This window comes from Aquitalea pelogenes, assembly GCF_001515305.1.
Lineage (GTDB): Bacteria > Pseudomonadota > Gammaproteobacteria > Burkholderiales > Chromobacteriaceae > Aquitalea > Aquitalea pelogenes.
This window is the reverse complement of the sequence record NZ_LNQV01000013.1, coordinates 56,542-100,154: the sequence shown is the minus strand read 5'-3', so window position 1 is coordinate 100,154 and position 43,613 is coordinate 56,542. Positions and strand designations below refer to the sequence as shown.

Below are 43,613 nucleotides of genomic sequence, written 5' to 3'. Positions count from 1 at the left end.
AAGCATGCCGACGGGTGGCCGGGGCGAGGTGTTAAGCGCCTGCAATGTCTGAGCGATTTGACGTTAGCAAATCGCGAGTTCAGGCGCGCCTCGCACCGGTCGGGGCCTGTCGGGCAGCCGCAGGCCATGCTTGCTGGGTGGCCTTTAGGGATGAAAGGGATCTTTGGCCAAGCAAAGATCCCTTTCCCGTCCGCCGCGCGGAAGCGGCAACACAAAACATCATCCGCGCAGCGGATTCCCGCTTAGGGCTGAACCATTGGTCAATCCCACTCGCACAACTATCTATTGCCGCAATGGATATTGACCGCTAGCCTCCAAGACTTGCGTTAAACAACGCATCGGGTTTGGCGACCCATCACCAGCAAAAAACCAAGTAAGCAACCTATTAACTTGCGTCTATTGCACGTGAAGGACATCGCCATGACCGAAACCAAGCTGCATCCCCCTCCCCTTACCCTGTCCTACCTCGGCAAACCCATCCGCCTGCACCTCCACCCCCACACCTGCTGCCTGCACGGTGACGACATCCTGCAACTATTCGGCCCACGGCTGCGCCATCGCCTGCAACTCATCCTCCAACAACACCCCGGCTGCCAGCACCCACAGCACGACAACCAGCAACACTACTGGCCGGAAAACACCCTGCAACAGGCGCTGCGCCAAATCCATCGCCCGGCAACACAACGGCTGCGCCACTGGCTGAACCGCCAAATCCTTCCCGCCCTGCAGCAACGCCCAAGCGACGCGCCACGCCACGACCAGGCACTGGCCATGGCCGCCGAGGCCGGGCAGCAGATCAGCCATGCGGTATTACGTGCGGTTCTGGAACAGGGACAAGGCTGGCAGCACGGCCATTGGCTGCTGACGCTGCATTACACCCCCAACCACGCCAGCCGCCATGCACATGGCCGACTGGTGGCACTCAACAGCCAGGCCACGCCCTTGCAGGCTTTGGCCCAGCACATTGCCGCGCCGGATGGTTTGCCCAGCAGCAATGTCGAATTGCTGCGGCTGGCGGAGGCTTGCCATCAGCTATTGGCCAGACGGATGCACAAACAGGCGTGGCGGGTGGAAGCGGCGGAGACAGGAACAAGACAAGGTGACTGAGGAGTAACCATCCCGGCCTAACACTTGCCAGTAGTAGGCCGGGTTAACAAACATCAGCTGCGGGAAATAACTACGCAAACGGCAGCCCATGCCCAGCCATTGACGGGGGCTTTGACCTCATTGTGCTCAATAGTGGCGGTAAAACCTGGGCCTAACAGTTTGTCGACATTGGATTTAATGGTGTCCAGCCTGCGAGCAAGCCGCTCATTGGCTTCGCCCAGATCCTCAGCCCGAAAGTCAGTATAAAAGGCGAACACTCCAAACTTGAGGGTACTTTGGTCGCTTTTGCGTGCCAGGATGGTTTGTATGCGCTTGATATCGCTTTGGTAGTTAGAAATATTGCGGACATTGTTTTTGACTTCTATCACCGCACGGGGTGTTTCATTTGCCCACCACAGGACAATGTCGACCCGTCCTTCAATGCGAATATCAGGATGGAACTTACCGCGCCCGGTGGCATTGGCATCTGTCAGTGCTGCATAGGTGCCGTTTTCTAGCGTGATGTATTTAGTGCCTTCCAGCGTGGCCAACGAACGCGCAATTTCGGTGGTGATGAAGTATTCCGGACCCCAGCACACCCAGGAGCCGGACATTTCGTTGTAGGCATTTTGTGCGTTTTCAATGCCATCAAGACACGCTTTGACAATTGAATTCTTTGCAACAGGGCCGGCCATAACTTTTCCTTGCAGGGAGTAAAATAGCCATTTTGCATCAATTGCAATTCACGGTCATTCCATCAGGGATTCATTGCTAGCTTGTATGACCTTGAGCAAATCCGAACATATCCATCAATACTCACCAGCTCAGCCCAGCCTCGCAATGCGCGCAGCGGCTGTGTCGATATGCGCGCCCAGCGCAGCAATGCAGGGAGCAAAACGGGCGGAGAAACCGTCATGCGCCCGCAGCCGGGCGTGGAAGTCCTGCGCCAGCGTCAGGGCCTGTCGCCAGATGTCGGCGGGCACTTCGGCGCGCAGATTGGCCTCGGGCAAGGTGTCGGCCAGTGCCCCACCACCGCGCGGGGCAAAGGCCATGGGCAGCATGTCGTAGGCCGGGGCCATCTGGTAGGGGCGGCCATGCAGGCTGGTGAAGGACAGGTTGCCGCTGTGCATGTCGGTATTGCCAATCAGCGTGCCAAACGCCCACAGCAAGGCGGCACCGGCTTGCGACTGGGGCGTGACATGGCCTGCCGCTATCAGCCGTTGCACCACCACCGGCCACGGCGCATGGGCAGCGCCGACAAATTCGGCATCCAGCGCACGCAAGGAGAACACCGCCACCCGCCCCAGCGGGCCGATGCGGTCGAAGCGCGGTACTTCCAGAAAGCGCTGGCTGCCGAAATCCCACAAGCTGGTGCTGACGCCCAGCATGGCCAGTGCCAGGTGCTCGGCCAGCAGCAGGTCGCGCCAGCGCTGACTGACGGCGTTGTCTTCGGCGGCGGTGAATTTCACCAGCACATGGCCGTGCTCGGTGTAGGCACAGAACTTGGGCTGTTCGCCCCCGGCAGAGGAACCGGGCAGCTCGCCCGCGCTGGCAGCCAGCGCCAGCGCCGGATAGTGCGTGGCACGCTCCACCGGCTGTGGCTGCGGCATGGACAGGAAGTGCTGACGGGCGGCGTCGCCAATCAGCAGGTTGCCAATGATGTCATGGCCATGGACCAGCAAGGCGCGCAGGATGTCGGCATCGCCCCAGTGCTCCGGATTGGCAGGCAGGCCCAGGCTGACGGCGTGGGCCGCTGCATAGGCACGGCCCAGATAGCCTTGCGGCCGCATGTCCTCCAGCCACCACGGCAGCCCGCTGCTGTGCAGCCATACGCCATCGGTCTGCTGCATGACAAAGCCGTCTGGCCGCACTGGCAGCAGGTGGCCCAGCTCCACGATCTGCCCGGCATCGCTGACACGATAAACCGGCACCGCCAACTGGCTGCGCGCGCTATCACGCAGTGCGTAGTGAATAGCTGGCCCGGCCCCCAGGCGCAGCACATCGTCACCCAGCGCCGCCAGCGCACGGGACACCGTTGGCTGACTTAGCCCTGTTATTTCAACAAGTTGCCGCGCGGTGCGCAGTCCGCCAGCCAGTTGCTGGCGCAGGGTTTCGGCATGACGTGACATGGCATGAATGAATACTTGAATAGATAGATGAATAGCTATTGTAGTTAATGCAGGGGCAGTCGTCACCAGCTGGACATTTGTCAGTGCCTGCCTGGTAATGGCAGTGCTGCGGATAAATTATTTGTCATTAATCTTCATGACGTGAGAATAATCCGGTAAAATGTAAATATTTGTTAACGCATCACTGGAGAATGTTGTGAAGATTTGCACCGCTGCTGCCCTTATCGCTGCCGCACTGCTGACCGGCTGTGCCTCGGTCGACATGGCGTCCAAAGAAGAATCCGCCCGCGCCAAAACCTTTGCCGCCCCTTCCGCAGGCAAGGCCGGGCTTTACATTTACCGCAACAGCTTTGTGGGCAAGGCGCTGAAGAAAGACATTTTTGTTGATGGCAAGTGTGTGGGTGAAAGTGCTCCGGACGTGTTCTTCCGCACCGAGGTGGCTGGCGGGATGATGCACAAGCTGGACACTGAATCGGAATTCTCTGCCAACACCATCGAATTGATGACCGAAGCGGGCCGTAACTACTTTGTCCGCCAGTACATCAAGCTGGGCGTGTTTGTGGGCGGTGCCGGGCTGGAGCCGGTGACGGAAGAACAAGGCAAGGCTGACGTGCTGAAGCTGGAACTGGCCAAGGGCGGCCATTGCGACGGTACGCCCTGATCTGGCAACGGGCTGTCACACATTTCAACGCCGGCGCTTGCCGGCGTTTTGCATGCTGCGCTGGCGTCATGGCGCGGGCTGGCGTACCAGCAGGTCTTCGTAAAACGCGCCGTAAGGCAGGGATGGATGGCGGATCTGGATTTCCAGAATCCACACACCGGCGTCCGGACAGTCGGCAAAGTCGCCCAGTTTGCCCGCCTGATAAATGGCGTGCGGAAAGTCGGACACGCGGTGGCCCCGCACTTCCAGATTCAGCTGCCAGCCCAGCGCTGCCGCGCGCTCGGCAGCATAGTCGTATAGCGCAGTCCCGGCACAGCCGGTGGCTTGCCAATACTGGCTCACCATCTGCCACAAGGCATGGCAGGCATCCACGCAAGCACGCATGGCCGGGTTATTGCCGGTGACAAAGCTGGCGCCGCTGTCCCCTTCGTGCCCATCCCACACCACACCCAGGTCGATGAAATAGATATCGTCCTCACCCAGCACATTGTCCGGGTCGTTTTTCTGCTTGAAGGTTTTCAGGGTGCTACTGCCAAAGCGGATGACGATGGCGTGCCAGATGCGTTCCATGCCCATGTCTTCCAGCGTGGCCTTGGCCAGCTGCTTGGCTTGCTGCTCCGTCATGCCGGGTTGAATGTGCGCGGCAATGCGGTGAATGGCATCAAAGGTGCGGTCGCGGGCGTGCAGCATCTTGCCAAGCGAATACTGCGGGCCAACGGCCTGCGGGCCGGGTGTCACGGTGGCGGGCATGTCACCTCCTGTGCGGGAAAGTTTGAAAACCAGCCACAAAACTAGCATGGCCAGCAGCATGGCGGGCTGCCCTTGCACGCCATCATTTGCCCCGGCTGCGACATGGCCGGGGGCAACAGCTGCATTACATTAGCAAATTCCCATACAGGCTTGTCATCCCGCCGGGATTAACCGCGTTATACAGACAGGCGGCGCTGTGCCGCGCATGGGTGCCTTACCGCACCCTCCTCTTCCCCTACTGGAAAAAACCAACATGAAACGCATTCTGCTTTGCTGCCTTGCCACTGTTGCCCTGTCTGCCTGTTCCAGCCACAAACCGCCGCAAGCCCCCGCTGTTGCCCCGCAAGCCGTGGCACCGCAAGCAGCCAAGCCGGTGGTGGACAGCGCAGCCCTGGCCAAGGCCGCGCTGGAGAAGAAGATTGATGCCAATATGGCAGCCAACCCGTCTTTCATTCCGTTTGCTGCCGACAGCCGCGAGCTGGATGAGGCAGGCAAAGGCCAGATCCTGCGCCAGATTGCCAGCTTCCAGTCCAGCAAGAAGCTGATTATCCGTGGTTACTGCCACCATGGCCGCGCCGTGGCCCACGCCCGTGCCGTGGCGGTGAAACAGTTCCTGGTGGCATCCGGCGTACCGGCAAAACACCTTGTTGTCCGCTACAACACCGACAAGGACGCCCAGGGCGTGCAGATCGCCAGCAAGTAAGCCAGATCACCCGGCACAGCCGGGCTGGTGCTGAGCACGGTTTATCTATATAATCGTCAGTCTTATCTGGGGGCGACCTGGTTTCGACGGGGGTTGCGAAGCAGATGGGGGCATACCGGGATTTCAGTCATCCCGTAAAACACTGAATTTTTTTAGTCGCAAACGACGAAACTTACGCTCTAGCAGCCTAACGGCCGGCTAGACACTACAACGGTTCGCAGATGGGCCGGGGGCGTCAAAACCCTGTAGTGTCACTTTACATCTGCTAGTGCCTTTCCGGGTTACTTGGTCTGGTGCGAAACTTTAGGTAACTCGCCAAAGCTCAGCCTGTCCGTCGGCGTAGCAGAGGTTAAATCCAAATGACACGACTAAGTATGTAGAACTCACTGTAGAGGACTTTCGGACGCGGGTTCGATTCCCGCCGCCTCCACCAAATTAGCATTTCACACCGTATCACGGTGTGCCAAGAACCCCGAGAAATAAGCCTCTCGGGGTTTTTTATTGTGTCAATGCGTGTCACTACGGTGATTGACATACCGTCACTGGTGTCGGTAGTTTTGGCGGTACGTAACCTACCGTCAGAAGCAGATACCGTCATGCCACTTACCGATACCGCCTGCAAGAATTCCAAGCCCAAAGAGGATGGTTCCCCCGCCAAATATGCTGATGAAAAAGGCATGTATTTGTTGGTGAACAAGACTGGCAAGTACTGGCGTCTCGACTACCGCTTTCTGGGCAAGCGCAAGACGCTGGCTCTCGGGGTCTATCCTGACACCAGCTTGAAACAGGCAAGAGAAAAGCGTGACGAGGCTCGTCGTTTGCTTGCCGAGGACATTGACCCTGGTGAGCATCGTAAAGTCACCAAAGCAACCAGCAAGCTAAACGCTGCAAACAGTTTCGAAGCTGTCAGTCGAGAGTGGTTTACCAAGTACAAGCCCACATGGAGTGAAGGTCACGCCACCCGCATCATCCGCCGACTGGAGCGGGACATATTCCCCTGGCTCGGTAGTCGCCCTATTGCAGACATTACTGCTCCAGAATTGTTGGCCACCCTGCAGCGTATCGAAAAACGCGATGCTATCGAGACTGCACATCGAGCCATGCAGAACTGCGGGCAAGTATTCCGCTATGCAGTAGCCACCGGTCGGGCAGAACGCAACCCTGCGGCAGACCTTGTCGGTGCGATTGCGCCTGCAATCAAGACATCTTTCCCGACCATCACGGATCCCTCAAAAATCGCCGAATTGCTTCGTGCCATTGATGGCTATCGCGGTACATTTGCCACGCAATGTGCGCTCAAACTGGCACCGCTGGTGTTTGTCCGCCCAGGGGAGCTAAGGCAAGCTGAATGGAAAGAAATTGATCTGTACAACGCAATGTGGGTGATACCTGCTGAGCGCATGAAAATGAGGGAAAAGCACTTTGTTCCCCTGTCGCATCAAGCCGTCACCATACTTGCTGAACTGCAAGCCCTTACCGGTCGAAACAAATATGTATTCCCTGGCGCTCGTACGAATGGCCGGCCGATGAGTGACAACACGGTCAATGCAGCACTGCGTCGGCTTGGATACAGCAAAGAAGATATGACCGGACATGGCTTCCGCCATATGGCATCCACCCTGCTGAATGAACAGGGATGGAACCGTGACGCCATCGAACGCCAGATGGCCCATGCAGAGCGCAATAGCATCCGGGCAACCTACAACTATGCCGAGTACTTGCCTGAACGAACCAAAATGATGCAGGCATGGGCGGATTATCTTGATAGCTTGAAAGCAGGAGCAAAGGTAACTTCCTTGCTCAAGATCGCCTGAAAACATTTACCAGCAGATGGCTTGCTGATCCAAGTTGGTTTCTGATGCCCGCCTAAAATGGCGGGCTTTTTCATGTAAAAGATGACACATCAAAAACCCAGTCGGTTATTTTTGAAAACCCACTGGGTTTTTCGTGGGTTTCTTTGTTTAACCCACTGGGTTTGTAATACAAAGGCAGTCTGCAATCATAATGAATAATTTTATTGAACCCTGTTGACACTTAGTGAGACAACTTGATAGTCTGAAAAAGCTGACTTAAATGTCAGTAAAAATCTAACCCCAAAGCGCAGGAGCGCTACTGAACCCGTGTACCAATCATGGGTGGTAGACTCGTGCGCTTTTTGCATTTCTATCGCCTATGTTGGCTCGCGACATGGAGCTCCAAATGAAGGCGAAAATTAATTCCACAATTACCCAATCCACCACTTCGGCTGCTACTTCTCTGGGCCATGACTCCTGCCAAATCTATGGTCTATTACCCGCAAACGGGTTTGTTCGCTTGGCAGATCTGAGACCTGTACTACCTTTTTCTGATTCGACACTTTGGAGAATGGTGGCAAAAGGTAGCTTTCCGAAGCCATTGAAACTATCAGCGCGCGTTACAGCATGGCGTGCTGAGGATGTACATCGCTGGATCGATGAACAAGGCTCTTGCGAGTTGGGTGAGTAAGCCCAAAGGGAACCATATTCCCCCATATTTATTTTGGACCGCAAGGTGGCAGGCATTGAGTGATTTGTATCCGAACGCATTAGAACAAGCTCGCTTTAGTGCCGTAGATGCCTGCATTGCTTTTATTCATATAGGGATGTCTGGCTCTGGCAGTCAGACATCCTCAATCCGAGTGATACGACTGATGGTGAATAAACTCGATTTGCAGAAAGTACGTAACCAAAGTTTTGGTCAATGGCCTGAAATACTGATGGGTTTAGGCATACCAGCCAAAACCTTGGGCAAAAAGCGAAATCAACCATGCCCTGCTTGTGGTGGAACTGACCGTTTCCAATTCATTGACAAGGGCACAGGCCGCTTCGTCTGCCGCAAGCTTGATAGCCTGGGAGGCGACGGCTTCACACTCGTGATGCATTGGCTGGGTTGTGACTTCTTTACAGCAGCAAAAGCCGTGGCCAACTGTTTAGGCGTTACAAATGCGCCAATACCTTCCAGCAGGCCTACGCTGCATGCTTCGCAGACAAAAGAGATATGTGACAACCGGCCGAAGATCGCCAGATTGTGGGAAGAGGGTCTGTCGGTTCGAGAGGGAGATGCTGTTGCCCGCTATTTGGCTAATCGCGGCCTGACATTGACCCACTACCCTGCGGCCCTGCGAATTCATCCCTCATTGCCATACTGGCTAAGCACGGACAACACACCGACATTGCTGGGATATTACCCAACAATGCTAGCCGCCATCCTGTCACCTGATGGAACGCTGGTCGGCATACACCGCACTTACCTGACAGTCGATGGCAACAAGGCAGATATCAAGCACCCGGTTACTGGGGAAGCTCTGAAAGTGAAAAAGCTAACGGTCGGGAGACAAGGTGATTTACGCGGTGCAGCCATTCGCTTGCTTGATGTGTCTGAGGGAAAACTGGCACTGGCTGAAGGCATCGAAACAGCCTTGGCTGCTCACGAGGGAAGCAATTTACCTTGCTGGGCTACTGTGTCGGCATGGGGCCTATCCCAGGTTGACCTTCCTGCTTCAGCAGTCGAGATTTACATCATGGCTGATAACGACACGAGTCAGACAGGCCAGAAAGCAGCTCAAAAACTGGCTATGCGCATGCTGAGCGAAGGGCGACAAGTAAGAATCCTTACGCCGACAAAACCTGACACAGACTGGCTGGATGTTATGAATATCGCCAAGGAGCAATGCAATGGGTAAAAGTGATCTGGAGATTCTTAAACGGGCAGCAGAAGCAGAAAAATTCGAACCCGCACCAAGATATCTGCTGACTTCTGACGGCGTTGAATACATTGGAATCAAGTACGACAGGAATACTGGCAATGTCAGCGAATTACCACCTGTTAGATTGTGTGATCGCTTGGAGTTGGTCGGTCGCGGCGAGGATGAATCCGGTCAGCAATACCGCTTACTGTCATGGCGTAGTAGAGGGAGCAGTAAAATGAATTTAGAGATCTTCCCATTGCGCTTGGCAGGCGAACGGGAAGGCTGGGCCATACTGCGAGGAGCTGGGCTTGCCATCATGCAGAGTCGTAACGCTCAAGAGCGCTTGGCTGAGTACATCCAAACCCAAGGATGTGACGAGATGCATCACATCACCGCAAGCGGTGGTTGGCAGCACGGTGGATATGTTTTGCCAACCGGCGATGTCCTGGGTGAAGTGGTCAAGCCTGTTATTTATAACGGTGACTCTTCTTCCGCCAGTGCTTACTCAGTATCTGGTGACGCTGAAAGTTGGAAGCGGAGCGTTGCTCATTTGGCGGCTGGCAATTCGCGCTGCTTGCTGGCACTAGGTTGTTCATTTGTGGCACCACTGCTGGATCTGGTCCAGCTGGAATCCGGCGGTATTCATCTGTATGGCGATAGCTCTGGAGGTAAAACAACCTGCGCGTTGATTGCCGCCTCTGTGTATGGACCGCCGGAGTTGCAAACACTTAACTGGGACTCTACACCACTTGCTTTGGCAAATAGTGCGGCCGCTCGAAATGATGGCCTCATGATTCTTGATGAAGTTGGGCAAGGTAGTGCGGATGCAGTCAGCCTGGCTGCATATCGACTGTTCAATGGAACTGGCAAAGCACAAGGAGCCAGGGAGGGAGGAAACCGACATACACCACGCTATCGCGTATTGGTATTCTCTACCGGTGAACATGCACTTGGTCAGTTCCTGAGTAGCGCTGGCCGTACCGTAAAAGCGGGCCAAGACATTCGCTTGGTCAGTATTCCTGCAGATGCTGGTGCGGGTTATGGCGCTTTTGAATACTTGCATGATTACAAGCGTCCGGGGCAACTAGCCGAGGCAATTAAAGAAGCCACAAATGCTCACCATGGCGCAGTTGGTAGAACCTATATCGATTACGTTGCGCGACATCGTGATGCCATTTCCGCCAGACTGAACAACGCTATAGTGGAGTGGCGAAATAGCCTGCCGCCTGAAGCTGCTGGTCAGGCTCGCCGTGTTATCTCCCGATTTGCCGCAATGTCGTTTTCTCTGGAGCTAGCTACTGAACTTGGATTGACTGGCTGGACTACTGGAACCGGTCCGGAAGCTATGCGACGGATATTCAATGAGTGGCTGGCTGAAAATGGTTGTGGACGACATGAGGACGGCGCGATTCTACGACAAGCACGACTATTTCTGGATCTTCATGGTCAATCCCGCTTTAGCGAGATGCCCCCATCATTTCACTCGAAAATGCCTGAGAACAAGGCAGGACACTTCTCGGCCCAGCCTGCAAGCAAGACGCCTACTGCCACAGTTAATCAAGCAGGATTCCGTCGTTATAACCAAAATGGCGAGCCTGAATTTTTGTTGTTCCCGTCAGTATTTGACGATGAAGTTATCAAAGGCTTTTCCCGCAAGAAAGCATGCCAAGTTTTAGCTAAGGCTGGGATGCTAAAGCCTGGAAGTGAGCCACCAGAGCGAGGCCTTAAAGCGCGAACATCAAGACATCCTAGTGGTGGGCGTTATTTTGTAATGACAGCAAGAGATATTGAACCGACTTCATTTCCTAGGGACATAGTTGATTGCTAGATGGTAGTACTTGAACCTAAGCCCCATCCGATACATCAAGACAAGCAGTACCGGATGGGAACATGGGAACACGCAGGCCAACCTGGCTCGAACCCTTAACCTGCATGGATTTTGGCTGTTCCCAAGCATCGATGAAGCCCGGGAGATACGTTGGGAACGGTGGGAACAAGTTTGCTAAATACAGCCAAGGTTGTGGAACACAGCCTAGGAACAGGAACAGCCTGGGAACAGAATATCTGATTCATTTCAAAGAATTACGCCTCTTGTTCCCAGGTTCCCATTGTTCCCATGTGTTTATTTCTACGAATGTAGTTGAGTTGGAAGGGTTGCAGCAGGACTACCACGTCCATACCAAGCAATTCCCAAAGGAATCCCTTTTTCCCCATATCCGCGTGCGTAATACTTCCCAATCATCCTGCCCTAGCAATAGCCTGACAAAGGCTTTTACCTTGGGTAATTTGCCGTAGGAAAGCTGCATCATCAATACAGGTACGCCGATAATTAACCCAGCGTCGAGAAAAAGTCCTCCGTCGATCCGTACTAAGAATGCAAAGCCGTTTTTTGGGCCGAATTCGACGACCATAAATACTGACAGGCAACTCAAACGCATCAAAATCAACTGACTTTCCATCCTTGCCATAAACTAGATTAGTTGGCCATTGACTCTGAAAGTAAGCTTTTTGGAGGATAACCCTGCGACGATGAGCAACGACTCGAAATACAGTAACAGCCACTAGTAGCGCAAAAGATAAACATATGACGTTCAGCATCCCAATCCTTTACCAACACCGGTGCAAATGGAGTTTAACTCTAAAAAATATCGGCAGGCACAATTACGACTGTGGCAAAACAAGTCCACTTGCCTTGCTACACATACACCACCTTGCTCGTGCTACACCTAAATTTGCCAGCTGACTACCCCAAGTTAAGCTATTAAAGAAATTTGATAAACACATGGGTTCCGTGCGCAGAGTTGCCAAATACACTCCCGGCCATATTGGCTACCGCATCAATCTGCCGATCGATACTAGCATGGAAGTCAAAAGTATCTCGACTCGCAGAAGCCCAGTAAGAAACACCTTGATCAAAGCAAATTCTGACTTGCTGCCCTTGGGCAAAGGTCAGCCATAGCTCGCGAGGATGGGGACATCCCTGCATAACAGGGTTGCTGGCAAGCCGCATGGCGGCATATTCAAAAACACCTGCCAACACCCGGCTACGCACATCTTCGCTGGTCCAGTCTTGATGGCGGTATTGAGACGTTGCGCCTTTGGCTGCTGCTTCGACCAGATAGCGCGAAATGGGACTAGTGTGCAGTTCTATATCAGGTAGTCCATTCTCACCTGCTGGCATTTTGCCTAATGCATGTAAAAAATCGAGCAATAAGGCCACGACCAATGGCGACCGCAGATAGCGATCAGAGTAACGAATCGCCGTCAGCGCATTACTGCCATCGTCTAATAGCTGTGCCAGCTTGGGGGTGTGCTCGCACAAGTAGCCCCAAAGCCGTGCACCAAAGCCCTGTAAATGCCCATTGCATTGCGTTGTAATGGTCAGCTGTTGATCTTCCTGGCTAGCCAGCAGCAAGGCGTCAGCAGGAACTGTCTGCAATGGCGGCCATTGATCAAGTTTGCCTTCGATGACCTGGATGCCATCAGGACTAAAGGCCCACGTTTCATCGGCTTGTAATGAGCAGGTTTTAGGAACAGCCCAGCCAATAACCTCGCCGTTGTCGGTACGCGCCAGCACCGCCAGCTTCAGCAGTTGATTCTCGACCCGGGTGGCTGGCGTCGTGACTAGGGTCAAGCCTAGCTCTGACAATGCCGCCAACTTCCGCCGACTCCCCTCATCTAGCGTTGCCAGATCAGACGATGGCAAAACCAGCCCAATCTGGTAACCCAAAGACAGGCTATGGCGCAGTTGGCCAAATAGGCTATTAGCAATGGACACATCCCAGTCAGTAAAGCTGCCCTCAGGCCAGAACAAGAGCTGAGCTCGTGGATGCTTTATCTGGTACTGACGTACGGCCTCAGCCAATTCGGCACACGCCAGATTACTGCTCAAGCCAAATAACTTGAACTCATCGGGCAATGCCATGGCCAGCCGCCATGATGCATCCATAAACTCAATGGCTTTGCAGCGATCCAATGATTCCACATGGTGTTGGGTATCAAAGGTAATCAGGCAATGTTCGCAGGCAGCCGCACACTTATTTACGCTGCATTGCAGGTGCTGATACACCTCCTCCCAGATAGTAGCGGAACGCAATATCCTGTCGGCTTGAGAGGTATAACCGGCACTACCCTGATCAAAAATCTGTATCGCACAAGCAGGCAATCGATCTTGCACCAAAACCTGCCGCACCGTACAACCTAGCTCGTCTTCCTGCACACCAAAATGCCGAGCCAGAACTGTTCTTAATGCTACCGCCAAGGTGTAAGCAATTACCGGGTCCGTTACCGGTAACCCGGTAACACCATGATTCAATACCAGTTCGCAGGCATCGGTGAGCGTATCGTGCCCAAGATGAATCCCAGTTTTGATTTTCCAGGCGGACTCACTACCAGTGCAGTAACCTTTGGCACCATCTTTGCCACGCCCACCGCGTAAGCGTTTGTGCATCTCGCCTGGCCGGAACATCTTGGGCATGAATTGCTGGTCTGCTGGCGCATCGGGGTCTGCTGCTGCCAACATGGGTTCTGAACGGCCACACTCCAGACAAATCGCATAGCCATGACGCCCCTGGCCTTTGTTATGCGTAAACAGATGGGCAGCGCAACTGCTGCGTAGCATGCCCAATGCCGGGTTCAACAATGGCTGCCACTCTCCTGATACGCTCAACCAAGGTTGTTCAATCGGGACATAAACCGGCTTGGACACATCAGTATGCGGTTCAGAGAACAGATCCACGGCAAAACCTGACGGCACCAGATAAGGCAGTATCCATTGTGGGTCCAGCACCGCTCCGCATTGGTCACAACTCTCTGGTTTCCCCACCCGCGTATCACCACTGGCGCCACAATGGGTGCAACGCCAGGCATGTTTGAAGAGTTGAATCTCGCGCATGGCATCTTCGGATGCAGGCATATGCCAGTTCAGCGTAATGCCGCCTGAACGATAAACCAGCCCATCCATCACAATCTCGGCACCCGGGGCATATTCCCGCAAGGCAACGCCGCGCTCGCGGGAGGCCAATTGCCGGTAGCGGCCACGATTGTCTTCACGATGCTGCTGCTTCCTGGACTGCTCCTCTTCCTTCCTTAGCTGCCCCAGGGTCAGGTTATCAAAGGGTACGATATCGGTCGGGAAGCCATAGCCCGGCAAGAACTTGCGTGTTGCCAGTTCAGACAGCAGATACTCCTCGTTCAAGCGCTGCAACTGAAGTTCTATAGCCTTGATGGCCGGACTGGTTTGCTCCTTGTCATCGCCAAAAACTTGTAACTTGTGCTGTTCAATAGCACTGGCGGTATCCAGCCATTGCGCCGAGATGGCACTAAGCTGCACACGGCATTGCTCAATCAGCTGCAGCAAGGCGCTACCTTCCAGCACCGTTGCCTTGATCAGACTCTGCAAGACCTCCCTCAGGTCAGCGGATGCGGCCAGATGTTTGTCTGCACTGGCGCACCACATGTCAAATCGGTCTGCCACCGAGTGCTGACCATCCCGGTTAAAGAAGGCCCAGCAGGTAAAGCGGGTCAGCTCGCCATCCTGCAGATGATTTTTCAGCCAGCGCGACAATAAATACGCGTTGACATGACGCTGAATCAGATCATGGCTGTTAAAGGCCACGGCCGGGATGGTGACTTTCTTTTTGAATGGCCAAATCGGGTCCTGAAACACCGCCTGATCATGTGCCGTGCGCTTGCAAACCGTCATCGCGACAGAACGCCCCTCGCGACGGCGCCCTGCCCGACCTGCGCGCTGCAAATAATTAGCTGGATGCGGAGGCACATTATTCATTGCCACTACATTGATACCACCAATGTCCACGCCCATTTCCATGGTGGTGGAACAGCTCATGACGTTCAGCTTGCCTGCCTTGAACAACTTTTCATAATGACGCAGCCTGGCAGCACTTTGCTGGGCCGAATGCTCGGCGGCCCGGAAGAATTGCGCACCTTCGACAATACGGTCATGCAAGTCCGACCACAGACCGAGCTCGCGCAACTGCAAGACACCGACGTTTTCATCCAACCAGCTCCGCGCCCTGGCAATGGCATCACCCTGATCAAAATGCCCCCCAAAAGGCAGGTCATAAACGGGCATATCAAACCATTGCAGCGCCTTGGCGGTGAAGCGGCTGGCCGTCTGATAGGGGGTGATTCCCTTAAATGGTGTATCCAGGAAGCGTCTGGTTAGCGGACACAGGGCTGCCTTGCTTAATAGCTGCAGCTCCAGCTGGCTGAAATCCAGTGCAAAGCCATCCCCTTCTTTACTGAGGATTTTACTGGCGCACAGCTGCTCCCAGGCGGTCTGCAAGATTGAATCAATGGCGGTACGGTTAGCTTCCGCCGTCCAGCCAAACGCGATAGTCAGTAAGGCGATGGGTCTGGCCTGGCGGGTTCTGGCCTCAGCCTTGCCGGTGTTCTCATCACGGTCACTCAGTCTGACTTGCGGCCAACGCTTGATGCGGTTGGACTCTTTCTCTTGCGACGTAGGTGGCAACAAAGTCTTCAGACTGACCTTTTGTCCGATCAGTCTGCTGAACTCAGGGCGAGAAAAGCGAACGAAACTGTTCTCACGCACATGGAAATCCAACAAGGCTTTCAGATAATCCTTCCAGTCTTGCAGGTCCTGCGCGGCATTCGCACTACGTGGCCAAGCCTGTGGCAATGTCTGTATGGTCGCTAGCGACGGATAGGCCACTTGTACCAGCCCCATGGTTTCCAACGAGTTCTGCCGTTTAGGCCGACGACAGAACTCCGCCAGCAGCAGCATTTCTGCCAGACAGGCGGCATCGCCATCACCAATATCCGAGGAAATAGCGCGGTAATAATTGAGCAGCTCATGCTGAACCGTGGTCGCGTTAGACAGCTTATCCTTCAGCTGTGACCAACTTAATTTTGCTGCTGTCGACTGCGTACCTTTGTCTAGCAGTTCGGACAATCGCGTTTGCTGGAAAGGGCGCAGTGGTTGATTCTCCTGCTGTTTCTCACGCAGATAGTCCAGCTCATCCTGCTCATCTGCCGATAGCGCTGCTGACGGTTTACTGGCAAGCAAGCTGTGATAGATGTAGGAACGTGCATAAGCCCGCTCGGCATCTTGCTGCAACTTCACCGCAATTCGGGCAGTGCCCTGGCGGCTATCGGTAAACGAGATCAACTTGCGGCCACGGAAAGGCTTGGTGAGCGGCAAGTCCGGATCTTCCGGACAGAACTCCAGCAAGGTTGAAATCACTGTACTTAAGGTGAATGGCGCCCCCACGCCCATGCGGCGAATGACGCCACCAGGCCGGGACTGATGACAACAGGGGCAGTCTTGGCTGCCCGGATGATAGATCAGCTTCGCGGTGCCATCGGCTGGCACCCCGGTAAGCCGATGGGTTGCCAGTGACAACCAGGCTTCAACGGTTTCATCGCCACAATGTTGATTGGTCACTAGAATGGCAGAACCAACACCGCCCTCCTGTGCCTGCTCATCATCGTCATGTTGATCCAGGTTGAGCGTGAAGCCGTCATCCTGCGGCAGGGTTGGCACATTTAACTGGCCCTTGCGCTCGGTGGCTTGCAAGTACAACTCACTGCACTCCAGACACTGCACAATCGGCAGCACTGGCGCACCACAGTCACAGCGCGTGCGGCCATCGGTATACAACTCACCAAAGCGCCAGTCACCACTGCTTTGCAATACCTCGGCACGCTCAGAGCAAGCCGGATTGGCACAGCAACCAATGGAAGAAAGAATGTTGTGGAACAGGTGAATGCGCAAGGGCAGGAAAAACCGTACGCCATCAGATGTACCGGATAACAAATCGATCCAGGCGAGCACTTGCGGTGCACTTAATCCGGTCTCCTTGACCAGTTCTGACAATTTACGGGGCTGCGTAGCGTTTCCCGCGATAAAGCACTGGCGCAGCCTGACCGCCAGCGAATTGTTTGCCAATGCCTGATAACGGGCCGGACTGACTTCACAGTCCGCGTCAATGGCCAGCAGATCCGACAAGGTATGTTTGGCATCTTCCTGGTGAATCAGCGCCGGAATGTGGCGGCTACCATGCACCACATGCACCTGTGATTTGCTGACACCGGCCATATCGGCCAGAAATGCCCGCAGTTTCTCGGTGGTTTCACTGTCATTGCCAAAGGTGGCCGAGGTGGCAACAAAACGGACGTTCTCCGGCTTAACCCCAAAGGCTGCCATGGTACGGCGCAGCAATAGCGCCATTTCCGCCGCCTGGGAACCCATATGGGTGTGCGCCTCGTCCAACACGATCCACTCCAGCTTGCCCTGAGACTGCTCGAGGATGGGCATATCGTCGCGGCGGATCAGCATGTACTCCAGCATGGTGGCATTGGTCACCAATATGGGGGGCGCTGATTTACGTAGCTCCTTGCGGTCGATCAAGCGACCCTTGAAACCTTCTCTCTCGATTTCCTTGCCCTCATTGGGTAAGTTGCCGGTATACAAACAGTAGCGCAGCGCACCATCAAATTTATCGGTCCAGGCATCCAGGCGGTTTTGCTGGCTGGCAATCAGCGCATTAAGCGGATAGATGAACAGGGCCCGCACGCCTTGCAAGCGCCCCTGCTGCGCCGACTGATGTGCTAAACGATTCAGGATGGGCACCAGAAAACATTCGGTCTTGCCCGAACCGGTACCGCTGGTCACCACCAACGAACGGGCCGGCTCTGTGGCCAGGGTTTGCCAGGCTTCCAGCTGATGGGTGTAGGGATGGCGGCTAGCGGGAAAGGCATACTCTTCAGCCAATTGGGCTGGAGGATAAGCCAGAGCCTCTTTCAAGCGTGGATGCAACAATGCGGCAGGCAAGTCAGCCAGGGTCTCGGCCGACTCTTGCCAACCAAATGTCGGCTCAAACACAGGATCCGCCAGCAAGGCATTGCGGCTGCCGGGCTGGCCACCCAGCATCTGTGCCAGCCGTTGGCGCATGCCATCGTTGGCAATGCCAAGCAAACTCAATACAGAACGGACGCCACGCTGACGGTGGGCCTGAATCAAAGGTTCGACATAGGGGCGGTAAACTGCAGTCATACGTTAATCAGTCCATCGTCAAAGGCGCATACCAGCGCCACTTTATAAGCTTCATCAAACCAGTGGGCATCGAAACTACGGTAGTTGCGCAAGGCAACCATCCGGCCACGATTTCCCAACCAATCAGGTACCCGCCCCTCTGCTATGTCGTAAGCAACAGCAAGGGGAACTACAGCGAGCGGGTATTTCCAGTCATCTTGAGGTACACGAAAATTCTTCAGTAGTTGCTTACCTCTCACTGAGTCAGCAAATCTACGGGCGTAAGACTTCAGCTCTGCGGGCCCACGTTCCGCACCACTAACTCGCTGTAGCATGCATTGAACATCACTGCATTCGGCCCCAACCAAACGCTCGAGCCAGGGATGACGAATGCTTTCAGGCTCCGCAAGTAGTAGTTCGACTTCAGGAGATTGTTTGCGCAATAATCCGCGTGATAGAGCAAGGGATATAGAAAGCTCCATGGATGGGTAAATGCGACGTAGCCATTCAAGTTTCACTTCGAATTCACGTCGTAACATTCTTCTCTCGCGCTCATCCGTGCCAGCCAAGCTCGATGCTGCGATTGATACCGCAGCCAACCAGTCTTGTGGGGCAGTCAGGATCCATTCAAACGGCAGCTCGCCACTTAGCCGATGAGCAATGCGATCGGCAAATTCATCCACTATTAGCAGCGCCATAATGACTGCACGCGGACACTGGCTTAAGGCGACCCACAAGTCCAGCCCCGCCAATGGCAAATGGCCTAGCTGATTGACATACTGGCGGACCCGTTGCCAGTCCGGATGAGATGGATTGTCAGCCATAATGTCAAACTGCCGGCACAAGGCCGTCAGCCGCTCCGGGCGAGACGTCAACGTCATGGCTGCGAGAAGCCCTTCATAGCGCGGCGCAGGACCCGCAAAGCGCGGTGGCACATACCAGGCAATTGGCCGACAATCCAAAGCTGTCCCTGACGCCGGATAGATCAACCATACGCCAGGGTCGACCCGGGCCTCATCAAACACCCAGCGCCCGGTACAAGCCAGCTCTGACTGTCTGGCCTCCAACTCAAGCGGCTGGCTATCTGGTGCCAACATCGGCAAGGCTAGCAAACGGGTACTTCGCAAGATTTCGTCAGCAGGCAGGGGCGCGATATGCGATAGCGCAACATGACCTGGCTCGCGGAGCAGCCGATGGCGGTAACGTGCCACCATCAGACTGCAACGCTCACTGCCATCGCGCCGGATGCTGATACGCACTTGTGCGTCCAGCTCATCCACGCTGGCCAGTAATTCCAGCACATCATTCTGCAATTCAAACAAGCGCAAATCCGTCACGATACTGTCGGCGGCAAACCTGACCGGAAACTCACGCGCCGTGAGCTCCTGGCCATGGCTGTCTAACAGCTGCAAATACACTTTCCAGCGACGTTGCGTAGCACACTGCACCCGGATATTTAAATGCAGTAAATCCGCCACCGACAGCTGCTGGCCGGGTGTGACTGCCTCGCCCTGATCGTTGTACAGGAAGGCCCCATCCACCGGATAAGGCAAGGTTAGCCGCTGCGTGGCGCCCCCTGGCCAACGCAATGCCAGCATCAGGCTCACAGGCGGGGTAGCGGTCAGTTTGCGACAACGCAATGTCCAGTCATTGCCGCTACGTGTTGCCTGCATCGCGACGGTGTCAGACAGCACCGATACCGACACCACCGGCCAGTCTTGCAATACAATCGCCCCATCATTCAGGCCATTGGTTTCAGGTTCGATACGAATTTTGGCAGTGGGGGGCAGGCAAACCGCTTTTACCCGGTTTTTGATCTGGCTGGCCTGCTTCCAGATCAGCCAGCCGCAGCCAGGCTGACGTGGGCCGGTAAACGGCAGAAACTTCCCGCGTTCAAATTGCCAAAACAACTCACTACGCGGAATCTTGCGCCGTTCTCCGCTTGGCAAGACCTCATAGGCGTCCTCATCGCCAGCGAATACCCGGGACGGAATGGACTGGCAATGGGCCAGCTGGCGGCCATACCATACCAGCGTACCCGCCTCTCTGGCCGTGCTATCACCACAAACAATTTGATAGGAAATGGCCTGCATGGTGACGGTTAACGCACCGCTACCACTGCGTACAACCTGCATCTCATTGAGCATGCCCAAGGACACAGGATCTTCCAGCAAGTGAAATACCGTCGCCTCCGGCGAAGACAGCACGATGCAGCGGCTATCCCGCAAGCGCATGCTGCCCACGCCCAGCAAGCGAGCTACCGGTACGCTGTCTTCAAACACCCAGGGCTGCTGGGTATCAGGCGCGTCACCACCCGGTAGTTCGATATGCCCCAGTGACTCGCCAAAGCGTGATAGCTCAAGCCGGATATCCTGCCCCAGCCAGCTAGACGGCAAGCTGGGCCGCTCGACATGGATCTGATAGACACCGTCGCGCCGGTTCAACCGGCCTACCGGCAAAGATGTCATATCGCAGACCAGCACCAAATCAATAGAAGCCGGCAGCCTATGGTGATCCTCAATCTCACCATCCCACCCTAGCAAACACAGCAGGCGGGCCATCTCGATACGGTTGGCCGTTTCCAGTACGGTTTCCAACCGGGCTGGCCGCCCCTGAGAATCAAAACGCAGCTGACGCACGATGTGAAAAAGGCGCGTTTCGGTATTGGCCTGTGCCCGACGCACTAGGCCACCCAGCAAGGAACGGGCATGTTCCGGTGCCAGCTGCAGTGGAAACTCATCTATCCAGCCCGGATGCAATCGATCCAGGCGCGCTACCGGGTCCTCACCTTCAGCACTGCCCAACTTGCCATTGAGCCGCTTGACGGTCTGCAACACCTCAGCCAGCAGCTCTAGCACGTGTTTCTGGCGATAGCTCTCCGGCAAATAGCGCGCGCCTTCCGTAAGCGCCGCCAGCACTTGCTCATCACTCATCGGCACGCGGCTGACAGCCATTTCATGCTGCACCATATTCAATAGCCGGGTGACACCGGAAGCCGCCTCATGCAGCAAGCGCAATGGCAGTCCACCATTTGACACCACCCGCCCCAGAAAGCGTTTGCCGCTGGCAATCTTGTCATCCAGCTGCCAATAAGCCACCGCCACATTCACCCAATCACCCCGCGTGTTATGGGAGACTTCTTGCCGGATGCCAGCGCCTTGCAAGATGGGTCCCCAGGCCCAGGCCCCACCGGCATACTGGCGCCGCCACCATTCTGCGGCGAAAAGAAACCAACAGGCACAAAAACCGTTTTGTTTGGCCAATAAGTGGATATCTGCCTGGGCCCGGCTGTTCAGCAACTGGGCCAAGCTGTCGAATTCTGCTTCAGTCAAACGATAGCGATACAGCGGACGACCATCCGGCTGCTGCAAACCACGCGTCTGCAACATGGATACCAACCAGCCTGCAAAGGGCGAAACCAACCTGGTGGCAACTTGCATGCGTACTCCCTTATCCAATCGTGAAACAGGACTTAATGATCTGGCTGAATGGCCTCAATGACTGAAATGCCAATTTTTCTGAAAAACCAGATAAAGCGGCATAGCAGGCACCGGCAAGGCAAAGCCCGATAAAATATCACATTCGCATATGATTTGAACATGAAAACACATCAAGCCTGCTCTTTCAGGCTATATCTCACTCAAACACATTCGCTCTGACTGGCGGCAGGTAAGGACATGTCCTCCTCATCGGTCAGCAAATCCACCCGGATTTGTCTGGAAGGCTTCACACCTAGTTTGCGCACTTTTTCCGCCTGGGCAATCAGGTTGCCACGCCCGGCCACCAGCTTGTTGTGTGCCATGCCATAGGCTTTTTGCGCGGCATCCAGCCGTTTGCCTATCTCCTCCAGGTCCGTGACAAAGCCGACAAACTTGTCATACAGACGGCCGCAATGCTGGGCAATCTCCTGAGCATTACGCCCCTGCATTTCACGGCGCCAGATGCTGGCAATGGTGCGCAGTGTCGCCAGCAGTGTGCTGGGGCTGACGATCAACACATTGCGCTCAAAGGCATCTGCAAACAGCGTGTCATCCTCAGCCACCGCCAGCATGAAGGCAGGCTCAACCGGAATAAACATCAGCACGAAATCCAGTGACTGCAAGCCATGTAACTGTTGGTAGTTTTTCTCGGACAAGTTGCGCACCTGCTGCCGTACCGAGGCCAAGTGCAAACGCAGTTGCTCCACCCGCGTCGCCTCATCACTGGCCGAGGCATAGCGCTCGTAGGCGGTGAGCGAAACTTTGGAATCAATCACCATGTGCTTGTCTTCCGGCAGATGCACAATCACATCCGGCCGCAGCAGCGCGCCATCGTCATTGCCCAGCGCCGCCTGCAACACGTACTCCTCCCCCCGGCGCAAACCCGAAGACGCCAGCACCCGCTCCAGCACCAGCTCGCCCCAGGTGCCTTGTGTCTTGTTACTGCCCTTGAGTGCCTGGGTCAGGTTGACCGCATCGGCACTAATCTGCTGATTCAATGCCGCCAGGCGCGCCACCTCGTTTTGCAAGCTCAATCGTTCCTTGCTTTCCTTGTCGTAGGTCTGCTCCACCCGCAACTGGAACTCGGCTATGCGCTCGCGCAGCGGCTCCAGCAAGCTCCCCAGCGAGGTTTTGTTCTGCTCGGCAAAACGGGCACTTTTTTCTTCCAGAATCTGGTTAGCCAACACACGAAACTGGTCAGACAACTGCTCCCGGGCCTGTTGCAACAGCTTGAGTTTTTCAATGGCCTGTTCACGCTCGGCATCCAGCCGTGTTTGAAGCTCGGCATTTTCCGCGCGCACACTGGCCAGCGCGGCCTCGGCGGACTGACTGCGCCGCCGCCAGTCCGCCAGCTCGTTCTGCGCCTCCTGACACTTGGCGGTGGTCGCCTGCAAGCTGGCTTCCTGCTGACCAATCCGCGTCTTCAGCTCCGCCGCATCGCGTAACACATCCTGCACCTGCTGCGTAGCGGCCAACAGCTCTTGCCTGAGCGCCGGCACTAGCCGCTGATGCTGTTCCAGCTCAGCTGCTTGCCGCTCTCCTTGTAGCTGGCTGTGCAGCAAGCTGTCCTGCAGCGCCTGCGCCCGGCCTTGCAGTGCGGCGTTATCGTTTTGCAGCTTATCCAGCAGTGGTTGCTGGCTTTGGCTTTGCCAATCCTGCTTGGCCAGCAATGCAGACAGCCGCTGCTGTTTACGCTGCATCTGCCACAGCACACCCAACAGTGACAAGGCAACAAACAACACAAGATAGAAAAGGGACTGGGGCATTGGTACGGGCTCTCCGGTAAATGAGGACAACAAATCAGGCTGCGTGCACAGGCTGCTGGCTGCTGGCGTACCAAGCCAGCAAAGCGTCCAGCGCCAGCAAGCTATCCAGCCGCACCCGCGTCTGCGCATCTTTCAAATCAACGCCCTTGCTGGGCTGGCGGGTAGAGCTGCCACGATACGGCTGCACCAGACACTCCGCATGGCTGGCCAAGCTGGCTGGCAAGCAAACCGGCTCCAGAATCAGCTCAATGCTCTTATGGTTGAAGCGGCCGGCCACCAGGTCACCTACCCGCAGGCCGAATACCCGTCCAGCCGGTGTGCGGAAGTACTGCACTTTGCTGCGCAGCGGATGATCGAGGGCGGTCAGGCCAAGGCGTTGGCACAGGGAATGGCGGACGTGATCAAGGGCGATGTGGGCTTGCATAAGCAATAGGCTCCGTTGGATTTATGAAAAAGGGAATCAGTGATGCATCGCATGCTTGCGTTTACGTGGACGTAGGCGCGCAAGTCATGGTTGCGATAAGTGGTGAGGACAGAACCGTCCGGCTGCACCAGCACGTGTATGCCTTCAGCAGCGCGCAGATTGATGCCGCGTGCAGCAAAGAAATCCACTTCACGACGGCCTACTACCCGGAAACAGAGGCCACGCGCATAGATCACCCGGCCATAACGCAGCACCTGCTCCACCAATGCAGGCGCAATGCCACGCTGCTGCATACGCTGCCAGGCGTGGGGTACCAGAGGATGATTGGCAAGGGCTTGCGGTGATGCGGTTATCATGGCGCGGCTCCTGGTTGGGTATACCCCACTAGAGCCATAAGCGTGCCAAGGACTGGCACGCGAAGTGACGGATTAAAAGTTATTAACTTTCAGCGACTTGCAGGAAATTCAGAAAATAAACCATGGGTAACGAAGTAAATTATTTTATGAAAAATAAATTTATTGGAGGATTTTTCCAGAGCGCACGGACATCTCGCGCTTTATTGGAGGTACGCAACCGGTCCGGGCCACTCCCACACCGATACAAAGCCATTGCGATGTACAAACAGAAAGAAAACAAGCTTAAATGGGCCGCACCAGGTCTACCATCGACCTGGTGCGGCAGGCTGCTATGTCTTCAAGACCTACTGTACGGCTGGCGCTGTATCTGAATGGAAAATGCCCTACGCCCTACTTTCAAAAAGCCTTCACCCCCAGAAATCTTTTGGTCAAATACAAAAACACCGTTTGATTCCCGCAGATAGCGTTCCGTCCCACACTCCTTACAATTTGCTCTGAAACCTGCAGGTTTTTGGAAGGCGAGCTGAACTTTTTCATTGCATACCGGACATTTTTCAAAAGCACGTAGCATCAAATTACGCTGCTCCAGCCCACAACTTTGCTGGGTTGCATTTTCTGCTATAAGCGCATTTTTCAATTTATTAACCAGCTCGTCCGGCACAGTCTCCTGTAGCACCAGTGAATGTGCCTGATGGTCAACCTTCACACCAGGCATACCGTCAGCCAAAGTCAAAACCTTTTCCGGTATTTTGGTGAGGGGCCGCCCGTAGAAAAGCAGAGCCTTTTGGTAGAGCACTTGATCAACAAGTTGCCCAAAGCGCTCCACACAGTACATGTCAGATGGTGAAAGTAAAATCCAGCCCTGATGATAGCTAGCCTGATCAGGCGCCTGGTCATTGCCAGGCCAGGCGATGAACCTATTCTCAGGGCATGGCTGTAGTGCCTCAGGCCGCGGTAGGCTGCTGAACCAAGGTACCACCGTCAACAAGACCTCCTCCCCAGCATGCTCACCAATAGCAAGGCATACCAACTGCCACTCCAACCCACTCTGTTGGAGTCGTATAGCCCTTCCTGCCCAGACTCCCTCATTATTTCCATCCAGATAGGGAAGTAATGCATGCCGCAGTACAAGACCGGCATAACGCGAATAGGCACCTACCAGGTATTGATTATGTTCAAGCTGTTCTGCAGGAGAGGCTTTATGACTTAGCACCGTCTTATTCAGCAAGTCCCACAACGCCGCCACATGCCGATAATGAGGATCATGGCAAAGGATATTCGTCAGATGCAAGGAACCGGTCACCTGAGCTTGGCAGCTAACGACTAAATACAGGCCACTTTGCTTGAGACCCAGAACCATCTTGTGGAGACGTTGCAGCGTTTGCAGCGTTTGGGACAGCAGCGCCGACACTTTGGCGGTCGCATCCTGATCAAATGTTTTCCCCCACAGCCGGCAAATTTCGTGCGAAAGACGATAGTCAATATCTTCTGATTGGTAAAACTCCAGCGCCTGCGCCAGGGTTGTCTGCAAGCTCTCCAAAGTGGACAGACGATAACGCAAGTAGCGCTCGATTTTATCTAACAGTCGTGCATAGACGCGGTTTTCGTAGATGTCATAGTCATCATCACTAAAACGCGCAAGCACTTTTTTGGGAATCACGCCACTTAGGGTTTGCCGCTGCCAGCACTCCGAGTGCGATGACAAATGCACCAATGCCCCTTTTGCCAGTCGTCGCGCACGCGCGATATCAACCACTTCATCTTCATAGTGCAGGTCGCGGCGTGGTCGTTGCGATATGTGATGCAGGTGTCCTTGTTGCATGACATCCAGCAAACACACTTCGAAGGGAAGAAGACGACTCTGATCATCGATGATTGCGGCAGGCATTAACGGTGAAACCAACGCCGACGGCTGTTTATCAGCGTCAATCGCCTTGTCTATCGACTCGACCGTTTTGGACAGTAACGCTGCACTGGCAGCCTGGGACGGCTGCGGCATAACAAAAGTGTGCGCCTCCCCCCCCAGCAGACAGCGATCACTCCCATCACTGACCAGAACACCTGAAAAAGATGATGTATGACCATTAAAGACCAGGCCGCTGGAAGCAAGCTGATAGCGCCCTGGCTCAATAACGGTGGGTAGCTGATGACACTGCTCCCCTGTCAGTCTATCCAGGTACATTAGCTGCGGCCTTCCAAACGACGAATATCGGCAGCCAATAACTCCAATGATTTTGCAGGCTCTCCAGCAAGGTTTGCCTTGATCCAGAATGTCTCAAGGGCATCCTTCAGCCCTCTTACAGCATCAATACTGACGTTGTACCGGCCAGTAACCTTGCCCGAACGCATGACACGGGTAGACAGCAGATGATCTAGCGCCTCGCCAGTAGAGGCTCCGCAGGCCAGCATCACCGGGATGAAATCCAGCGCCTGCTTCTCAAAGCGGTTACCCCAACCCAGCGCAAATTGACTAGCCAGCTGTTCAGTGAAGGCATCCCCAGTCAAACGCTGCAACAACTCAACAACCACGCCCTTTTTCTCTTTGCGGGCGCGAACAAATGCCTTGCGAAGGGAGCTATAGGAGAAGCTTGCCGGCGTCGTTTTATTGATAGTGAAGCTATGATCCTGCTTGGGCAGTGTCATTACATGAGCACGATCATAGGTCTTGTCGGCCAGTTCATTGGTGGTTTCGTCGTGGTTGGCTGTGCCAATGAACCAGACATTCTCTGGAACCAGAATCTTGCGCCCCTCACGCAGCATGGCGGGTGCATTTGGCAGGGCCGTCTCGGACAGACTGATCAAGCGTTCATCCCGATTGTTCTTCTCCAACGCAGAGAGGAACTCGGCAAAATACTGCTCGGGGCGAGAAAGATTCATTTCATCCAGCAAGATGACATTACAGGTATCCTGCCAACGCGGGGTCTGTGCCTGGTACAGCGCTTGTAAACAGTCCTTCTCATAAAAGCGCCGCTCGAAAGCGTTGTAATGTCCTAGCAGATCGTCGCGATCACGCCACCCGGCCTGCACCGCGATGTCCGTACAAAAGCCCCCCATTGCCTTGGCAAACGCCTTAGCCAGACTTGTTTTGCCCGTTCCGCTAATACCTTGGAATACATGTAGTTGGCTCATGGCCAGGCCACCAAGCAGTACACGAATATCTTCCAGTGGGTAAAACAGCTCTACATGCTTTTCAGCACTGGCGATCCGGTGCTGTAGCTCCTCGGCAAACAGCTTGAGATCAGGCACTTCATCCAGCTCCATACTGGCTCGATACTGATGTTCCGAGTCCATAAGCGACATGGCCGGGAACGGCGTCTGGGTTTTCTGTGCATTGGTGAGCTGCTGGATTCGGCTCTCAAGATCATCGATATGCACAGCCAGCGTATTCTTGTGCTGCTCCAGCACGCGCTTCTCGCGCGCCACAGCCTCCAGCTCAGTTGCGGCAACGCGCTTGATGCTCTGCTCTCGCCGCAGCTCATCTAGCTCCGGCCGCAGCGTAGAGATCTCGAGTTCCAGATCAGCCTTGCTACTGCGCAAATATTCAACTTCGTGCTGCAACTCCGCGGTGTCGGACTGCTCCAGTTTACGCTTAAGGTCTCGGTTTTCCTGCCGCAAGCGCTCCAGCTGCGCCAGAACCTCCGCGGCTGACTGCTCTCCCAGTTCCGCTCTCAGCCCCTGCAGCTCTGCCAGTTGCTCATTCAGGCCATCAGATTTTTCCCAAGCCTTGTCACGCTGACGCTCCAGGCGGGCAATGGCTTGCTGATGACTCACGCGCTCGGCTTCCATTTCCGCAGCAATGCGCTGCTCCAGATCACGCTGTGCCAGCTTGATGTCATCCCATTCGCGGTCAAGCCTGCTACGTGCGCGATCAAGCGCCATTCTGCTCTGCGCTATTTCGTGCTCGCGCTGGTCCAACTGCTGAGTACGCTCAGCCTCCGCCTCAGTACAGTTGCGCTTTACCTCCGCCAGCCGCCTGGTGGTCTGCGTGAGTTCGCTCTCCAGCTGGCGTTTCTGTTCCTGCAACTGTTGCAGCTGGGCTTCATGCTGCTGAGCCAGTTGACGCTGACGATCCTCTAACTGGCGTAACGCCAGCTCGTTTTGCTCAGCAAAATCCGCTTGTGCGTTTGCTTCACGCAAGCTCAAGGAACGCTCACTGTCCAGCAGCGCTGACTTCTTGCTGGCAAGCACTTGCTGCTCACTGGCCAGCTCAGCCTGGTCGCACGCCAAAATAGCGGCCGCTTGTTCAAGCGTCTGCTGTTGTTTCGTTACGGCTTGCTCGCGTTCTTCAACCGTTAAAGCAAAATTTCTCGCCTCGTCCCAATTTTCGGTGGCTTCTTCGAAAAAACGCTCCTTTAGCCGGACAAGCTCTTTGCACACATGGGCAAACTGCTCAATCCACTTGGCAAGTTCACCGTCACCGCCGGCGCGGAAACGCTCACACACGCTCAGTAACCAAGCAGAATCAACCTTGATATCAAGCTTCATATCAAACGACTGGTAAACCTTGGAGGCATTCTCAAATGAAGCCGTCCAGACAGGGACCATTTTCTCCAGCACGGAACGCTGCACTCCTGCTGCGACAGGTGCGGCTACGGGTATCTGCGAACCGCCATACTTGTTCGAATTCTTCTTCGCCATTACATCCATTCCTTAAAATATGCAGTAAAGCCCAGCGCATACTGGATACTGTCCAGCGCCACACGACTAGTGAGTTGCGTTGTTTCCCGCCCGGTAAAACGGCTTTGAGCGTGGCTGCTCTGATTACGCAGGTTCGCAAGCTCCATGAGCTTGTCCAATTGCAGTTCCCGATTACCCAGCAGCTTGAGCGGGTGCTGCGGCGCTTGTAGCGTCCCCATGGCAGCGGCAAACAGGAGTGCCTTGAGTGAGTCACTAGGCTTGGAGCAAGCCCGGATAACTTGTTCGATCTTCTGCCTGGACAGCAGCCTGATGACATCCTCGGTAAAGGCTGGCAGCTGTAATGCTGAGAGAATCTGCTGATTGTGCGTCGGGTCGAACCGTTGCTGTTTGGGTAGCCGCCCAACGTCAGCCGGGTACTGACGAATCAGCCATTGCATGACAACCTCAAGCAGCTTTTGGCACTCCATCATTGCCGCATCCAACTCCTGGTCGCGGCTGTCGCCTTGCTGGAGTTTCTCTTGGCGCACCAGCAGTGCTACCAAATGGCGCTTGATATCTGGCTGACGCTCAACCCAGGGAAACGCTATCAGTACTTGCAGCTCAGTCTGCTTGTGCAATGCGTCCCGCCACTGCTCGAAAGTTTGATTATCGGCACGTGGCACCCCCACCAAGGGCTCAAGTCGCTTCAGCAGCCCGTGATCACTCTCAATAACGTCCAGCAGTGTGTCCTGCAGCCACCAGGCCTTTTCACGCAATTCAAATGGGTCCTTGGCCGACCACAGATCACTGCCATCGTCATCCGCAGTAAGCCAAACAAGAAGCCTTGCCGATTGCGGTACATCATCCAGTCGCTGCACCCCGTGCAGACGGATTTGCTTCGACTGTTGGCTACCCTGCCCCAGCTGCTGGCTGGCGCGATAGTCTTCGCGATAATCCCGGTAGGCCAGTGTTAGGGACTCATGATCGAGTGGCTGCAGATCCAACTTCCCACTACTTATCATGTACGGCCTGATGGTTTGACCGGTCTTCCTGTCCACCAGAAATGCCGGGAAGCGGGCCAGCGGATCCTGCGGCTCCAGTAGGTTTAGCTGAGGCAGCAGGCGCGGCCAGAACTGCCCCGTCAAGGCATCTTGCAGCAAATAGCCGGACTTCAGCTGGGCATCGTCTGTTTCCTCGTCATCTAGCAGGCGCTCCCCATTAGCCGTCAGGCTCTGCGCATCTTCCAACAGCCAGCCGTTACTCACGCCCTGTGCCAAAATCAGCTTGATCAGGTTCTGGTGCAGCCCTGTCAGTTCTGCGATGGCCTCAACCTGGACAGTGCGCGCACGAATCAAGCCCAGTACCGCACGCTGAAACAGATTCAACTGCGGTCGTCTGGCTTCAGGATAAAGCACGCGATGCACCAGCACAGGCCAGAGTACCGGACATTTCTTGCCTCCCCGGAGAGAATCGAACCTGAGGTAGGTACCGGTTTCAACGAATACTGCCATGCGTACCTCCGCACATCTGGTAAAAGGCAGCCAATGCAGGTACAGCCTCTTTCGCTTCAGCGCAGGTTGCCAATGCCGCATCCCCCACACAAATCAGCATTTGTCTTTGTCGACTCATGGCCACGTTCATACGGTTGGGCAAGCGGAGAAAGCCAAACTGGCGATTCAATTGTTTCTCACGATCTGTGTCAGTATTACCGCTCACCTGTCGTGGTTTTCCCTGCTCATAGGTACGGACACAGGACAACAAGACCACATCAAATTCCTTGCCTTGGAAGGCGTCGACTGAGCCCACCCGCAGCCGCTCCTCCAGACTGACCGAGCCATCACCCCGCATCTTTCTGATCCATTTGAAATGCTCGTGCGGCTCATAAGTGCCGTTACGCTGTTCCATCAACGGCACACCGTCTATTCTGTGCTGAGCGAGTTTCTCCATGATCAAATCACGCTGCGCCGCATAAAAGGTGATGACACCTATTGAAAGGCTGTCACCGCCGGCCTGCATCAGCCTGACCACCTCTTCTGCAATGCGCTGCGCCTCACTATCGCGGATTCGGCTCGTCCCAGGCTGAAGGCGCTGATCTTTACCCTGGGCCGCAGATACATCAATCCACTGGCAAACCCGGTCTCGATAGAGCGGAGCCAGTTCGCCCAGTGCGTTCAGCAACGACTCGGAGAACGCAAACTCTTCCGCTGCTCGGCCGGCGTTCACCTTGCCCATACCATCTTTCTCGTAGAACTGTTCGCTGACGAAACTGCCAAGAATCGGATGCATACGGAACTGGGTATCCAGCATCACGACCCGGGGATTGGTGTCCTGCTTCTCTAGCGCTTGCAGTTTCAAGCGCATGCGTTCGAACAGGCTGGAGCGAAAGGCAATCAGCTGCCGCTCCGTCAGTTGATGCTCTTCCTGCAGCTGCCCCTCAATGTCAGGCTCCAGCATGTGCGGCAACTGCCGGTCGTCCCCCACAAGGATAATGCGCCGCTTGGACATGGACATCGGCACAAACAGGTCCAGCGGATTGGCCCGTGCCGCCTCATCAATCACCACGGTATCGAACTCAATATCAGTGCTATCCAGCCCGGCTACGGATTTCAGACTGGCCATCTGCCGGCCCGCCGCTTGCTGGCAGGTTGCCCCCACCACCATGGAATACTCATTGACCACCGCATGGGCCGCTGCGCGGTCCATCTCCAGGCTATCGGAAAGCTGTTCCAGCACCCAGGCCACCCCCTGCTTGCGCTGACGTAGCGTGTTCTCCAAATGCCGGTCAATTTCATCAAGCAGGGCCAGACCTTCAGGGTCTGTCTGACGCTTCAATTCCGGTGGCCGGTAGTCGGGCAAATACTGTTCGAGTAGTTGATCCTGGCATGCGGCAAGCGCTTGCAACATCGACGCTGTCGGCTGCGAGCAATCCGCAGCGGTTTGCAGCCATGCCATCAGCTCAGCACTGTTACCTTGGCCATCACGCTTCAACCAGCTGAGTAGATCCCAGGCTCGCTCGGCACCATCGTCAGCAAATGAGCAGGCCTCAACGCGTAAGGCGCGAATACGTTTCAAGGCCTCCGCATCCGGCCGGCTCCCGGCCGGGTTGGGCTGCTGCATCTTTAGTTGCGCGATATAGTCTTCGAGCTGACTTTCCAGCTTGGACGACAAGAGCAGACCGCTGTGCGCCAACGCTTGCAGTCCATCCAGAACGCCTTCGAATGTTTCTGCTTGTTGAGCGGGCGATGCACCGACAATTCGCGCCAGCGCCAGCTTGGTGGACAGCTCCCGGACACGTTCTAGCGCTGGATACTGGCTGTACTCCTTGGCAATTTTTTCCTGCAAATGGGCCACACGTTGCTCAAGCCAGGGCGCGATCAGCGACTCCTCATCGCCCGCCCCCCGCTTACCGCCGACGCGCGCGCCAGGCAAACCAAACACATCGCTTCGATCCAGCGCGTTATCTACTGCATCGTGCTGAAAGCTGCTGATCAGCACTTGCGCAGCAATCTTTCTTTCCTCTGTCTCCTCCGCCAGACGACGCTGCAAAGCCGCGATTACCTGCGTTTTGCCGGTACCGGGTGGGCCGATGATAATGGCCAGATCGGGGGTATTCAGCGCGGCATCCAGGGCTAGAATCTGCTTATCTGTTGGCTTTCCCCCCTTGAAAGCTTCCTGCGCATAAGGGGTCAGCCCTTTGATAGTCCGGCGCCGGCAGAGGGCACCGCCACCCCTTCCAGCAGCCACCTCAATTGAGTCAAACGCTTGCCCGAGTCAATGGACTGCTTGGCCGCAAGCCGTCGCTTGCCTACTGAGCGCTGGCCCGCCAGAGATAGATAGAGCCAGCCTTCACCCTGTTTCGGGCGGACATCACGCCGACTTGAGGCAGTCCTGAACACGACACAGTCAGGCTCAAAAGTGATGGTGCCACGCGGTATGCTTGCTGCCTTTTTCGACTCGTCAATGGCCAGCTCTTCCCCCCAGTCAGGCCGTTCGTCTCCCAGGTCGAACTGGGTGTCGCTTGGCAATCCAAGATTGCGCCATCGCTGACGAAACTCCCGATAATCATCCGGCGATTTCGGCGTCAGACGCCAGACGTTTTCACGCCCATCTTCCTCTCCCTCACATCGCACAAAACGCAGTGAGCGCAGGCTTTCCGCCCGCTGCAAAGCAGTCTGCCACTCCTTCTCGTTGTAGAGATTCCACAACTCCAAATAGCTGGCACTGTCACGCAAGGTAGCGTCCAGCAACGCCTGCTGACTCGCGCTGTTGAGCGTTGCCGCAACGGAGACATCACAGAACGCAAACTGGCCTATCAGCAAGGAGAAAGTACCGTCGCGACGCGAATGGCGAGTAAGGCGCTTGATAAGCAGTCCGCGGTCCTGCCGTTGCTCCACATCAGCGCGCCAACCTTTGCCCAGCAATTGAAAGCCTCCTTGTGAGGCGCTATTGCTGAAGCGTGCGACTGTGAGCCAGTCGCCCTCGGCCAACCCACTCACCAGAAACTGCGCCGACAACCACTGGCAGGCACGGTCGATGCTGTTCTCGGCAATTTCCTGCTTGACATAGAGGTCATCGGCAATCAGCTCGTCCACCCCCAGTTCAAGATTCATGGCGGAGACTTCAACCGGTGCACAGTACTGCACCAGCAGTTTGCTACCTTGTTTACTGGTCAGCAGCCAGCGACTCTGATCGCGCAGTACCAAACGACTAAACAGGCCCTGGTCGGCTGCTGTGCAGTTGACCCGGACACGCAAGTCCCCTTGAGTCGCCAGCCATTCATCCTGATAGCTCTGAAGAAAGATCGCCTGCCCGGCCAAGAAACCATCGATAGGCTCATCGCTACTCAGTGCCAGCACATCCTCGGACAGCATGGGAAAGTCTTTAAGTTCCATACTTCATCACCACCTGAACTGCCAAATGACATGGGTCTCATCCAGCTCTCCGATATGGATCCGGTAAGGCTCCTCATGCTGCCCGCGCAGGTTTTCCTTGAGACCCTGATAACGCTCCAGTAGCTTTTTTGCCCCCCCTCGCTGCAGATGCAGTTTGCCCTGCGGTAAGGGATGGATACCAAGCCCCTGCTCGGTATACTCAATGCGGACATGGTCGGCCGGCAACGGTCATAGCTGAACGTAGGCATCAGGCGCTTGAGCTCCAGCTTGTCTCCCGGTTGTAACCAAACCTTGCGGCCGGTTGCCATCAGCGTATCCGGCTCCATTGCTTGGCCATCACCCTGCGCCGGTTCCTCAATCAACTCCTCGAACAACACCAGTCGCTGATCCGCAGGTTCGTCACAAAAAAAGCATGACACCTCATTCACAGAGGCAAGTTCGGCAGACAGCAGCGTGCTGCCACCGCAACTGGCGCAGTCGTAAAGGCGCTCATCAATTTCCGTCAATGCCTCCAGCCACTCGGCCATGCTCGGCCGTTCACAAGCGTGGTAGCGGCCTTGCTCAAAACAACGACTGAACAAAGCAGGCAACCGGCTATGCTCAATCAACTGGATAGGCAGGTTGGCAAAACACTGATTGGCATCATCCTGCTGCTCATAAATCCAGGGATGCTCACCACGCAGCGCCGCCTCCTCTTCCTCGGGCTCGCCATCAGAGACCAACTCGCCCTTGAACGGGTGGTTATGGGTCAACAACAGATAGGCGATGACGGCAAAACTCCAGCAGTCGGTCAGGCTGGACAGCAACGCTTCACCGCGCACTACCTCGGGCGCACCATAATCCGCCGTGTGCAAGGTCAATCCGCTATGTGCTTCCAGACTGATGTTGTCGCAGTCGATAAGCCAGGTTTCCGCATGGGCAGGGTCATCCGAGACAAAGATATTGCTTGGCGACAGGTCGCCATACAGCATGCCGCGTGCGTGTAACTGGTTCAGGGTTCTTGCTAACTGGCTCAAGATCCGGACACGGCGCCGCAATCCACCCTGGCGTAGATAATCGGCAAGCATCTCACCCTCGGCCTGAATGAAACTCTCCAGCAGGCTTTGCAACGGCACGAGGCCATCCATCAGCTCCATCACATAGCCACAACGCGGCTCTGCCAGCAGTGCCAGCGGCCTGGCCAGTTTCAGGTCACTCAAATCTTGCCGAACAAGCCAGGCAATATGGCGCTGCCAGCGTTGGCGAGCTTGTTCATCTTTGTTGGTAAAGCCTTTGATCAATACCAGCGGATACTGGGTCTGGTAGACGATACCCTGCCCACCCCGGCTTATCTCTGCCCCAAGCTCATAAATCGTGCCTTTGGTGTCCTGTACCACGCGCTTTTTTTGCGCTGCTGTTGTTGCAGTCATCTACTTCAATCCGTTCTGAAAATTCCAGCAATGGTCTTGTCATCGCCATGGCATGGCGTAGACCAGCCATGCAGCTCTGTTGTCAGCCACTGACGCATTCGACGTTTGCTGCAGCGCAACTGACGCTGGTAAATGGCATCAAAGAATGATTCGAGCTGCCCTGAAACCAGGTCATCCGAAATGCCGTCTGTCAGTAGCAACACACCATCGCCAGGCAGGCTCAACACAAGCTGAGTGCTACAGCATGCCCGTTGATCAGCTTGCCCCAAGGTCTTGGTCTGGTTGCCAAAGCCCTGGCGTTGATCTGTCAGCACTTTGAACACCCCCTGACTTCTGACGAGTAACAGGCCATCGCCAACCTGACCAGCCACACCCCGCCCGGAGGAATCCACCCAAGCCCACAGACAGGTGGTTTCGTAGGCCCGGTAACGATCACCAAAATGTGCCAGCCAAGCATCACGCAAGACTTGCACTACCTCGCCATGTCCCCGGTCTTGCCGCTGCCGGGCCAGCTGCCTGATGAGTTGGACGACTTTCTGCGAACCGATATGGCTAAGCGGCCGACTTCCCAAACCGTCTGCGACTGCGATGCACCAACCGCCACGGATACCACTGACGCAAAGCGCATCCTGGTTGGGCAGCCCATCCTGCTGATGCGCTGGGCCTCGCACCGAAGCCCCACCGGCCAACAGCCGCATCAGAACTCCCAGTCTTGGTCATCACCGCCAGTGATCTGCAACGGTGTGGGTTGATTTGGCGTCGACGATTGGCTGCGAGCACTCACGCTCATCGTCACCGCACGGAAGAAGCGATGAATATCACGGGCATTCTCGGCACGAAACAGCGGTGCTTCAGGATCGTTGGTGAAATCGCTAAGCATTGAGACATCCGCATCCGCACCGATGCCCATGGCAAAACGCGTGGCCTTGGAAGAACGCTCGCCATTTAACAAACGTTCAAATGGCACTTGCCAGTCATCAGTGGGATAGCCATCGGACACCAACACGATGACCGGCCGGTAAGCGCGGGAAGGAATGCAATCCTTGTCCTCTATCATCTCGCTAGCCAGCGACAAAGCAGCACCCAGCGGGGTCATGCCGTCTGCCAGCAGCGGGGTAAAGCCTTGTAGTTGATGGGCAGGGGTCAACGGCAGGCTCAACGCCGCCTGGCTACCACCAAAGGTGATCACACTGACCTGAATCTCCGCACGTAGGCGGCTCTCGCTGGCAAAACTGGTAATCATGTCCTTGAGCCCCTTGTTAAGGGCCTCGATTTTTCCTTCTACCGACATGCTGCCGCTGGTATCAGCCAGCACAATAATCGGCAGCGGGCGGGCGGTTTGCTCCTGGAATTTTTTGAGTTGAACCATCTATCTTTCCTTGGCGGGTATGCGTAAATTCGAATCCAGTTACACTACAAAAGAAAACCAGAATAAAATCAGACACTAAAGCAATATGCAGACCCACTCAAAATGCAGACTGCAACTTACGTGGAAGATTTTTACAACACTCAATCAAAAGTGGAAACAACCAATCCATGTATTTAACATAATTAAAATACCAGATATTTGTCATGAGCATAGTCAAACACCTCGATTAAATATCCGGACCTATTCGCGTTGAGTACAAACAACCGGCTGTCGTGGCCGCATCCATTGCAGGTGGTCTAACGGCAACATTCCCCACCTTGCATCTCCAAACAATAGGTCTGACTGACGCGTCAAAGCAGAGACAGGCCGCTGACAACCGATATGCTCAGCTTGGATACTGAAAGCGCCCGGAATCATTGATGCATCGAATGCTTACGTTTGCGTGGACGTATGGCGCGCAAGTCATGGTTGCGATAGGTGGTAAGGACAGAGCCGTCTGGCTGCACCAGCACGTGCACACCTTCCGCCGCGCGCAAATTAATGCCGCGAGTGGCAAAGAAATCCACCTCACGCCGACCGATAACCCGAAACAAAAGGCCCCGCGCATAAACAGCGCGTCCATAACGTAGCACCTGCTCAACCAGTGCAGGGCGAATGCCACGCTGCTGCATACGCTGCCACGCGTGCGGTACCAGAGGATGATTGGCAAGGGCTTGCGGTGATGCGGTTATCATGACGCGGCTCCTGTTTGGGCATACTTGCAATACAGCCAGAAGCGTGCCAAGACCGCCACACCTGTCCGGCAAAGTATTTTTTCATCAATATCAAACACTTACCAATAAGCTATTAATTAACACACGCAGGACGCGCGCATTAAAAAATAAAAAATGCTGCCTTTGATAAATTTTTTTACAACCCGTGACCGGCTTTTGGCCAAAAAAACTGCCTATTGCAAAAGCAACAGGCAGTATCCTGGGGCGAGATAAGCCGCAAAAGGCTAAGTCACCGGCGGCTTGGGCCATAACAGCAAGGCTTGCTGAAACAGGATTTCCGAACGGGCTCGGATGTCATTGTCTGACCAGGCAACTAGATTCTGGAAATAGGCATTCATGGTCAGCACACTTTGACCACAAATCTGGTTGCGTTTGCCCGGGATGATTTTTTCGCCGTCCAGCTGCTCAAGGAATGGACCGTTACTGACAGCACTGTTCAAACTCTGCGTCAGCAAGGTGAGATTGCCAAAGGTTTGAAGTAACTGGTTACGCCTGGGCACCGCATCTTCATGATTGTTACTTAGCGGGTAGTAAGAAGTATTTCCCCAGCCTTGAGGCAGAACATGCTCGACGGACAACTTATCAACCGTTGCAACCACTTCTGTCTCCTGCTTACGGCCACGACCCTGCACTTCTAATGCCCGCAATACCGCTGCGGTTTTTGCTGGTCGCAGCTCGTTATATACCGGCCGGGAATGCCAGTATTCTGCAAAGTCCTGGTCATCTGGCCAACACTGGCTATTCCCTCCCAGTCCAAGCAGATAAGTACGTGCTTCGATGGCCGGATCACCCGCGCCAGGAGCGGTCAGCACTTCCAACAAACGCAGGAATGTGCGGTTGTAACTCTTGGTGGTAAACCCACAAACAGCGCGTCGCACCAGATAAGAAGCCAGGTCCGCCAGCACCTGCCGCAAGGCAGGATCATCAGCCTGGTAATGTTCGCGCAAGAACAGATAGACCGGTGTCAAAGTGCTTACATCCAGCACCTTTACCAGCCGGGCAAACTCCGCCAGGAAACCCGTGCCCTCAGGAGAGATCAACTCTTTGAAATAGCCACTGCAGGTAACAATGCTTGCCAGCTCTGCTGCAACATTCTTATTTCCACTTTGCCACCACTCCTTGAATCCCTGGAAAACATGTGAAACCTTGGTTTCCTGCTTACGGCGCAAGATGGTGTAGTGATAGAAGAACAGGTCGATACGCGGGTAGGTAATGCGCCCGGAGCGTTCCTTCTCGCGCCAGTAGCGATTAGCCGTCACCTTGTCATTGTGGTCTCGTTCTTCATCAAACCCTTGCCAGTATTGCTCATACAGTGGTGCCACTTCCTGATTACGTCGCGCGGCATCCAGAAAAACGAAATTGCGAATCAGGTCCGATGCCAATAGCGGCTCACCACGCGCATTCAGTGTTTCAAATATCACCTGTGGGTCATCTTCGTTTTCCAGGGTCAGCGTCATGATCTGCACTGCATCCTGAAGTGCCATATACAAGGCCTCTGCGCGTCGTGTGGAAAATTCAGCAAGCTCCCCGACAGGCAAAGCCGGCTCATTTTCCCGCCGCACTGAATGAATCAGCGCATCCGAGATGGTCTGATCAGTCTCGGCATTGCGCGGATCATCCATCGAGAGACCGGCAAAAAAAGCGCGAATGGCATGGTAAAGGTACAAATATCCTTGCACCATCAGAGGTCGCTCAACACGCTGCCGGCCTTTTATTGCCGGAAACTCAGAACAAATTTCGGTTGCACTGCCAGCCCGGTCTAGAAAGTGGATCTCTTCTCGCCCGGCCTTGGTAGGCCAAACCTTGTGCACATCGCTTGTCACCTTGAAGGTGCCACCGTTCTGAGTAAGTGGTTCAAGCATTTCAGCAATATCTGGCACAGGCAGATGCCCTGCCGCATGCCGGAATGCCAGGATGAGTAAATGCAGCGTGGTAGTGCGCTGTTGCCCGTCAATCACTTCATAGGCAGTAACACGGCCAAATGCATTGCTGATGGGCGCCAGCACCACCGACCCCAGAAAATGTTTTCGCAACGGTGCCAGTTGCGTAGAGGGGTTGGACTCCAGTATTGCCTGTCGCTCCAGCCAGTGCGTGGCACGCTCTTCAAGGTCTGCCCATAGCGGTGCAATCTGTTTTTCCAGTGTCCAGACATAGCCACGCTGGAACACGGGAATGACATACTGGCGCGGCGCACTAAACAGCGCGATAGCTGAGGTTTTGTCAGGATTCATGGTTCAGCACACTCCAATTTTCTTGTTATCCGGAAAGTTATCTAATCGCTTCAGCACGAGGTATTCAGGTAAATCAGTTGTTCTCCCAATCCACAACATCCTGAAACTTCTGTGCCACCTTCACCAAACCCAGATTTTTGATGGTCTTGCTACTACCATCCATATAATCAACCCTGAGTGAAACCAGCTTTGGCCACTCCACCGTATCGGTAAACCACAAGTGATCAAAGGTGTACTCGCTGATGCCTTGTGGTTCGATGGGGCCGATGCCTCGCACTTTTTTCACAGGCCCGGCGAAACGGTCACGCACGACATCATCCACTGCATTCATGCCCGTCAATTCCACACGGATGTACTTGATAGTCTTCTTGGTAGGGTTGTAAACACGCAGCCGGAAGCCAGTGCTGTGTGCATATTCACCTTCATCAAATGCAGAAAATGCCAACACACTGATGCCGTATTTGGCTGGCGCAGCATAGGCACTCAGTGCCTCACCGACAATATGGTGACGGTATACCACTGCCAATTGCTCCAGTTCACTAAAGTCCTGGCTTGCCAGCTTCTGCTCGTCCAGCAGAGGGAGAGCCGCACGCTTTTCATCTACCATGAAAACGTCACTGTTTTCGATAAAGAATCGCTGTTTGCCGTAATAGGCCACCAGATAATCCTTTGCCTCTCCGTAAGCGGGTTGGCAACGGTAGCGACCGGCCACCAGCACCGTCATTCGTTCAAACAGGGTTTTCACTGCACTACCACGACAACTCGACATGTTCTGGTACGCATCACTGGCACTCTTCACTATGCCCAGCGGTGGATGAGGCTGCTCGCTTGCCATTGCAATCGATGAAAATAACGAAATACTCACACAGCATGCACGAAAAGCGAGAGATGGGAATGGAAACGGAAATTTCATAGGAAAACACGTTGTTGATAGAAGAAAAGCACCTTGCACTCAAGATGCTCAGAGGGATGAACCCGGAATGGCGCTAGCGGCCTTGTTTGCGACTATTGGCCAAACTGCCGAAACTGAAGACGATCAGCTGGCACCCTGAATGGAGCCAGCCAACCATGCAAAACCGACAGATTCAGACCTTATGCTCCAGGATGCGCTGCCTGCCTGGTACAACCCGTACCCGGCCAAAGTCAGTGGCCACATGATGAAAACCTTGCAGGTAGTCGCACTTCAGCACACTGGACTCGGCTTGCAGGGCACCTTCTTCATCCAGGCTGAACACCTGCGCCCGCAGGAAGCACTTGCAATTGCCCACGGCAAACTCGAACACATTTTCCTGGTCATCCAGATAGCCATCCTTGCTGGTATTCAGACGTTCCATCTGCTTGATGGTCAGCAAGACTTCCAGAATCTCCGCACCTTGCTGGCCGGCAGCATGCAGCTCCTGCAGCTTGGCAGTAAAGCAATCCCGATCTCCGCGGGAGAAGTCACAACCCGTATGTCGTACAAAGTCCAGACTCGCATTCTCTTCAGCCAACAGGTAAGGATGAGTATGCATGGCCCCCAGCGCTTGATAATCCATGGCCAGGGCAAGATGCGATTTCAGGGCTTGCGCATCAGGATCAGCCACCACATAGCCACCGGTCATTTCCGCCGAGGTATCCACCGAAACAAACTCGACATGGTGGTGACGGGTACGACTGGTATCTTCGTGGTAGCCGTACAGCGAAGCATGCATCTCCAGGCCGTTGCGCTTGCGGTTGGCGTGATTGATGACGAACGCCTCGAAACCATTGAGCAGGATCTGGGTAATGGCAGACTTGCCAAAGTGAATGTAGTGCTTCATTTCATCCCCGGTTTTCATTGAAAGTGTGGTCCGGCCATTGCGCCAAACCACCTCGACTGCTGTGTCACTGCGAATCAGATTGCCCACTCAAGCAGCTGGCAATGCTGCACGCGGCCATGGCCATCATGCCAAGCAGCCAGATGCCGCATATTATCCCAAATCAATATTAATGTAGGTTTGAAAAAGTATTGTGCATGGCAATAGTCAATGCATGGCCGCTATTCACAGCGGCATGAACAAATGGCTAGCAGGACGTGGCGACAGCCATTTCATTAAACGGTCGTGCAGGCAGGCTGGCCGCCAGCTTTTGCAACTGCAGCAACACATCGCCGCGTAATGGCTGTACACCATTAGCGCCCTGGAAGTTGCCGCTTATCGCAGACGGAAAGTGACGGCGCATCCAGGCAGTCAGCGGCAAGCGGTTACGTGCAGGGTCTGCACCATCAAACCAGACGCTGTAACGGTGGTACGGGTCGTAATACACCACCGAGCATGCATCCAGTTTCGGCACCGACAGCACTGGCTGGTCTACCAGACACACCCGGCCCAACAGTTCAAGCTGCCCCTTATACCCCTGAGGGGTTTTGACTAGCCACAGGTAATCAGCGGGCGTAGCCGCCAGCTCAGCCAGCACGCCCTGCTCCGAGCATAGCCAGCCGATTTTGCCGGTCAGGATGTCCTGGTCGGCTTTCTTCCAGTAATAGAGAATATCCATTCTTCCCTTATACAACTTGATATTCAGTCGAAATTTTCCGTCAACGACGCAGATAAAATTTTCAATTCATCCCAACTGACCATTTGCGTATCAATTTGTGATTTTATTTTGCAGATTATTTGTAGGAATTTTTCTTGCAGATCCAGAGGAGGAACTCCAAAGCTGAAATTTCCGACAATAGTCTTATTTAAATTTGGCATTGTTGCACCAAGTGATGCCTGCTCAAAAAATCTTTTCGCTGACTTGCTAGAAATTACTCTCTCGAGGAATTCAGGAAGGACACCTCCTCTTCCGACTCTCAAAAATAGACTACCAGTACCACACAAATACCCATCTTCCATTTCCGTTACCAATGCACATCGCCCCATCTCACCCCTACGCCCAACTACAATATCACCCAATTTCAAATGATACTCTGTCAATTCAGCATATTTTTCTGGCCTAACAGTTAGATTACTGTCTGGACAAATACTTCCCTTAACGATGTGGGTTGGATTAACCAGTGGAATACCGCCAGAAATATAATCTTCTTGATGCAACTGGGTACCAAATGGGCCTATTTGTATTTTTTCACAAAGCTCATTGAGAGTACTTTGCTGCCACCCCTTCGGATTAGTCACCGGATCACCAAACATCTCCAGAAAGGTGGCACGCAGGAAGTCGTCGGCAAGAGCGATGGCCTGGGCGCGTTTACGGCGCAGGCTGTCGGCCTTGTCGAGGATGGCGGCAATGCGTTTTTGTTCCTCCAAGGGAGGGAGTGGGATTTCAATCTCCGAAAAACGACTTTTATTTACAATCGCCACAGTTGTGCTTGGAGCTATGTGATCCAGATAAGGCTTTAAAGTTTTACAAAAATGGTAACCATACTTAAAGTAAACTTTATTCTCGTCAAATATAAGGGTATTGATTTGCTGATTCGTTATCAAATCACACCCAGCAATACCAACTTTACCAAGAGATCCAATACAGCAAACCATAATTGAATTTACTGGCACAACTCTAGCTTCAACGGCACCTAGATCAGTTACATACACGGCAGCTTTTGAAACCGGCTCATCTCCATCTAATTCTGCTGGGGTGACAAATGGAATACTCCCCCCCCAAAATACTTCCCTTGCTTTGCTTGGAGTACTACCAGTTACAATTTGGGCAACATCACCTAGTTTATATCGTGGATAATTCATCCCAACATCCCCTCCAGCTCCTGCAACTCACGCTGGATATCCGCCTCCAGCGCCATCAGCCGTTTCAGGATCACGCGCGGGTCTTCGTGCTGTTCTGCTTCGTACACCTGCTGTTTGTAGCGGTTGATCGACAGGTCGTAGTTCTGCGCCACCAGGTCCGCCTTCGGTACGCTGAACGCTTGTTGGGTGCGATCGGCAAAATCAGCGTCACGGTCACACCAGCGCTGGTATTGCCGCTTGATGTCGGGGATATCGTTGTCCTTGATCGGCTGGCGTTTGTCGTCCAGCGAGAAGCCATCCGCCTTCATGTCATAGAAGAACACGTCGTCGGTGCTGCCGCCCTTGCTGAAGATGATGATGGCGGTGGAGACGCCAGCATAGGGTTTGAACACGCCACTGGGCAGCGAGATGACGGCTTCCAGCTGGTTGTCTTCTATCAGATGCTTGCGCAGCTGGACATGGGCTTTGGAGGAGCCGAACAGCACGCCATCCGGCACGATGGTGGCGGAGCGGCCACCGGTTTTCAGCATGCGCAGGATCAGGCCGAT

General features: G+C 54.7%; 30 protein-coding genes and 1 other RNA gene (1 of these 31 running past the window's edge). 8 read left to right on the top strand and 23 right to left on the bottom strand.

Going from position 1 to position 43,613, the window contains the following annotated elements; translation table 11 throughout:
• Positions 1–420: 420 nt before the first annotated feature.
• On the top strand, positions 421–1,107 hold the full coding sequence (locus AWT75_RS07770; protein WP_153013270.1) for a hypothetical protein: 687 nt from the start codon (positions 421–423) through the stop codon (positions 1,105–1,107).
• Between the two features lie 53 nt (positions 1,108–1,160).
• Here AWT75_RS07770 and AWT75_RS07765 read toward each other — a convergent pair whose 3' ends face one another.
• The gene (locus AWT75_RS07765) at positions 1,161–1,781 is read right to left on the bottom strand and encodes a hypothetical protein (RefSeq protein ID WP_062788665.1); all 621 of its coding nucleotides are present in this window, start codon (positions 1,779–1,781) and stop codon (positions 1,161–1,163) included.
• A gap of 129 nt (positions 1,782–1,910) precedes the next feature.
• The gene (gene yjjJ, locus AWT75_RS07760; protein ID WP_062788663.1) at positions 1,911–3,215 is read right to left on the bottom strand and encodes a type II toxin-antitoxin system HipA family toxin YjjJ; all 1,305 of its coding nucleotides are present in this window, start codon (positions 3,213–3,215) and stop codon (positions 1,911–1,913) included.
• 196 nt (positions 3,216–3,411) lie between these two features.
• Between yjjJ and AWT75_RS07755 the strand changes: the two genes are divergently transcribed.
• The gene (locus tag AWT75_RS07755; protein ID WP_045847006.1) at positions 3,412–3,876 is read left to right on the top strand and encodes a DUF2846 domain-containing protein; all 465 of its coding nucleotides are present in this window, start codon (positions 3,412–3,414) and stop codon (positions 3,874–3,876) included.
• A 66-nt stretch (positions 3,877–3,942) separates the two neighbouring features.
• On the opposite strand, the gene AWT75_RS07750 is transcribed toward AWT75_RS07755, so the two are convergent.
• Positions 3,943–4,626, bottom strand: coding sequence for a M24 family metallopeptidase (locus AWT75_RS07750; RefSeq protein ID WP_062788669.1), 684 nt, complete (start codon positions 4,624–4,626; stop codon positions 3,943–3,945).
• 253 nt (positions 4,627–4,879) lie between these two features.
• Here AWT75_RS07750 and AWT75_RS07745 point away from each other — a divergent pair, with 253 nt between their 5' ends.
• From AWT75_RS07745 to AWT75_RS20805, 6 genes are all read left to right on the top strand, one after another.
• Positions 4,880–5,329 carry an OmpA family protein gene (locus AWT75_RS07745; protein WP_062788660.1) on the top strand — a complete coding sequence of 150 codons (450 nt, stop codon included), beginning with the start codon at positions 4,880–4,882 and terminating at the stop codon, positions 5,327–5,329.
• 68 nt (positions 5,330–5,397) lie between these two features.
• Positions 5,398–5,762, top strand: a transfer-messenger RNA (tmRNA) gene (ssrA, locus tag AWT75_RS07740).
• A 163-nt stretch (positions 5,763–5,925) separates the two neighbouring features.
• Positions 5,926–7,143: a tyrosine-type recombinase/integrase gene (locus tag AWT75_RS07735; RefSeq protein ID WP_062788658.1), complete on the top strand. Its 1,218-nt coding sequence runs from the start codon at positions 5,926–5,928 to the stop codon at positions 7,141–7,143.
• Between the two features lie 358 nt (positions 7,144–7,501).
• Positions 7,502–7,813: a helix-turn-helix transcriptional regulator gene (locus tag AWT75_RS20810; protein WP_338021292.1), complete on the top strand. Its 312-nt coding sequence runs from the start codon at positions 7,502–7,504 to the stop codon at positions 7,811–7,813.
• Positions 7,764–9,029 carry a DUF7146 domain-containing protein gene (locus AWT75_RS07730; RefSeq protein ID WP_239689508.1) on the top strand — a complete coding sequence of 422 codons (1,266 nt, stop codon included), beginning with the start codon at positions 7,764–7,766 and terminating at the stop codon, positions 9,027–9,029. Before AWT75_RS20810 ends, AWT75_RS07730 begins: the two co-directional genes overlap by 50 nt.
• A complete protein-coding gene (locus tag AWT75_RS20805; RefSeq protein WP_082696003.1) occupies positions 9,022–10,863 on the top strand; it encodes a DUF927 domain-containing protein in 1,842 nt (613 codons plus the stop codon). Before AWT75_RS07730 ends, AWT75_RS20805 begins: the two co-directional genes overlap by 8 nt.
• Before the next feature lie 933 nt (positions 10,864–11,796).
• On the opposite strand, the gene AWT75_RS07710 is transcribed toward AWT75_RS20805, so the two are convergent.
• The 20 genes from AWT75_RS07710 to AWT75_RS07620 form a co-directional block, all read right to left on the bottom strand.
• On the bottom strand, positions 11,797–18,072 hold the full coding sequence (locus tag AWT75_RS07710) for a DEAD/DEAH box helicase (protein WP_062788646.1): 6,276 nt from the start codon (positions 18,070–18,072) through the stop codon (positions 11,797–11,799).
• A complete protein-coding gene (locus tag AWT75_RS07705) occupies positions 18,069–21,491 on the bottom strand; it encodes an STY4851/ECs_5259 family protein (RefSeq protein WP_062788643.1) in 3,423 nt (1,140 codons plus the stop codon). Before AWT75_RS07705 ends, AWT75_RS07710 begins: the two co-directional genes overlap by 4 nt.
• Before the next feature lie 200 nt (positions 21,492–21,691).
• Entirely contained in the window at positions 21,692–23,296 is a 1,605-nt protein-coding gene (locus AWT75_RS07700; RefSeq protein WP_062788641.1) for a DNA recombination protein RmuC, read from the bottom strand.
• A 34-nt stretch (positions 23,297–23,330) separates the two neighbouring features.
• Positions 23,331–23,630 (bottom strand): hypothetical protein, encoded by a 300-nt coding sequence (locus AWT75_RS07695; protein WP_082696002.1) that lies wholly within the window; start codon positions 23,628–23,630, stop codon positions 23,331–23,333.
• 29 nt (positions 23,631–23,659) lie between these two features.
• On the bottom strand, positions 23,660–24,076 hold the full coding sequence (locus AWT75_RS20800) for a DUF4258 domain-containing protein (RefSeq protein WP_082696001.1): 417 nt from the start codon (positions 24,074–24,076) through the stop codon (positions 23,660–23,662).
• 337 nt (positions 24,077–24,413) lie between these two features.
• Positions 24,414–26,258, bottom strand: a complete 1,845-nt coding sequence (locus AWT75_RS07685; RefSeq protein ID WP_062788635.1) for a hypothetical protein — start codon at positions 26,256–26,258, stop codon at positions 24,414–24,416.
• Positions 26,258–28,714 carry an AAA family ATPase gene (locus AWT75_RS07680; RefSeq protein WP_062788634.1) on the bottom strand — a complete coding sequence of 819 codons (2,457 nt, stop codon included), beginning with the start codon at positions 28,712–28,714 and terminating at the stop codon, positions 26,258–26,260. The genes AWT75_RS07685 and AWT75_RS07680 overlap by 1 nt, the downstream gene beginning before the upstream one ends.
• Positions 28,714–30,204 (bottom strand): hypothetical protein, encoded by a 1,491-nt coding sequence (locus AWT75_RS07675; protein ID WP_062788631.1) that lies wholly within the window; start codon positions 30,202–30,204, stop codon positions 28,714–28,716. The genes AWT75_RS07680 and AWT75_RS07675 overlap by 1 nt, the downstream gene beginning before the upstream one ends.
• Entirely contained in the window at positions 30,188–32,437 is a 2,250-nt protein-coding gene (locus tag AWT75_RS07670) for a DEAD/DEAH box helicase (protein WP_204376901.1), read from the bottom strand. The genes AWT75_RS07675 and AWT75_RS07670 overlap by 17 nt, the downstream gene beginning before the upstream one ends.
• Positions 32,380–33,585, bottom strand: coding sequence for a hypothetical protein (locus AWT75_RS22100; protein WP_204376900.1), 1,206 nt, complete (start codon positions 33,583–33,585; stop codon positions 32,380–32,382). The genes AWT75_RS07670 and AWT75_RS22100 overlap by 58 nt, the downstream gene beginning before the upstream one ends.
• Positions 33,537–34,994 carry a protein kinase domain-containing protein gene (locus tag AWT75_RS07665; RefSeq protein ID WP_204376899.1) on the bottom strand — a complete coding sequence of 486 codons (1,458 nt, stop codon included), beginning with the start codon at positions 34,992–34,994 and terminating at the stop codon, positions 33,537–33,539. Before AWT75_RS07665 ends, AWT75_RS22100 begins: the two co-directional genes overlap by 49 nt.
• Before the next feature lie 5 nt (positions 34,995–34,999).
• On the bottom strand, positions 35,000–35,692 hold the full coding sequence (locus AWT75_RS07660; RefSeq protein ID WP_062788629.1) for a PP2C family serine/threonine-protein phosphatase: 693 nt from the start codon (positions 35,690–35,692) through the stop codon (positions 35,000–35,002).
• Positions 35,692–36,363 carry a vWA domain-containing protein gene (locus AWT75_RS07655; RefSeq protein WP_062788627.1) on the bottom strand — a complete coding sequence of 224 codons (672 nt, stop codon included), beginning with the start codon at positions 36,361–36,363 and terminating at the stop codon, positions 35,692–35,694. Before AWT75_RS07655 ends, AWT75_RS07660 begins: the two co-directional genes overlap by 1 nt.
• Positions 36,364–36,776: 413 nt before the next feature.
• A complete protein-coding gene (locus AWT75_RS20795) occupies positions 36,777–37,097 on the bottom strand; it encodes a DUF4258 domain-containing protein (protein WP_082696000.1) in 321 nt (106 codons plus the stop codon).
• 263 nt (positions 37,098–37,360) lie between these two features.
• Entirely contained in the window at positions 37,361–39,367 is a 2,007-nt protein-coding gene (locus AWT75_RS07645; protein WP_062788623.1) for a DUF262 domain-containing protein, read from the bottom strand.
• A gap of 73 nt (positions 39,368–39,440) precedes the next feature.
• Positions 39,441–40,232 carry a hypothetical protein gene (locus AWT75_RS07640; protein WP_153013269.1) on the bottom strand — a complete coding sequence of 264 codons (792 nt, stop codon included), beginning with the start codon at positions 40,230–40,232 and terminating at the stop codon, positions 39,441–39,443.
• A 220-nt stretch (positions 40,233–40,452) separates the two neighbouring features.
• Positions 40,453–41,166, bottom strand: coding sequence for a hypothetical protein (locus AWT75_RS07635; RefSeq protein WP_062788617.1), 714 nt, complete (start codon positions 41,164–41,166; stop codon positions 40,453–40,455).
• Positions 41,167–41,410: 244 nt separating this feature from the next.
• Positions 41,411–41,881, bottom strand: coding sequence for a hypothetical protein (locus AWT75_RS07630; protein ID WP_062788613.1), 471 nt, complete (start codon positions 41,879–41,881; stop codon positions 41,411–41,413).
• 23 nt (positions 41,882–41,904) lie between these two features.
• Positions 41,905–43,065, bottom strand: a complete 1,161-nt coding sequence (locus AWT75_RS20790; protein ID WP_082695999.1) for a restriction endonuclease subunit S — start codon at positions 43,063–43,065, stop codon at positions 41,905–41,907.
• A protein-coding gene (locus AWT75_RS07620; protein ID WP_062788607.1) for an HsdM family class I SAM-dependent methyltransferase crosses the window boundary here: on the bottom strand, positions 43,062–43,613 show its 3' end. 999 nt of this gene lie beyond the right edge of the window; the window shows 552 of its 1,551 coding nt (coding positions 1,000–1,551); its start codon lies off the right edge, out of view; the stop codon is at positions 43,062–43,064. Before AWT75_RS07620 ends, AWT75_RS20790 begins: the two co-directional genes overlap by 4 nt.

Bases quoted from the DNA above. Each gene is read 5' to 3' on its own strand.
- AWT75_RS07770 (WP_153013270.1), top strand. From the start codon at position 421: ATGACCGAAACCAAGCTGCATCCCCCTCCCCTTACCCTGTCCTACCTC.
- AWT75_RS07765 (WP_062788665.1), bottom strand. From the start codon at position 1,781: ATGGCCGGCCCTGTTGCAAAGAATTCAATTGTCAAAGCGTGTCTTGAT.
- yjjJ (WP_062788663.1), bottom strand. From the start codon at position 3,215: ATGTCACGTCATGCCGAAACCCTGCGCCAGCAACTGGCTGGCGGACTG.
- AWT75_RS07750 (WP_062788669.1), bottom strand. From the start codon at position 4,626: ATGCCCGCCACCGTGACACCCGGCCCGCAGGCCGTTGGCCCGCAGTAT.
- AWT75_RS07745 (WP_062788660.1), top strand. From the start codon at position 4,880: ATGAAACGCATTCTGCTTTGCTGCCTTGCCACTGTTGCCCTGTCTGCC.
- AWT75_RS07735 (WP_062788658.1), top strand. From the start codon at position 5,926: ATGCCACTTACCGATACCGCCTGCAAGAATTCCAAGCCCAAAGAGGAT.
- AWT75_RS20810 (WP_338021292.1), top strand. From the start codon at position 7,502: ATGTTGGCTCGCGACATGGAGCTCCAAATGAAGGCGAAAATTAATTCC.
- AWT75_RS07730 (WP_239689508.1), top strand. From the start codon at position 7,764: ATGTACATCGCTGGATCGATGAACAAGGCTCTTGCGAGTTGGGTGAGT.
- AWT75_RS20805 (WP_082696003.1), top strand. From the start codon at position 9,022: ATGGGTAAAAGTGATCTGGAGATTCTTAAACGGGCAGCAGAAGCAGAA.
- AWT75_RS07710 (WP_062788646.1), bottom strand. From the start codon at position 18,072: ATGACTGCAGTTTACCGCCCCTATGTCGAACCTTTGATTCAGGCCCAC.
- AWT75_RS07705 (WP_062788643.1), bottom strand. From the start codon at position 21,491: ATGCAAGTTGCCACCAGGTTGGTTTCGCCCTTTGCAGGCTGGTTGGTA.
- AWT75_RS07700 (WP_062788641.1), bottom strand. From the start codon at position 23,296: ATGCCCCAGTCCCTTTTCTATCTTGTGTTGTTTGTTGCCTTGTCACTG.
- AWT75_RS20800 (WP_082696001.1), bottom strand. From the start codon at position 24,076: ATGATAACCGCATCACCGCAAGCCCTTGCCAATCATCCTCTGGTACCC.
- AWT75_RS07685 (WP_062788635.1), bottom strand. From the start codon at position 26,258: ATGTACCTGGATAGACTGACAGGGGAGCAGTGTCATCAGCTACCCACC.
- AWT75_RS07680 (WP_062788634.1), bottom strand. From the start codon at position 28,714: ATGGCGAAGAAGAATTCGAACAAGTATGGCGGTTCGCAGATACCCGTA.
- AWT75_RS07675 (WP_062788631.1), bottom strand. From the start codon at position 30,204: ATGGCAGTATTCGTTGAAACCGGTACCTACCTCAGGTTCGATTCTCTC.
- AWT75_RS22100 (WP_204376900.1), bottom strand. From the start codon at position 33,585: ATGGAACTTAAAGACTTTCCCATGCTGTCCGAGGATGTGCTGGCACTG.
- AWT75_RS07665 (WP_204376899.1), bottom strand. From the start codon at position 34,994: ATGACTGCAACAACAGCAGCGCAAAAAAAGCGCGTGGTACAGGACACC.
- AWT75_RS07660 (WP_062788629.1), bottom strand. From the start codon at position 35,692: ATGCGGCTGTTGGCCGGTGGGGCTTCGGTGCGAGGCCCAGCGCATCAG.
- AWT75_RS07655 (WP_062788627.1), bottom strand. From the start codon at position 36,363: ATGGTTCAACTCAAAAAATTCCAGGAGCAAACCGCCCGCCCGCTGCCG.
- AWT75_RS20795 (WP_082696000.1), bottom strand. From the start codon at position 37,097: ATGATAACCGCATCACCGCAAGCCCTTGCCAATCATCCTCTGGTACCG.
- AWT75_RS07645 (WP_062788623.1), bottom strand. From the start codon at position 39,367: ATGAATCCTGACAAAACCTCAGCTATCGCGCTGTTTAGTGCGCCGCGC.
- AWT75_RS07635 (WP_062788617.1), bottom strand. From the start codon at position 41,166: ATGAAGCACTACATTCACTTTGGCAAGTCTGCCATTACCCAGATCCTG.
- AWT75_RS07630 (WP_062788613.1), bottom strand. From the start codon at position 41,881: ATGGATATTCTCTATTACTGGAAGAAAGCCGACCAGGACATCCTGACC.
- AWT75_RS20790 (WP_082695999.1), bottom strand. From the start codon at position 43,065: ATGAATTATCCACGATATAAACTAGGTGATGTTGCCCAAATTGTAACT.